Source organism: Agrobacterium larrymoorei, assembly GCF_013322225.1.
GTDB lineage: Bacteria > Pseudomonadota > Alphaproteobacteria > Rhizobiales > Rhizobiaceae > Agrobacterium > Agrobacterium larrymoorei_A.
In genome coordinates, this window is record NZ_JAAMFB010000005.1 from 1 (window position 1) to 57,671 (window position 57,671).

Below are 57,671 nucleotides of genomic sequence, written 5' to 3' on the forward strand. Positions count from 1 at the left end.
AAGCCGGGCTATGGTTCCGGCGCGGTCGTCTCGTCATGGTATCTCCTGTTCTCAGCATTTAAGCTGAAGTCAGGCAGAAATTCCACTTATCCTAGCTGTGCAGATTTTCCGAGCCACCTCTTTCAGCTCAGGAATCTCTACATACCAGCGCTTCATGTTCCGCACGCCGTTTTTGGTAGCGATAACGCCTTCCTGAGTGCCGATTGCAAGCTGTGTTTCCAGATCATAGCTGGCCTTGGTCGCATCAGGATACTGGAAGAGAATGCACTGGAGGCCTGACTCCTGCCAGATTGCCTTGTAGCGGTCCTGCGGCGCACCCTTCTGAAAGCCGAAGCGCAACCAGCCATGGTTGGGGTAAACCAACGCGCCGGTCGCACCTGCGGTTTTGCACTTTTTGGCTTCCGCCGCGGCTACTCTAGTACCTTCTCCGGTGATGCCCGCAATGATCGGAACGGCTCCATCTACAGCCTCGACATACGTGCGGATGAGTGAAAGGCGCTCTTCTTCTGTCAGAAATGTGCCTTCGCCGGCGTGACCAAGAATAACGAGACTTTTTACACCTTTAAACGACACCAGCCATTTGGCGATTTTCGCATTTGCTTCGTGATCGATTTCACCATCCCGGGTGAAAGCAGTGACAGGGGCAGGGCTTAAGCCTCGAAGGTCCATCGGTTGCATCTGAAAACTCCTCCTTATCAGCTGCCGTCCTTGTCGATCAGCAAGCTGGATCGTTAATGGGAACGTTCCCAAGATCGTTTTCTTTATCTCTGGAGTCAATATGTTTTTTGGTGCATATTGGTCTTCGCTCGCAAAAAACTTAGACTCGCTTGGAAAATGCCAATGAATTCAAAGCCTGATGATTTCGGCCGTCAGCCCCGGATTACGCTTCACGGTGTTGCTGCCGCCGCGGGTGTCTCCAAGTCGACGGTTTCTCGAATATTGGATGAGCGCCTGCCGCGGTCCGACAGCGAAACCGCGCGTCGCGTCCGCAGAATCGCCGAGGAGCTCGGGTATGTCAGGGATGTTTCAGCCGCCAGCTTGCGGCGCGGAAACACGATGACGGTAGGTGTAATCGTTCCCCGGCTGACGGATACCGTGATGGCGATGCTTTATGAATGTCTTGCCAAGGCGTGTACCCGGGCGGGGCGTTTTGCCATAGTAGCAACGACAGACGATAGGCCGAAGGCTGATCGTACTGCGGCGGAAACGCTGTTGAAGCGCGGAGTCGATGGCCTGATCCTGTCAACGGCGCGCGATGACGATGACTTTCCCGACGAGCTTGCCGAGCGTGGCGTGCCCTATGTCTTGGCGCTCAGAACGGATGGGCGCAGCCTGTCCTCGGTCGGAGACGATAGGCTGGGTGGCTATCTCGCCACTCGGCATCTACTTGATCTTGGCCACAAAAAAATCGGCGTAATAGCAGGACCCACCTACGCCTCTAGCGCCAGAGGACGCGTGGATGGTTATCGCCAAGCTTTGACCGAGGCAGGTATCGACATTGATGAAAGTCGAATCATTCCTTCGACCTTTGGAATTGAGGCGGGCGGCGAAGCCGTGAAGGAGCTAGTGGCTATGCACGATAGGCCGACAGCCATTTTTACCGTTAACGACAATACAGCGATCGGTGCATTATCGCAGCTCGCGAAAATGGGTTTGTCGGTGCCAGGCGATATGTCTTTGATAGGTTACAACGACATACCAATCGTTAGCCACTTGCCGACGCCGCTGACGACGATGCGCGTCCCCTTCGCGCAGATTGCTTCAAACGCGCTGGAACTCCTGTCCGACTCAAATGGCGAAGTAGAGGAGCGCATCAGACTGTCTGCCCCCACGCTCATTCCAAGAAAGTCGACCTGCTCGCTCGGTTAGGAGAGGGCGATCATGCTTCACACAACAGCAATGTTTTGATGCAAGATTGTCGCCCTCACCTACAAAATTTTGTTCCAATGCCATTTGACGTTTACGCGCACGTCAAATATTGTGACCCCATCTTGAGGCCGGACCTGTCCCGGCGAACGATGCGGAGGAACATCGGTAATGCCTGTTTACAAGGCCCCAGTTAAGGATACGCTTTTCATTCTCAATGACGTTCTGGGTCTGGAGCGTTACAATAATCTGCCCGGTTTCGAAGACGCAACGCCCGACATGATCGAGGCGATTACCGGCGAGGCTGCAAAGCTTGCCGAAGAACAGCTTTTCCCGCTCAACCTTTCCGGCGACCAGCAGGGTTGCAAGCGCGCCGATGACGGCTCGGTTTCCGTGCCGGATGGCTTCAAGCAGGCATACGATGCCTATTGCGAAGGTGGCTGGAGCGGTCTTGCCGTACCGGCGGAGTTCGGCGGGCAGGGCCTTCCCTATACGCTTCACGCGGCTGTCGGCGAATATATGTCTTCGGCCAACCTGTCGCTGATGATGTATCCCGGCCTCACACAGGGCGCGATTGCCGCGATCCTCGTGCACGGCACGGACGAGCAGAAGCAGACCTATCTGCCGAACATGGTTGCTGGCACATGGTCTGGCACAATGAACCTGACCGAGCCCCATTGCGGCACGGACCTCGGCCTTCTGCGCACCAAGGCGGTGCCGCAGAGCGATGGTTCCTACAAGATCACCGGCCAGAAGATTTTCATCTCCGCTGGCGAACATTCCATGACGGGCAATATCGTCCATCTGGTCCTCGCCCGCATCGAAGGCGCGCCGGAAGGCACGAAGGGCATCTCGCTCTTCATCGTGCCGAAGTTCATGGTCAAGGAAGACGGTTCGCTGGGTGATCGCAACGGCGTCGTCTGCGGCGCCATCGAGCACAAGATGGGCATCCACGGCAACGCGACCTGCGTGATGAACTATGATGACGCGACCGGCTATCTGATAGGCGCGGAGAACAAGGGCCTTTCGGCCATGTTCGTGATGATGAATGAAGCCCGCCTCGGCGTTGGTCTTCAGGGTCTTTCCATCGGCGAAATTGCCTATCAGAACGCTGCCGATTATGCGCGTGAGCGCATTCAGGGCCGTTCGCTTTCCGGTGCCAAGAACCCGGACAAGAAAGCCGATCCGATCATCGTGCACCCCGACATTCGCCGCACGTTGCTGACGATCCGCGCCTATAACGAAGCGGGCCGCGCCTTCCTGCTGTGGACCGCGCTGCAATCGGATATCGCGCACCGCGCAACCGATGAGAAGGAACGCCAGACGGCGGACGATCTTCTCGGCCTCGTCACGCCGATCCTCAAGGGCGTGCTGACCGACAAGGGCTTCGACCACGCAGTTGCCGCCCAGCAGGTCTATGGCGGTCACGGCTACATCGAGGAACACGGCATGAGCCAGTATGTCCGCGATGCCCGCATCACCATGATCTATGAGGGTGCCAACGGCATTCAGGCGCTCGATCTTGTCGGCCGCAAGCTCGGCCTCAATGGCGGCCGCGCCGTCATGGCGCTGTTCAAGGAAATCGGCGATTTCTGCGAAGAAAACCGTGCCGATGAAAACCTCGTTATCTACACAAAGGGCCTTAAGAAGGGCTTGAACGACCTGCAGGCCGCAACCATGTGGTTCATGCAGAACGCGATGGCGAAGCCCGACAATGCCGGTGCCGGTTCCACCGATTACATGCACCTCTTCGGCGTCGTGGTGCTGGGTTACATGCATGCGCGCATGGCGAAGGCCGCACAGGCGGCATTGGCCTCCGGCTCTTCCGATGAAGAGTATCTGAAGGCCAAGCTGGTAACGGCGAAGTTCTTCATGGAGCGCATCATGCCGGAAACCGTTCTGCGCAAGACCCGCATCGAAGCTGGTGCCGATACGATGATGGAACTGGCTGCGGAAGCGTTTTGAGGAGAGGTTGTGATTGACCCCTCACCTAGAAAATCTAAGACTAGCTTACGCTAAGACCTTGATTTTCTTTCCTCTCCTACAAGGGGAGAGGTAGGCTGCGGAGCACGCGGCGAGTTTATCTCTCCCCTTGTGGGAGAGAAAGTAATTTCGAAATCTTAGCCAGCGGCTAAGTTTCAGAAATTGCAAGTGAGGGGTCCACTCACGACCTCCAGAGATTTCGAGGCAGTCACATGCCCACAGGGAGATGAGAAATGACCGACGTTTATATCTACGATCACGTCCGCACCCCACGCGGACGCGGCAAGAAGGACGGTAGCCTGCACGAAGTGCCGTCCGTTCGCCTCGCCGCCAAGACGCTGGAGGCCATCCGCGACCGCAACGGGCTGGATACGTCCACAGTCGATGACATCATCATGGGCTGCGTCGATCCGGTGATGGATGCAGGTGCCGTGATCGCCAAGGGTGCGGCGTTCGAGGCCGGTTATTCCACCAAGGCTCCGGGCATGCAGATTTCGCGTTTTTGCGCGTCGGGTCTGGATGCCATCAATTTTGCGGCGGGCAAGGTTGCGGCGGGCTCGGACGAAATCGTCATCGCGGGCGGCGTGGAAAGTATGTCGCGTGTCGGCATGGGTATGTCCGGCGGCGCCTGGTACATGGACCCCTCCGTTAGTTTCCCTGCCTATTTCATGCCGCAGGGTGTGTCTGCCGATCTCATCGCCACAAAGTATGGCTTCTCACGCGATGATGTGGATGCCTACGCGGTGGAAAGCCAGAAGCGCGCAGCGCATGCCTGGGAAAGCGGCTACTTCAAGAAATCCGTGGTTCCGGTGAAGGACCAGAACGGCATCACCATTCTCGACCGCGACGAGCATATACGCCCCGGCACGGATATGCAGGCGCTGGCCTCGCTCAACGCATCCTTCCAGATGCCGGGTGAAATGGGTGGGTTTGAGGCCGTCGGCATCATGGCGCATCCGGAGGTGGAGCGTATCAACTACGTCCACCACGCGGGTAACTCCTCGGGTATCGTGGATGGTGCAGCTGCCGTGCTGATCGGCTCCAAGGCTGGCGGCGAGAGCATGGGCCTCAAGCCCCGCGCCCGCATCCGCTCCTTCGCCAATATCGGCTCCGATCCGGCGCTGATGCTGACCGGTCCGGTGGATGTGACCGAAAAGCTTCTGAAGAAGACCGGGATGTCGCTTTCCGATATCGATCTGTTCGAACTCAACGAAGCCTTCGCCGCAGTCGTTTTACGCTACATGCAGGCTTTTGATATCAGCCATGACAAGATGAACGTCAACGGTGGCGCCATCGCCATGGGCCATCCGCTGGGCGCAACAGGTGCGATGATCCTCGGCACGGTGCTGGACGAATTGGAACGCCGCGATCTCAATACGGCGCTGGTCACGCTCTGCATCGGCGCGGGCATGGGCACGGCAACGGTTATCGAGCGGGTTTAAGCGAGGCATGAGACGCGAGGTTTACGAACAACCGAAAAACGAAATCGAGCAGCAACTTACATTGCACAATCTCGAAAAGAACATGGCACAGGATTATGAGTCCTCCACGCGTGTTCTTACGAAACAGGATGTCAAAAACCTGAAGGTGCAACAGTGGGGCCTGCTCGTATTTATCGTTCTTATGTTCGGTTGTTTCGGCCTCGCCGTCTGGCTTTACTGATCGCAAGAGAATTCAGGGAAGAGGAATCCCAATATGAGCACTTACACCAATTTCACCGTCGAGACCGACGAAGACGGCATCGCCATTGTCACCTGGGACATGCCGGAAAAATCCATGAACGTCTTTACGGCGGAAGTCATGGAAGAACTGAATGCCGTTGTCGATGCAACCGTTGCGGACGCTGCCGTCAAGGGCGTCGTCTTCACCTCCGGCAAGAGCACGTTTTCGGGCGGCGCGGATTTGTCGATGATCAAGTCGATGTTCTCCTTCTATCATGAGGAGAAGGCCAAGAACGCGGATGAGGCGGCGCAGAAGCTGTTCGATCTCGTCGGCAAGATGAACTGGCTCTACCGAAAGATCGAAACCAACGGCAAGCCCTGGGTTTCCGCCATCAACGGCACCTGCATGGGCGGCGCGCTGGAGCTCTCTCTGGCCTGCCATGGCCGCGTGGCCTCCAACGCAAAAAGCGTCAAGATGGCCCTACCGGAAGTCAAGGTCGGAATCTTTCCCGGTGCGGGTGGTACGCAGCGCGTGCCGCGCCTCACCGATGCCCAGTCCGCGCTTCAGATGATGACGACCGGCCAGACGCTCACCGCACAGCGCGCCAAGGCCATGAACCTCGTTCATCAGGTTGTCGAGCCGGATCAGCTGATCCCTGCTGCAAAGCAGATGATCAAGGATGGCCTCAAGCCCGTTGCCCCATGGGATGAAAAAGGCTTCAAGGCCCCCGGTGGCGGCATCTGGACGCCAGCAGCGGCACAGCTCTGGCCAGCCGCACCCGCGATCCTTCGCCGCGAAAGCGCTGGCAACTACCCGGCTGCTCTCGCCATCCTCAAATGCGTCTATGAAGGCCTGCAATTGCCTTTCGATACAGCCTTGAAGGTCGAGCAGCGCTACTTCACGGAAATCCTTCGCTCGAAGGAAGCTTTCGGCATGATCCGCTCGCTGTTCATCTCCATGCAGGAGCTGGGCAAGGGCGCACGCCGCCCGCCAAGTCAGCCAAAGAGCGACCTGAAGCATGTCGGCGTTGTCGGCGCTGGCTTCATGGGCGCATCCATTGCTTACGTCACAGCCGTTGCCGGTCTCGAGGTCACGCTGATCGACCGCGATGACGAAGCTGCCGCCAAGGGCAAGGCCACCTGCGAAGGTCTGGTGAAGGATAGCGTCGGCAAGGGCCGCATGACGCAGGAAGAGGCTGCCGCCATTCTCGCCCGCATCACGCCAAGCTCCGATTACGCCTCGCTCAAAACTGCAAACCTCGTCATCGAGGCCGTGTTCGAAGACCGCGATGTGAAGAAGGCCGTGATCGAGGCTGTCGAAGCGGTTCTTCCCGAGGGCGCGATCTTTGCCTCCAACACTTCGACATTGCCGATCACCGGCCTTGCCAAGAACTCCAAACGCCCTGTTGATTTCATCGGTATCCATTTCTTCTCGCCGGTCGAAAAGATGATGCTGACCGAAGTCATCCTCGGCAAGGAAACCGGCGACAAGGCTCTGGCCCTGGCGCTGGATTATGTCGCCAAGATCAAGAAGACACCGATCGTCGTCAACGACACTCGCGGCTTCTTCGTCAATCGCTGCGTGCTGCGCTATATGGCCGAAAGCTATGAAATGCTGATCGAAGGTGTGCCCGCCGCCATGATCGAAAATGCCGCGAAATTCGCAGGCATGCCAGTGGGACCCCTGGCACTGAACGACGAAGTCGCCATCGACCTCTCCTACAAGATCCTGAAAGCCACCGCCGCCGATCTCGGCGACAAGGCGGTCGATCCGCGCCATATGGAACTGGTCAAGAAGCTGGTGGAAGATGAGGGCCGCTTCGGTCGCAAGAACGCCAAGGGCTTTTACGATTACCCGGCAAAGCCCGCCAAGAAGTCTCTCTGGCCCGGCCTGAAAGACCTCTACGCGCAGAAGAAGCCGGAAGATGTGGACATGGATGTGCTGAAGCAACGCTTCCTCGTCACCATCGCTCTGGAAGCGGCTCGCACGGTCGAAGAGGGCATCGTCACCGATCCGCGTGAAGCAGACGTTGGCTCCATCCTCGGCTTCGGCTTTGCGCCTTATACCGGCGGCGCGCTGTCCTATATCGACGGCATGGGCGTCGCGAACTTTGTGGCACTGGCGGAACAGCTATCAAACAATTACGGCGCCCGTTTTGCGCCTACTCCGCTCCTCAAGGATCTGGCCGCAAAGGGTGAAACCTTTTACAGCCGCTTCGATCCCTATGGCGGCGCTGCGAAGGCAGCTTGAGGTTAATGAGGAAGGCGGCTTTACGGTCGCCTTTTTTATATCGGGGCTTTTAGTGTCCACCCGGTAGGAGATCGAAAAACTTCTGCATCCTTTTGTCTCTTCCGGCGTTTGGAAAACAATGCTGTTTGACCGCCGTCAAGGTGCGAAGAGTTCCCAAAGGAGAGTTGCATGAGAGCGCCTACACGATCCCACGGTTTTGACAAACCATCCGATCTGGAAGATGAACTGGTACAGTTGGATGAGGAACGTGCAGACCCGGAGCTAAATCATGAAACCGTTGGCGAACCGGTAACGAGAGGCACGTCTACAGCCGCAAACCGCGCGATCCAGCAGCAGATCGACGACCTTCGGCGAGATCTGGACGCATTTCGTCGGGACGTCGATGCACTCGGCAAGGCAAGAAACGGCCAGAAGCGCAGCGAAGGCGAGGTTTCCTCTTGGCTTCCCCTTATCCGCTCCGTCGCCGTTACCTCTCTCGCTGGCCGCATCTTCGCTTCTTCGCCTATGGTTGCGCTGCTCGTGGCCGCGGTTCCCTTCGCTCTGGGGCTTTCTGCCGGCTCCAAATAATAAGCGCAATGGAAGGCGGCTTAGCGGAAAATGCGAGTTTACGATGGGCGAGCGGCTGCCAATAAAGCCATCCGTCCACGTGTCGTCGGTACATTCTCACGTGCCGAAAAAAACTGTCAAAAAAGTTGTTTCGGGCGCTTGCCATGTCCGAACAAGATGCTATAACCCCGCTCACTTCCGGGGCGCAAAACACCCCGGCGCTTTAAAAAAAGCGAAGGTTCTTCAAGAGCCTCTAGTGCCCGAATAGCTCAGTTGGTAGAGCAGCGGATTGAAAATCCGCGTGTCGGTGGTTCAAATCCGCCTTCGGGCACCATTTTATCTCCTTGGTGTTTTCATTGGTGCTGTGGCCTTAGTGGGTCCAAGGGCTTTGCCAGATATTGCTTGCAGACTGATCGCGTTATGCTGTGAGAGAGGCTTCGTGTTACTCCAGCACTGGCGCGGACAGGGGCAAGTAGATTGGCGGTCCGGTCATCTCTGTGAGTGTCGATGCCTGCACTGGAAATCGCGATTGTTTGCGAATCCAAGAGCGCCGTGTGGATCAAGGCCATCAAACATCACGAGGCTGACGGGCAACGCATATCTATGGTAGCGCCTCCAGCGCGTCTGGTGAGGAAATTTTCCTGCAAAGCTCTAGGAGGATGCTGTCCATTGCTCCCGGAGGGTATCGCCGCAGTTGGGGACGATTGAATGCAATGATTATCGAGCGATTCCGATAGAGATTGCAGGCCGGTGACGACTGGCCTGGCGGACGGTTTCAAAGCCTTTCGCGGTCTTCGCGGTTCTGTTCTGCGCGGTCGCGATAGAGCGCTGCACGGCCCAGCAACATGAGGGAGATGGGGGTGGTTACCGTCATGAATATGCCGATGAAGATCTCATGGAAGACGAGGCGGTCACCTGAGACGGAGAAATAGATGATCGATGCCATGACAATGCCACCGGTGCCCCAGCTTGTGCCAAGCGTGGGGGCATGAAGCCGCTCATAGAAGCTTTGCAGCTTGGCAAAGCCGATGGTGCCGATCAGTGTCAGACCTGAACCGAGCAGTACGAAAAAGGCGACAAGGATCGCGGCCCAGAGGGGAAATTCGGCTGCATTACTCATTCGATGACCTCCCCACGCATCAGGAATTTGGATAGGGCAACGGTCGAGACGAAGCCGAGGATCGCGATCAGTAGTGCTGCTTCGAAATAGATGTCGTTGCCGGTGCGCATGCCGAAGGTCATGAGTTGCAGCATGGCGCTGACATAGAGCGTATCGACGCCGAGCACGCGGTCCTGCGCGCGCGGGCCGATGGCGATGCGATAGACGGAAATCGCCATGGCGATCGCGAGAAAGATCTGGGCCAGAGAAAACGACCAGAAAAGGATAATCGAACTCATTCGAATATCTCCATCAGCATTTTTTCATATCGGTTCTTGATGAGGTTGATCCAGTGGCTTTCGCTCACATCGTCGAGAACGTGGATCAGCAGTGTGCCTTGCGATGAGTTGTATTCCAGCCATGCGCTGCCGGGTGTGGCGGTCAGCACCACCGCCAGAAGCGCAAGCCCCATCGGGTGGCGGATATCGAGCGGCACGGTCAGAAAGCCGGATTGGTTGCCGCCGCGCCGCCGCCGCAGGATGAGCGAAGCCACCGCGATATTCGAGCGAACGATATCGTAAAGAACAATGACGATCAGCTTTACGAGGGTAGACCAGTTGCGGATGCGTGGCTTGGCGGGCCTGAGCGACGCCATCGACCACGACGCAATGAGCGATACGGCGGTTCCTAAAATCAAATGTCCAGGCGAGAAGCTGTTGATCGACATCCAGAAAATGATGAGCGATATGGTCAGTAGCGGGTAGGGGAGAATGCGACCGATCATTGTGCGACCTCCCCGTTATCATCTGAGCTGCCATTGTCGGCCCGTGGGGCGCTCATCACGCCCTGAATGTAGCTTTCCGGCAAATCCAGAATGCGGGCGGTTTCCTGCATGTAGCGCATGATCGGGCCTGCCTGCACCGTCATGGCAAGCGTCATGGCCAAAAGCAGCATGACCGGTGCGATTTCAATCACGAAAACGCGCGGGACCGTGCCTTCCAGTGAACCCCAGAAGGTGCGGATACCGGCGCGCGTCATGGAAATCAACGCAGCCAGGCCCGAGAAGACGATGAGGAACACGATCCACCAGGACAGGGTGGACACCGTATCATCCGCAGCCAAGCCTGACGGATTGAGGATGGCCGATAGCATCGAAAACTTGGCGATAAAGCCGGAAAGTGGCGGCAGACCGGAAAGCAGAATACCGCAGGCGGCAAAGCAGGTGCCGAGCACGGCCATGGTGCCGGGCATGGTGACGCCAACCTCGTCTTCTTCTTCCTCTTCGTCTCCGTCGCCATAGGCCTCCATGGTCACGGCAAGAACGTTTGCGCCCGCATCCTGCCCTCGCTCGACAAGTTCAATCAGCATGAAGAAGGCGCTGATCGTCAGCGTAGAGCTGACAAGATAATAAAGCGCGCCCGCAGCAACGGTGGGGTTGCCGGTGCCCATGGCTGCCAGCAGCGTGCCGGATGACACCAGCACCGAGAAGCCCGCAAGACGTCCGAGAGCCTGCGAGGCAAGAACGCCGATGGTGCCGAAAACGATGGTGGCTATCCCGCCGATCAACAGCGCATCATGGCCGAAACCTGCGGAATCGCCAGCCGTCTGCCCGAAAAGCAGGAAAGAGAGACGGGCGATGACGTAAATTCCGACCTTGCTCATGATGGCGAAGATCGCACCGACTGGAGCAGACGCTGCGCCATAGGTCGATGGCAGCCAGAAATTAAGCGGCCACATTCCCGCTTTCACGAGGAAGGCAATGCCGAGGACGGCGGCCCCCGTTTCCAGCAGCATGCGCTGGTCGGGGTTGAGGCCCGCGATCCGCTGGGCAAGGTCACCCATGTTCAGTGTGCCGGTGACGCCATAGATCAGGCTGACGCCGATCAGGAAGAACAAGGCAGCGACCAGATTGATGGCAACATAGTGGAGGCCTGCCTTAACCCTAAGCGGACCGGAGCCGTGCAGCAGCAGTCCATAGGATGCGGCCAGCATGACTTCGAAGAAGACAAAGAGGTTGAACAGGTCGCCTGTCAGAAACGCGCCGTTGACGCCCATCAGCATGAGCTGGAACAGCGAATGGAAATGCGCCCCCGATTTGTGCCACTTCGCCAGCGAATAGACGAGCGAGGGAATGGCAAGCAGCGAAACGAGCAGCACCATCAAGCCGGAAAGCCGGTCTGCCACCAGAACGATGCCGAAGGGCGAGGGCCAGTTGCCGAGCAGGTAGACGCCGGTGGAAATGACGGCGGCAACTTCCGTGTTGACCGTCGAGTTCACTTCCATGAACAACCCGATGGACACGGCCAGCAGAATGAAGGTCGCGCCAAGGCTGATGGCGGCTTTGGTCCTGCGTTTGCGCTCATCGATGAAGAGCAGAATGGCGCCAGCAAGCAGTGGCACCAGAATGGGTGCGATGACGATGTGGGCAGGGAAGGAATTCACTTCGTTTCCCTCCCGTCGACATGGTCCGTACCCGTCAGCCCGCGTGCGACCAGCAGAACGACGAGAAACAGCGCCGTCGTTGCAAAGCCGATGACGATTGCCGTCAGAACCAGCGCCTGTGGCACGGGATCGGTCAATGTCGAAATATCGACGCCATCGAGCAGCACCGGCGGCGCATTGGTCTTGATGCCGCCAACGCCGAAGATGAACAGGTTTACGGCATAGGAGAGCAGCGAGAGGCCGACGATGACCTGATAGGTGCGTGGACGTAATATCAGCCAGACGCCCGAACCTGTCATCACCCCTATGCCAAGTGCAAGTATCAGTTCCATTACGCCTCCTCCGCTTTAGCGGCGTCTGGCGTGCGAACCTTGTAGTTACGCAGCGATTGGTGCGCCAATGCTATCAAGATCAAAACGGTCGAACCCACGACAAGCGCAAAGACGCCGAGGTCGAAGAGCAGGGCCGAGGCAGTCGGCATTTTGCCGACATAAGGTATTTCCGTGTACTGGAAATAGGACGTAAGGAACGGGTAGCCGAAGTACCACGATCCCATGCCGGTCGCTGCCGCCATCAGGAGGCCGAAGCCCATCCAGCGCAGCGGCAGGATACGGATGCGATCTTCCGCCCACCGCGTGCCGCCCGCCAGATATTGCAGCAGGAACGCGATTGCCATGGTGATGCCGGCGGAAAAGCCGCCGCCGGGCAGGTCATGCCCACGCATGAAGAGGAAGACCGAGAAGGTGATGACCACCGGGAACATCCATTGCATGATGACGGATGGAACGAGCAGATAGTCGCGCACCGTATCGCCCTTGCTGCGATCCGGGTTGTCCGCATCGAAGGCGTTCTGGATGCGCTGCTGTTCCGGCAGGTCGATACTGTCATGGGCAGGTCGGAAGCGGCGCAGCAGGGCAAAGACGGTAAGGCCGACGATGGCCAGCACCGCGATTTCGCCCATGGTATCGAAGCCACGGAAATCGACCAGAATGACGTTGACCACATTGGTACCGCCGCCCTCCTTGTACGCCTTTTCAAGGAAGTAATTGGCGATGGTGTTGGGAACCGGAAGTGTCATGACCGCATAGGCGATGACCGTCATGCCGATGCCGGAGAAGATCGCCAGCAACAGGTCACGTCCGCGCCGAAGCTGTGCTGGAAGCTCATTGCTGTTATCGACCTTCACGACGCGCTTTGGCAGCCAGCGCAGGCCAAGCAGGATGAGAACCAGCGTCACGATTTCGACCAGCAACTGTGTGATGGCGAGATCGGGTGCCGATAGCCAGATGAAGGTCAGGCAGGTGACAAGACCGGACACGCCGAGCATGACGAGGGCAGCGAGGCGATGATATTTCGCCTGCGACGCGGCACCCAGCGCTGCAATGATACCGATGGCCCACAGCACGGCGAAAATCGGATCGAAGGAGGTAACGCGGGGCAATGTCAGCGAGAATTCCGATGCCACGAGCGGCGAAAAGCCAGCAAGCAGCGCCACGAAAATCAGCAGGCGCAACTGCGGCTGCAAGCGCCGTGTGCCGAGCGTGCTCTCCAGCCAGCGCGCCCATTTCCACGACACCGTGACGATGATGCGCTCGAACATGCGTTGTCCGCGCAGATGCCTGAAGATCGGCGGGCCATCGTCGCATTTGGCGAAATAGCCGCCCAGCAAAGCATAGATCGCAATGCCGCCGATCAGCGCAACGATGCTCATCATCAGCGGTACGTTGAAGCCATGCCAGATCGAAAGGCTGTAGATCGGCGTCTGCGGGCCGAGGACGGAAAGGACGGCGGAATGCAGGAACGGACCGATCGACAGGCTCGGCACGATGCCGACGATCAGGCATGCAAGAACCAGGAACTCGATGGGAAAGCGCATCCAGCGCGGCGGCTCATGCGGGTTAGGGTTCGGAATATCCTGCGGCTTGGGGCCGAAGAAAACGGTATGGATGAAACGTAGCGAATAGGCGACGGCGAAGGCGCCGGACAGTGTGGCGACATAGGGAAGCGCTTTGTCCAGCAAGGAATCCGCGTGGGTTTCGACAGCTTCGGCGAAGAACATTTCCTTGGAGAGGAAGCCGTTCAGCAACGGGACACCGGCCATTGCCGCACTGGCTGCCATTGCAAGCGTGGCGGTTGCGGGCAGGTAGGTGTAAAGTCCGCTGAGGCGTCGCATGTCGCGGGTGCCTGTTTCGTGGTCGATGATGCCTGCCGCCATGAACAGCGATGCCTTGAAGGTGGCATGATTGACCATGTGGAAGATGGCGGCAACTGCGGCAAGCGGGCTTCCGAGGCTTAAGAGCGTCGTGATGAGGCCGAGGTGGCTGATGGTGGAATAGGCCAGAAGACCTTTCAGATCCTGCTGGAACATGGCGAAATAAGCGCCGAGCAGAAGCGTGATGATGCCGCAGAAGCCGAGCAGCCAGAACCATTCCGGGGTTCCCGCCAATACAGGCCAGAAGCGCGCAAGCAGGAATACACCTGCCTTTACCATGGTGGCGGAATGGAGGTAGGCCGAAACCGGCGTCGGCGCGGCCATGGCGTTGGGCAGCCAGAAATGGAAGGGAAACTGGGCGCTCTTGGTCAATGCGCCCATGAGGATGAGGACAAGAGCCGGGACGTAGAGCGAATGGGCGCGTATATCGCCAGCCTTGGCGATGATATCGTCCAGATCGTAGCTACCCGCCATATGCCCGAGTATCAACAGCCCCGCCAGCAGGCAGAAACCGCCGATGCCGGTTACCGTCAGTGCCATACGCGCGCCGTCACGCGCCGTTGCGTTGTGGTGCCAGTAACCGATCAGCAGAAAGGAGAAGACACTGGTCATTTCCCAGAAGATCGACAGCAGAATGACGTTGCCGGATAGAACGATACCGAGCATCGACCCCATGAAGGAAAGCAGAAAAGCAAAAAAGCGCGGAATGGGATCTTCCGACGACATGTAATAGCGCGCGTAGAGCACGACGAGCAGGCCGATGCCGGTGATCAGCATCGCGAATATCCAGGCGAAACCATCAATCCGCAGGGTGAAGTTCAGACCCAGTTGCGGAAGCCATTCCGCGTCATATTTGAGAACAGCCCCATCCTTGACGCTGCCATAGAGAAGAATGGTGATGGCAAGCGCTATCAACGTTATGCAGCCTGCAACGGCAGCCGGCCCACGGGCCGCGCCGTCTCGCGGCATCATCGCGGTCGCGAAGCTGCCAATGAACGGTAGGGCGATTAAAATAGGAAGAAGAACTTCAAGTCTCATACTATGACGGCAATTTTCTCTGGCGTTAGATTTCCGTGGTTATCACCCGTCAGCTTCGCCAAATCCGTCCCTTGCGGAAGACTTTGCCAGAAGCGGGCTATGAAACTGTACGGGGAGGCCCGCGAGGCGAGGCCGGTCCGGTGGGTGGAAGAGCAGGCGGCAGTGATCGTCCGTCCGCTACCCCGATCTGGGTTCTCGATGCTGCCGTTACCACCCCTTTGAGCGATAAAAAACCATGAACGAAGTTGTGATCGTTCGTTATGGCAAGGCATTCCGGTGATGCGCCACTTTCCCGGCAATCAATCGACCGAATGTGCGACTGGATTTTATCCTGCTCAGGCAGCTGCGCGCGCTCAAGACGCTGTGGTTTGAGTGCCGGAGCGAGATTAAGAGATGGATGGACGGTGAAGAAGACGAGAATGCCGGCGACGAACAGATGCATCAGCCTGACAGGATGGCGCGGGATGAAACGGCTTTTCCCCATCCTTGGCAAAGTCGGCTCTCCTTTGTCGTCCTCAAAATTCGTTAGGGCATCACCGTGAAGCAATATCGTATTGATTTGTTTTAGGTGACCGGCATTGCCATTGTCCAGCGCAGGGCCGCGGAAAAATGGAAAAACATTCCGAAATTCGTGGAGCAGCGATCGGTACCACACGCTCGTTACATTCAAAATGAGTAAATTGTATAACAAATTTTAGTATTCCGTTGCGTGAAGCAGGTTTCTTAACTTTCGAGCAAGGAATTAACCATAAAGATTGTTCGTATTTCACGGCGAAATGGAGGTTGTCAGATCTCCTTTCAGGCATGACGCCGCCCTGCCGTACCGGGACGATCCGGTATTATCTTTGGTTGCAGAAGGCTCAGCTTGCGTGCGTGCGGCATCGTTCTCCGTTGCTTAACACCCGTGAATATCCTCCCGGATACTGAATTTCTCGATCGGTCATCGCCGGTGTTGCAGCCGGTCAACACTTTGGGGACGTCTCTTGGGGCAGGAGTTGCCGTCAGATCAAGCGCGGAAGGCCACGGGCAGCAGCCTGGGTGGACGGCTGCGCTTTGCAGGTCTCGATAAGGACCAGTGCGATCTGCTGCGCCGTTACCGCACCATGCTTGAGCCGCATGTCAAAGCTGGCCTGCGAGACCTCATGGTCCGCTTCCAGTCCATGCCCGACTGTTCGCCGTCCTTCGAAAGCGAAAACCAGCTGGACCGGCTGCATGACATGCAGACCGCGCACTGGACCGTTCTGACCGACGCCCGTTTCGATGCGCTCTATGCCGAGCGGGTCAAGGTCCTTTCCGACACCGAAAGCCGCATGGGGCTCGACCCGCGCTGGCACGTCGCCGGACATGCCGTCGTTCTGGAAAACATTCTCGGTGGCCTGATCACCAGTCATACGCCGCGTTCACTGCTGCCGGGTGCGCGCAAACGCCATCAGGAACTGGCAGATGCCGTCAAGGCCGTCGTGCGGCTGGTCATGGTCGATACCGAAATCGCCGTATCGCTGCGCTTCAACGAGCTGCGTATTCGCCACAACCAGGAACTTGCCCGCCAGCGGGAAGACGATCAGTCGGACGCCGTCAAACTGTTGGGCAGCGCGCTGAACGCCTTTGCCGCTGGTGATCTGACCGCACGTATCGAAGGCGATGTGCCCGAGGCTTATCGGGAATTGGCGCAGGCTTTCAACAGCGCGCTGGACAAGATCGGCAACTCGATGTCTGCCACTCAGGCCAGCGTCTCGAATATCCATGCTGCCTCAGAGCGTCTTTCCCAGGAAGGTCGGGCAATGGCCTCCTTCTGCGACGAGCAATCCCGCCGTCTCAGCGACGCTTCGGAAACGCTCGGCACGGTCATCGGGGAAGTCAGACACAGCAGCGAGCGGATTTCCGCTGCCGAAGCCGCCGTTTCGCAGGCCCGCAATGCGGCGACCGAAAGCGGCATGGCCGTTGGCGAGGCGATCAGCGCCATGTCCGATATCGAGCAATCCGCCGAGCAGATCGGCCGCATCATCGGCTCAATCGATGAAATTGCCTTCCAGACGAACCTGCTTGCGCTGAACGCCGGTATCGAGGCTGCGCGCGCCGGTGAAAGCGGTCGCGGCTTTGCGGTCGTTGCGCAGGAAGTCCGGGCATTGGCCCAGCGGTCCGCAGATGCCGCGCGCGAAATCAAGAACCTCGTCAATGGCACGAAAAGCCAGGTCGATGGCGGCGTTCGCATGGTTCACCGCACGCAGGAAGCCATCGAAGGTGTCGTGCGTCAGGTTTCGGGCGTCAGCGATATGATCGGCGACGTTGCCCGCTGCACCGGGGAAAATGCCGGAAGCCTGCAGAATGTCGCCATCGAGCTTGGTACACTTGGGTCGCAAGCCCAGAGCTCCTCACAGCGCCTGTCTTCGTCTTCGCAGGAAGCGGATGAGCTTCACACCGTGATACTCGAACTTGGTCGCACCGTCCGGGAGTTTCGCATTGCGCGTCAGATGCACGCAGCAACTGAGACCGAAACGCGGCCACAGCCAGTTTACGCGACCGTCATGCGAGAAGAGCGCATGGACTACGGCTACGCGCAGCAACAATTCAGACGCCAAGGAGTGATTTGATGGCAGGCAGGAAAGCAGCGCAGTCGACATTGAAATTGTCACCAGTGCTGGACCTCAATCAGGCTTCCGTCTTGCACGGCAAGCTTACGGAGATGAGAGGTTCGCCGGTTGACGTCGACGCCTCCGAGGTCGAGCGCGTCGGTGCGCAATGCGCACAGGTACTGATGGCGGGCATCAAGGCTTGGGAAGCCGATGGCAAGCCTTTTACATTTTCCAAGGCTTCGGAAGCCTTCGATAAAACCCTTAAACTGATCGGCCTGGATATCGGTCATATGCTCCCGAAGGAGATGGTGAAATGAAAAAGAAAGTTCTGACCGTCGATGATAGCAGAACGATCCGCAACATGTTGCTGGTCACACTCAACAACGCAGGTTTCGAAACCATTCAGGCCGAAGACGGTGTCGAGGGTCTCGAGGTTCTCGAAGGCTGCAACCCGGACGTTATCGTAACCGATATCAACATGCCTCGTCTCGATGGCTTCGGTTTCATCGAGGGCGTTCGCCGCAACGAAAAATACCGTGCGGTGCCGATCCTCGTTCTGACGACTGAAAGTGACGCTGAGAAAAAGAACCGTGCCCGTCAGGCAGGTGCGACCGGCTGGATCGTCAAGCCGTTCGACCCCGCAAAACTGATCGATGCCATTGAACGTGTAACTGCCTGATACGGGACCTTTCACGATGGATATGAACGAAATCAAAGAAATCTTCTTCCAGGAGTGCGAGGAGCAACTCGCCGAGCTGGAATCAGGTCTTCTTAAACTGAATGACGGCGACCGCGACCCGGAAACCGTAAATGCCGTCTTTCGTGCCGTTCATTCCATCAAGGGTGGTGCAGGCGCTTTCGGTCTCGATGAATTGGTGGGATTTGCCCACGTTTTCGAAACCACGCTCGATTGCGTTCGCTCCAACAAGCTCGACCCTAATCAGGACGTGTTGAAAGTGATGCTGAAGTCGGCGGATGTTCTCGCCGACCTGACCAATGCCGCCCGCGATGGTGGCAGTGTAGAAGAAAGCCGCACACGCGGTCTGGTCAAGGAACTGGAAGCCCTGGCCAATGGCGAGATGCCGTCCGCTTCTTCTGCGCCGGAACCTGTTGCACCGAAGGCTGCTGCATCTGCGCCGGCCCCTAAGCCTACGGATGAGAGCGGCTTCCAGCCGGTTGCCTTCTCCTTTGGCGATTTCGAGGATGCCGCAATTCCGCTTATGGAAACGCCGACATTCAACGTGACCTTCAAGCCTCGTGCTTCGCTCTATTCCAAGGGCAACGAGGCGGCGCTGCTCCTGCGCGATCTTTCCCGTATCGGCGAGATGAGCATAAACTGCGACATGAGCGAACTGCCTCCGTTCGAAAATGTCGATCCCGAAGCCGCCTATTTCCAGTGGAAGATTTCCATCAAGACCGACAAGGGCGAAGAAGGTATCCGCACCGTCTTCGAATTTGCCGAGTGGGACTGCGATCTCGAGATCACGGAAGTGCAGGATGAAGCCGCGGCCAGCGAAGAACTGCCGATGATCCCTGTTCCGTTCGATCTTTCCATTCTGGAAGACGACACGCCTGAAGAGCCCGCCGTCCAGCCTGCGTCCATCGACGAGCCGGTCGTTGCCAAGGCTGTTGCGACCGCGTCGGCTGCAACCGAAGTCACCCGCAGCGTCGCCGCTGCCGCAGAAAAGAAGGAAGCCGCCGCTTCGACCGCTGCCGCAAATGCTGCTGCCAATGCCAGCGCGGGCCAGACGATCCGCGTGGATCTCGATCGCGTCGACCGCCTGATCAACCTCGTGGGTGAGCTCGTCATCAACCAGGCAATGCTTTCGCAGAGCGTTATCGAAAACGACACGACCGGAACCTCTGCCGTCAACATGGGCCTGGAAGAACTCCAGCAGCTGACGCGCGAAATCCAGGACAGCGTCATGGCGATCCGCGCGCAGCCGGTGAAGCCGGTCTTCCAGCGCATGTCGCGTATCGTGCGTGAAGTTGCCGATATGATCGGCAAGCAGATCCGCCTGATCACCGAAGGCGAAAACACCGAAGTCGACAAGACGGTCATCGACAAGCTGGCCGAGCCGCTGACGCACATGATCCGTAACGCCGTCGACCACGGCATCGAAACGCCTGAAAAGCGCGAAGCTGCAGGCAAGAACCCGGAAGGCACCGTCAAGCTTTCGGCAAAGCACCGTTCAGGCCGCATCCTGATCGAACTTGCCGACGATGGCGCGGGTATCAACCGCGAACGCGTGCGCCAGAAGGCTATCGACAACGATCTGATCGCAGCCGATGCCAACCTGACGGACGAGGAAATCGACAACCTGATCTTCATGCCGGGCTTCTCCACCGCCGACAAGATTTCCGACATTTCGGGTCGTGGCGTCGGTATGGACGTGGTCAAGCGCTCGATCCAGGCACTTGGCGGTCGCATCAGCATCACGTCGCGTCCCGGCCTCGGCTCCACCTTTACCATGAGCCTGCCGCTGACGCTTGCCGTTCTCGACGGCATGGTGGTGACGGTTGCCGGTCAGACGCTTGTCGTGCCGCTGACGGCGATTGTCGAAACGCTGCAGCCGGAAGCCGCGAATATCCATTCGTTCGGCGCCAACCAGCGGCTGATCTCGATCCGCAATTCCTTCTGCCCGCTGGTCGATGTCGGTCGTATTCTGAACTTCCGCGCCACCCAGGCAAACCCCGTCGAAGGCGTGGCTCTACTGGTGGAATCGGAAGGCGGCGGTCAGCGCGCGCTGATGGTCGATGCCATCCAGGGTCAGCGTCAGGTCGTCATCAAGTCGCTGGAAGCCAACTATACCCACGTTCCTGGCATTGCCGCCGCAACCATCCTCGGCGACGGTCGCGTGGCCCTCATTCTCGACGTGGATGCCGTTGTCGGCGCCTCGCGTGGGCAGTCCCTGAAGCAAGAAATGTCTCTGGCGGCAACCGGTTGAGAAGTGGTGATGCATGACAGCGCTCAAATTTAACGATCAACGCCAGTCACCGGACGAAGTGCTTGCCAGCGGAGAATATCCGCTGACGCGCAAGGACCTGTCCGATATTGCCGCAATGATCTATGCGGACGCCGGTATCTATCTGAATGACACGAAAGCGTCGCTCGTTTACTCGCGCCTGTCGAAGCATATCCGCAACCTCGGGATCTCCGGTTTCCGGGAATACTGCGCGCTGGTGTCTTCTCCGGAAGGCGCTGCCGCACGCAGGGAGATGCTGTCTCACCTTACCACCAACTTCACCCGGTTCTTCCGTGAGAACCACCATTTCGACCATCTGCGAGACGAGGTTCTTCCGGGCCTCATCAGCCGCGCAAAGAACGGTGGCCGGGTACGCATCTGGTCCGCGGCGTGTTCGGATGGGCAGGAGCCCTATTCGATAGCGCTGACGGTACTGGCGATGTTCCCGAACGCCGCTGACTATGATTTCAAGATTCTGGCAACGGACATCGACCCGAAAATTCTCGCCCAGGCGAGGGCAGGGGTCTATGACGAGAACTCGCTGGAAACCGTCTCTCCCGCCATGCGCAAGCAGTGGTTTCAGGAGGTGGATGCAGGTGGTCGCCGCAAGTTCCAGATCAGCGATAAGGTGAAGCGTCTCATCACCTTCAACGAGCTGAACCTGATGACGCAGTGGCCCTTCAAGGGCGGCTTCGACGTGATCTTCTGCCGTAACGTTGTGATTTATTTCGATGAGCCGACGCAGGTGAAGATCTGGTCGCGCTTCGCGGGTCTACTACCGGATGGCGGACATCTTTATATCGGTCACTCCGAGCGCGTTTCGGGCGACGCCAAGGCGCTGTTCGATAATACCGGCATCACGACCTACAAGTTCATCGGGAAATCTGCCGGGAGGAAAGCATGAGCGCACCCGCCAGAGTTCTCGTGGTCGATGATTCTCCGACAATGCGCGGGTTGATTTCCGCCGTACTGAAAGCCGATCCGGGCGTGCAGGTCGTGGGACAGGCCGGCAACGCCATGGAGGCGCGGGCAGCGATCAAGGAACTCAATCCCGATGTCGTCACGCTTGACATCGAGATGCCCGAGATGAACGGGCTGGAATTTCTGGAAAAGATCATGCGCCTGCGCCCGATGCCGGTGATCATGGTCTCGACCCTGACGCATCGCGGTGCGGATGCTTCGCTTGCGGCGCTGGAAATCGGCGCGTTCGATTGCGTTGGCAAACCGGTGCCTGGCGATAGAAGCCCCTTTGGCGATCTGGCGGAAAAAGTGAAGGCCGCGGCCCGTTCGCAGCATCAGACTTACCGCAGTGTCGTTGCGGAAAAGCCGGCGGCACCGCAGCCGGTTGCCGTGGCCGACTATCGGGTCGGTCGCAAGATCGTCGCCATCGGTTCATCGACCGGCGGTGTCGAGGCACTTATCACCGTTCTGCAGAAATTTCCGGCCAATTGCCCGCCGACCGTCATCACGCAGCACATGCCGCCGACCTTCACCAAAAGCTTCGCGGAGCGCCTGAACAGGCTGTGCGCGCCGGTAGTGGAAGAGGCGACGGATGGTGCGCGTTTGCAGACCGGCAAGATTTACCTCGCGCCCGGCGGCGACCGGCATTTGCAGGTCGTTAATCACGCTGCACCAAGTTGCAGGCTTTTGGAACGGGAACCTGTTAATGGCCATCGTCCATCGGTGGACGTGCTGTTCGATTCCGTTGCAGAACTCGCAGGGCGCAACGCCGTCGGCGTCATTCTCACGGGCATGGGCCGCGATGGCGCGGCTGGCCTTTTGAAAATGCGTCATGCCGGTGCGCGCACCGTCGGACAAAACGAAAAAACCTGCGTCGTCTACGGCATGCCAAGGGTCGCTTACGAACTTGGCGCCGTCGAACAACAACTTCCGCTGACCGCCATTGGCGAAGAAATTCTGAAACTAACTGCTGCCCGAAAAGAAGGTTCTGACTAATGTCTCTCGCAGAAAAAATCAAAGTTCTGATCGTCGACGATCAGGTCACCAGTCGATTGCTGCTCAGCGATGCACTGACGCAGCTCGGTTTCAAGCAGATCACCGCAGCCGGTGACGGCGAGCAGGGCATGAAGATCATGGAGCAGCAGCCCCATCATCTGGTGATCTCCGACTTCAATATGCCGAAGATGGATGGTCTGGGCTTTCTTCAGGCGGTTCGCACGAACCCGAATACCAAGAAAGCAGCCTTCATCATTCTGACGGCACAGGGCGACCGTGCGCTGGTTCAGAAAGCGGCCCAGCTGGGCGCCAACAACGTCCTGGCGAAGCCTTTCTCCATCGAAAAAATGAAGGCGGCTATTGAAGCCGTATTTGGATCGCTGAAATGATCGAAACCGCAGCCAAGCGCGTACATATTATTCAGGGAGAGTATAAGATCTCCAATGATCCGGACGTGGTTTTATCGACCATTCTCGGCTCGTGCGTGGCTGCATGTCTCAGAGACCCCGTTGCGGGCGTCGGCGGCATGAACCATTTCCTGCTGCCGGGTACGGGGGGTATGGGGGGTGGAGATGCAACCCGTTATGGTGTGCATCTCATGGAATTGCTGATCAACGGCCTGCTCAAGCAGGGGGCTCGCCGTGATCGTCTCGAAGCGAAGGTCTTCGGGGGCGCGAAGACCATTGCCAGCTTTTCCAATGTCGGGGAACAGAATGCGATGTTTGCGCACCAGTTCCTCAAAGACGAAGGCATTCGCGTCGTCGGAAGCTCTACGGGCGGGGACTCCGGACGCAAGGTGGAATTCTGGCCGGTTTCCGGCCGCGCACGTCAGCACCCGCTGACGGGTGCAGAGACACAAAAGACCGTCGCACTGGAAACAAGGCCCGCACCGGCGCCAAAACCAGTGGCCAACGATATCGAATTTTTCTAGGGCGACGTTCACCGTCAAAAGCGATCGCGCCTCCACGTTTCTCAGCACCGGTCGGTGGACGTCATGCGTCTCCGGGCGATGCTACCAGCCGGGGTTATTTTATGAATATAGCCGAGCAAGCCGCAATTTCGACATTCGAAGAGGCGCTTCCCGACGTTCTGATGCGGGTCGTTTCCGAACTGCATGACGTCGCGTATCTCATCGAGCGCATCGAGCCGCAATTGCTGGAGGTTACTTCCGGTGCAGTGACGCCAGAAGGTATGAAGCTTCTCCAGGGCATCGATCTTGCCGTGCAGAAGACGCGCGGCCTTGCCGAATTCATCGATACGATCACCGGTTCCATCCCTGCAGAATGGGCCGTCGATGTCACAACCGCGCTCAACCTCGTCAAGCTTGCCGAAATGCAGAAGGCGCTCGGCGCCGGTCTGCGCCAAGGCCACTCACAGCCGCTGGACAAGGCTTCCGGCGACTTCGACCTGTTCTAGAATTCCGCACAGGGATCGCCTAAAAACTGCCGATATCCTTCAAAGCCTGTGTACACATCGCTGGACGCAGGCTTTAAAGGATTATTTACGCATTCTCATCTGCTAGAAGGTGGTGTCTTGCCGGTTGGCAACCCACTTCGAGGTCTGATTGCGATGAATGCTTTGATGAACGGCACACCTGCCGGATCGCTGTTTCCGAACCTGATCGAGCTTGCGAAAGTGCAGCGTCTGTCTCTGCTGGACCTGTTCAAGTTCGCGGAAGGCCTGACCGCGGAGGGGCATCAGAAGCAAGCTGCGGAACTATACAAGACCTGGCTTGCCTTCAATGAAAATCAGCCCGGCCACCAGATGGTCTATTTCAATTATTCGGTTGTCCTGCGCCAGATGGACGATGTCGCCGGTGCGATAAACGCCATACGTGCGGCGCTCAAGGTCGATCCGCTGTTTGGGCCAGCGCACATAAACCTCGGTCGCGCCTACGAAGACAGCGGTGCTGCCGCGCAGGCAATCCAGCAGTGGCAGAGCTTCGTGGAAAGCACGGCGGAAACGACACCCGAGCGGATATCCTATCGCCTCATGGCGCTCCAGCATATCGGGCGCGTCATGGAGAACGCGGGTTTGCTCGAAGAGGCTGAAGGTGCGCTGTGGCAGGCAATGGAGCTCCGGCCTGAAAAGACGGAATCCGGCCAGCACTGGAGCGCGCTGCGCCAGCGCCAGTGCAAATGGCCCGTCATCGTCCCTTCCAGCCACGTCACGCCGCGCCAGATGATCGATTCCATGTCGCCCCTCGCGCTGGGGTGCTATTCCGACGATCCGCTGTTTCAGCTTGCGAAGGCTTATCAGTACAACAAGTCTTTCGTCGGTCGTCTCGATATCGGTGGTTTTCCGCGTGGCGAAGTCAGGCAGAAATCCGGCACGGGCCAGCCTCTGCGTGTAGGGTACGTTTCGTCGGATCTGCGCGATCATGCGGTGGGCTTTGCCCTGCGCGAGGTGCTGGAGCTGCACGATAAGGCCAGCGTCGAGGTTTATGCCTATTACTGCGGCGATCCCATCACAAACGATCCGACACAGCTGCGGATGAAGAATGCCGTAGCATGCTGGCGCGATATCGGCTCCATCTCCGACGAGGCGGCGGCGCGGCAGATTTCGGCGGATGAGATCGATATCCTGATTGATGTGAACGGCTATACCAAGCATGCCCGCACCAAGATATTCGCCTATCGCCCTGCGCCGGTCATCGTGAATTTCTGCGGTTACCCCGGCTCGATGGGAAGCCCCTTCCACCAGTATATGATCGCGGACATCAACATCGTTCCCCCGGCGAGCGAAATCTACTATTCCGAAAAGGTGCTCAGGATCGCCTGCAACCAGCCGATCGATCGCAAGCGAATTATCGCGGATAAACCTACGCGCAAAGAGGCAGGGCTGCCCGAAGATGTATTCGTCTTCGCCTGCTTCAATGGCATGCAGAAAATCACACCCGGTACATTTTCACAGTGGATGAAAATTCTGCTCGATACGCCGCAAAGCGTGCTCTGGCTGCTGACCGGCAATGACAAGGTGGATCAGCATCTGCGCCAGCTTGCGGAGGCTGCGGGGGTGGCTGGCGAACGCATTATCTTCGCTCCCAAGGCCGCAAATGCGCAGCATCTGGCCCGTGTGGCGCTCGCCGATCTGTTCCTCGATACTTTTCCGTATGGTGCACATTCCACCGCTGCGGATGCCTTGACCGTTGGACTGCCGGTGCTGACCTTCCCGGGCAAGACCTTCGCCGCGCGTTTCTGCAGCAGCGTCGTTAACGCTGCCGGGGTACCGGAACTGATCTGCAAGGGACCGGAAGACTACGTCGCCAGAGCAATTGCCTATGCCAAAGCGCCTGCCACGTTAAAGAGCGTGCGGGACAAGCTTGCGGAGGGCCGCGAAACCAGCGTACTGCGTGACATTCCCGGCACGGCAAGGCAGCTGGAAGACCTCTACTGGCAGATGCAGGGCGAAGCCGAGCGCGGTGAAACGCCGATCCCCGATCTGAGCAATCTCGATATCTATTATGAAATCGGTTCGGAACTGGTGCTCTCCAATCTGGATTATGTGGATGAGCAGACCTACCGAAACAGTTATCTTCAGAAATTGAAGGTCTGGCACGACTACTCCGCCGTTCCATATGACAATCGTCTATGGACGCGGGACGCTGGTTCATAATCGAAAGTAGAGCTGATGTCGCAGACCAGAAAGATAGCCATTGCCGGTGCCGGGCTCTCCGGTGCCGTCATCGGGCGTGAACTTGCGCAGGCAGGGTATAGCGTCGACATCTTCGAGAGCCGCGATCACATTGCCGGAAATTGCCATACCGAACGGGATGAGCAGACCGGGGTGATGGTCCATGTGTATGGACCGCACATTTTTCACACCGATGACCTGGAAGTCTGGAATTATGTGAACGGGTTCCAGACCTTCATGCCCTACAAGAACCGGGTAAAAACGACCAGTCGTGGACAGGTGTTTTCGCTGCCGGTCAATCTCCATACGATCAACCAGTTCTTCGGCAAGACATTTCGGCCCGAGGAAGCGAAAGCCTTTATCGAGGAACAGGCCGACAAGACGATAGAACACCCGACGAACTTCGAGGAGCAGGCACTTCGTTTCGTGGGACGTGATCTCTACGAAGCGTTCTTCGAGGGATATACACGAAAGCAATGGGGTTGTTCTCCGGTGGAACTGCCCGCCTCGATCCTGAAAAGGCTGCCGGTCCGCTTCAATTACGACGACAATTATTTCTTTCATCGTTATCAGGGAATGCCGGAACACGGTTATACGCAAATGGTCGATGCCATCCTCGATCACCCGTCCATCCGCGTTCACCTCAAGACCAGCCTCAACCGATCAGAGGTCTCTTCATACGACCACACTTTTTATGCAGGCGCGTTGGACGGCTATTTCGCATATGCCCACGGAAGGTTAGGTTATCGGACGCTCGATTTCGAGCGTTTCACCTATGACGGCGACTATCAGGGCTGCGCCGTGATGAATTACGGGGATATCTCAGTCCCGTATACGCGCATCACCGAGCACAAGCATTTTTCTCCCTGGGAAAGCCATCAGGGCTCCGTCTGCTATAGAGAATTCTCCCGCGAATGCGGACCAGAGGACATAGCCTATTATCCAGTGCGGCTGGTGGAAGAAAAGCAGCAGCTGGCGCGCTACATCGCCATGGCGGCAGACGAGCAAAAGGTGACCTTCGTCGGACGCCTTGGAACCTACCGCTACCTCGACATGGATGTGACGATCCGGGAGGCGCTCGACACGGCGCGGCTCTTCGTGTCGAGACAGGGTTCATCCGCAGCAATGCCGTCTTTCCTCAATTCTCCCTTGTAGTCGACACTCACGAAACCGGCACTCTGTCAGCTTCGCACAAGCAACCGAACCTAGGATTGCGGTGCTGATACCCTGCCCACGGTTGGTTTCTGCCATGGGCGGGGCAGTGCACGCTTATGCGTGGATGATGAACATTAAGGGGGTTCGCTACCGCCTTCATCCTCTCGGATGCAGGAGAGCGGACAGGGTTCGTAGATGACATCGACCGTATCTTCATTGAGTGCAAGGCAGATCATGACGCTATCGACGTCTGCCGTTGCTGCCTGGACAACGGAAGATGTAGCCTTTCTTTCTACAGCCCAGATAGGAGCCTTGTCTTCAGAGCAGATCGCGGCGCTCGACGCAGACGATGTGAAGACGATGACCACCGCGCAGCTTGGCGCGATCTCGACGAGCGCGATGGTTGGCCTGACGCTGGATCAGCTTGCTATTCTGGACAAGATTGCGATTGAGAGCCTGAGCGCCAATCAGGTCGCCGCCATGTCGACGTCTCAACTGGGGGCATTCAGCACCGATCAGGCCGAAGCGCTGACATCGTCGCAGGTTGGCGCACTCACGTCGGAACAGCTGGCAGCGCTCGATCCTGAAGATATTGCCGCCTTTTCCTCTGCGGATATCGCCGCCATTTCCAGCAGGGCCGTGGCTGGTCTAAGCAGCGCAGCACTTGCAGCTCTTTCCAGCGGTCAGGTCGCGTCCTTCAGCAGCGCCACAATATCCGCCCTGACCACCGCACAGATTGCGGTGCTGTCAGACACGCAGTTCGCCGCTCTGACCACGGGGCAGGTCAGTGCCTTGAGAGCGTCTCAGACCGGCGCGATCAGCTCGTCGGCGCTTGCGGCATTATCCACCGCGGCCATGGCGGCGCTCAGTTCCGCCGCTGTTTCCGGCTTGAGCATCGAAGGCGTGACAGCCTTGAGCGGTAGTCAGCTGGCGGCGCTGGACCGGCTTGCCATCGGCGGGCTGACGACGGCCCAGATCACTGCATTGAGCTCTTCCCAGGTCGGCGCGCTGACACCGCAGCAGCTTGCCGCCTTCAAGGCTGTCCAGATCGTTGCGCTTGATCCGGCCTACATCAAGAATATGTCTCCAGAGGCAATCGCCGGTCTGAGCACCGCAGCAATCGCAAGTCTCAAGCCTGAGCAGATTTCCAGCTTTACCACCGCGCATGTTGCAGCCTTGGGCACGCGGCAGGTTTCCGTGCTGGGGTCGTCGCAGATCGAAGCGCTGGGTACAGCCAACATCGCTGCGCTTTCCGCAGAACAGGTTTCTGCTCTGGCGACACGGTCGATATCCGGCCTTTCCACGGATCAGGTCGGCGTTCTTTCCCCAGCGCAGGTCGAAGCCTTGAGCTCCGCGCAGATAAAGAACCTCAGCTCCGGCCAGATCGGTGCCCTTGGATCGGAGGATATCGCGCGATTCTCGACGGACGATATCGCTGCTATCAGCAGCACCGCTATCGCGGGCCTCTCCAGTGACGTTCTGAAGTCGCTGACAGCGACACAAATTGCCGCGCTGAGCACAAACAGTTTCAGCAGGCTGACGACCGATCAGGTCGGTGCCTTGACCTCTATTCAGCTCGCAGCCCTGACCGGGGCGCAACTCGGTTCGATATCCGCCGCACAAATTGCAGTTTTGAGCGACGAAGACATCAAGGCAATTTCCGTTAATGCGATAAGCTCTCTTTCCACAAGAGCCGTGTCCGGACTGAACACCGACGTCATCGCGTCGCTGACGACTGCGCAGGTCGCCGCGCTGAGCACGGGGGCAGTTGCAAAACTATCCGCAGATCAGGTCCGCGCTTTCTCGACGGACCAGGTTGCAGCCTTGAATTCCGCTCAGATAAAGGTCTTGTCCAGCGGGCAGCTGGCGGCACTGGATGCAGAAGACCTCGCAACGTTTTCAACCAGTGAACTGGCCGCGATCAACAGCAGAAGCATCCCCGGCCTCCAGACCGCTGCTATCGCGATCCTGTCATCGGCCCAGATCGCGGCTCTGGCTCCCGGTTCGATTGCTTCCTTTACGGGTGATCAGCTGACCGCGCTAAGCTCGACCCAGCTCAAGGCGCTGACGACGAGCCAGCTTGGAGCGATGAAGGCGACACAGATAAAGTCCCTGCCCACGGACTATGTGAGCGCTCTGACCCCCCAGCAGATTGCATCTCTCAGCACATCCTCCATTGCCAATCTGACGACGATGCAGGTCTCCGCGTTGACGACCTTGCAAGCCGAGGCTCTGACCCCCACGCAGGTCAAGGCGTTGACGGCAACCCAGCTGGCGGCGTTCGACAAGGATGGCGTTGCAACCTTCTCGAAAGCGGATCTGGTCGCCATCGGCTCAAGAGCCATTGTGGGACTGACGAAGGAAACCGTCGCAGCATTGAGTTCCGCGCAACTCGGCTCACTCCATCCGTCGTCGCTCTCCGCAATGACGATCGAGCAGGTCGATTCGCTTTCCGTGGAACAGCTTCGCGGCCTCACTTTCTCACAGGCTGCAGCCCTGACATCCGCGCAGGTTGCCGTTCTGGAGCCGGAAGACATCGCCGTATTTGCGCCCGCGGTTATGGCAGGGTTCAGCGCCAGGGCAATTGCCGGCTTCTCCACCGCTGCAATCGCGGCGATGACGCCCGATCAGCTCAAGACCCTCAACACGGCTGCGGTCGCCCGGCTGACCACGGATCAGGTTTCGACGCTATCCACAGCGCAGGTTTCGGCGATGTCCGGGGGACAGTTGAAGGCGTTGACCTCGGCACAGACCGGAGCGCTATCCTCTGCGGCGATTGCCGCGCTTTCCACGGACCAGATCGCTGCAATTTCGGCAAATGCCCTGCGGGGGCTGAGCGAAGACCACATCAACGCCTTGTCGACATTGCAGATCGCGTCCCTCACCACATCGCAGATTGCGTCCTTTACATCGGCTCAGGTCGCGGCGCTCAAAGCTGAAGACATAAGGGCGCTTTCGACTGCGGCTATGCAGGCCATGACGGCAAGCGGAACTCCGGGTCTGACAAGAGATGCGATAGCGGCTCTGTCATCGGATAAGATCGCAGCTCTCAGCCCGAATGCCGTCACGGCGCTGACGGCAGAGCAGATCGAGTCTCTCTCAACCGCGCAAGTCGATGCCTTGACGACGCGGCAGATCGCGGTCTTGCGTTCGACGCAGACGGCAGCCTTGGGCGCAGACGATCTTGCGACATTCTCGTCAGCCGATATTGCCGCCCTTGGCAGCAGCGGTGTTTCCGGCCTTCGTACTGCGGTCATTGCCTCGCTGTCTTCGGATCAGATACCGGCTTTGTCGACGGCAGCAGTGGCCAGCCTCACGCAGGATCAGATCGAGACGCTGAGCACTGCACAGCTGGACGTTCTGTCTACCAGCCAGATGGCAGCGCTTGGATCGGCACAGGTTGCCGTCCTTAGCGCGTCTAGTCTTGCAAGCCTGACGCCCGAGCAGTTCGCAGCCATGCGAGCTTCCGTGCTGCCCAGCCTTGCAACGGAACAGATCGCGGTGCTGACCACGGCGCAGCTTGCCGGTCTTTCTACCTCACAAATCTCGTTCCTCAACTCCGCGCAGATCGGCGCGCTGACCACGGCACAGATCTCGTCGCTCTCCACCACCCATGTTTCGGCCATCAGTGCTGGCGGTCTGGGCGGGCTTTCGACAAGACAGCTTGACGTTCTCTCTACTGCGCAGGTCGAAGCGCTCACGAGCGTGCAGGTTTCTGCACTGACGGCTGAACAGCTGGAAGCATTCAGCGCCGACGATATCGCCCAGCTTTCGTCACGGGATATGGCGGCCATCGGCACCGCCGCTATTTCTGGCCTCTCCACGGCCATTCTGGCCGGGCTATCCACCGATAAGCTGGCATCACTGAACGCCAACACCGTTGCGGCAATGTCCACACGCCAGATCGCAGCGCTCGATTCTGTCGCTCCTGTTGGCCCCGTCACGCCGGCTGAGCCTGCATCTTCTGCCCCAATCAATGAAGCGAATACGAGCCAGGTCGCATCACTGACGACACGGCAAATCGCTGCCTTAACCCCGAATCAGGTGGCCGCGCTGGGGACCAAGGGAATAGCATCCCTCACAACGGCGCAGATTGCTGCCCTCAGCACTGGAGGCATCTCCGGCCTGACGTCCAGCCAGATTACCGCATTGACGACCGCACAGGCGGAAGCGCTGACGGCTATACAGGTCGGCGCGCTCACATCGCAGCAGATCACCGTTCTTGGCATCGACAATATCAAGACCTTCTCGACAAGCGACATTGCCGCCCTCAATTCCGCAAACATCGGCTCCTTGCCGACCAGCACGCTCGCGGCCCTGACGGCAAGCCAGATCGGCGCATTGAACAGCGCAACGATTGCCGGTCTTACCACCGGGCAGGTCGCGGCGCTGAGTACCGGTCAGATTGCTGCCCTGTCCACCAGACAGATCGGCGCCTTGACGTCGCAGCAGGTATCGGCGCTCGGCACGGACGCACTCAACTCGCTTTCCACCGTCGCAATGGGAGCCATCAGCTCTCAAGGGATATTGGGTTTGTCGACCGATACGCTTGCGGCTCTTTCGTCAAGCCAGATCAACGCGATCGGCACTTCGGCGATTTCGGGTCTGTCGATCCGCCAGCTCGCTTCGCTGGGCTCGACACAGCTCGAGGCGCTGTCTACCAAACAGATCACGGCCTTGTCCTCCCGCCAGATCGCAGCTTTGGGAACCGCTGGCATTGCCGCGCTCAGCACAAACCAGATTTCGGCCTTGAGCGCGGATGGCATTTCCGGCCTTTCCACGGATCAGGTCGCAGCGCTTGGCTCGCTTCAGGCGGAAGCCTTGACGCCAACGCAGGTGGCAGCACTGAGTTCGGCGCAGGTCGGCGCGCTCGGAGCAGACGATATCGCCCTGTTTTCCACAAAGGACATAGCGGCCCTGACTTCTGGCGCGATAGCTGGCCTTGCACCCGCCGCTCTTGCAACGCTTACAGGCGAACGCATCTCAGCGCTGGCACCCGGCAGTATTGCCGGGTTGACCACGACGCAGATCGCGTCTCTATCGAGCCAGCAACTCTTGGCCTTGAGCACCGGACAGGTTTCCGCACTCGGATCGAGACAGGTCGCCGCACTCGACACCGCAGGCGTCGCGGCATTGTCGACGGCACAGATTGCAGCGCTCGGCACGGCGGGTATAACGGGGCTTACAGCGTTGCAGATCGGGGCGCTTTCAACCGCGCAGGTCGAAGCTTTCAATACGACCCAGGTGGCGCTGCTTTCGTCGCAACAGGTCGCGGCACTCGGCACGGATGACCTTGCCGCGTTTTCGACGGCTGAGCTTGCGGCGCTGACCTCCAGTGCGATCACGGGCCTTTCCTCCGCAACGCTTGCCAGCCTTTCCAGCGACCGGATCGCCGTGCTGGGAACCGCCAGCCTGCCCGGTCTTTCCACCGGACAGGTCGCTTCACTGACCCCTGCGCAGGTCGAGGCCTTGACCACGGCGCAAATCGCGGCGCTCGGATCACGGCAGATCGCGGCACTTGGGACAGATGCGATCGGGGCGCTATCGACGTTGCAAGTCGCCGCACTGAGCACGGCCGGTATAGCGGGGCTTTCCTCCGCGCAAGTCGCAGCGCTCTCCACCGGTCAGGTCGAGGCGCTGACGACCGCACAGGTCGCCGTCCTTACCTCATCGCAGGTCGGGGCCCTGGGGCCAGACGACATAGGCACCCTGTCCACCGCCGAACTTGCGGTGCTGACGTCCAGCGCGATCTCGGGGCTGACCACGCAGACGCTTGCAGCCTTGTCTGGCGAACGTATCTCTGCATTTGGTACGGCCAGCATCGCTGGGCTTTCGACGCTGCAAATCTCCGTGCTTTCCACCGCTCAGTTGCAGGCTCTCACGACGGCTCAGATATCGGCTTTGGGCTCTCGACAGGTGGCGATGCTAGAACCGGCGGCGCTCGGAGCGTTGTCAGAACAACAGGTCGCGGCCCTCAGCTCCGCAGCGATCCCGGGCCTTTCGACTGCACAGATTGCAGGCCTGTCCACGATACAGGTTGAAGCTTTGACGTCGGGGCAGGTGGGCGCCCTTTCTTCCACGCAGATCACTGCTTTGGGAAGTCAGGGTATCGCGGTGTTCTCCAGCGAGGACATTGCGGCGCTGAGTTCAACTGCCATTGCCGGTCTTTTGCCTGCAACGCTTGCGAGCCTGTCACCGGAGCGCATTGCGCTGCTGAGTACCTCTGCGATCCCGGGTCTCACCGCAGCGCAGGTCAGCGCCTTGACGACAGATCAGGTGGCGGCATTCACCAGCAATCAGGTCGCAGCCCTTGGGCCGAAGCAGATCGCGGCTCTTGGTCTGGATGATCTGAGAACCTTCTCATCCGCAGATATCGCCGCAATCAGCGCTTCGGCGGTCGAAGGCTTCTCCTCGGCCACCATCGCGGCTCTTCCGGTCGAAATCATCGCGGGTCTCAATACCGGAGCCATCTCGGGACTGTCGACGGGACAATTGAAGGCCCTTTCGGTCGATCAGGTCGCCGCTCTCTCGACCGCGCAAATCGGTGCGTTGAGTTCACGCCAGCTGGCTGCGCTGGAACTCGAAGATATCCAGGCTTTCTCGACCACGCAGGTCGCGGCTTTGAGCAGTGGTGCGCTTGCGGGTCTAACGAGCGAGCAGGCCGCAGCACTTAGCCTCGAGCAGATTCATACCCTTTCGACGGGCCAGATTTCCGGTCTGACCTCGACCGCAATCATGGGGCTAAGCGCAGAAGAGCTTGGCACCTTCACGCTGGAAAAACTGAAAGCCATCAGCGTCACGGCAATACCGGGTCTTTCCACGGACTTCGTCGCATCGCTGTCCATGGGTGAGATATCCGCGCTCGGCACGGCGGCAATCGCAGGTCTGAGCAGCCAGCAGGTTGCGGCGATGAGGGTCGAGCAGATCGATTCCTTCTCGACGGAGCAGATCGCAGCCCTCAGCGCCGATGGACTTGCCGGGCTTTCGACGGCGGCGATGGCGTCCTTCTCCACGGCGGATATCGCTGCGATCAGCACTGCCGCGATCCGGGGCCTCTCGACCGCCATCATCGCGGGCCTTACCTCCGGCGATATCGGCGCGTTGAGCGCAGGTCAGGTGGGTGCGCTTCATTATAACCAGATCGCGGCATTGAGTACGGCACAGATCGACGCGCTCAGCACGGCACAGCTGGGCGGCCTCAACGCCATCCAGGCCGCAGCACTCGGGACCGATGACATAGCGGTCTTCTCCACCGAAGATTTGATGGCATTGGGCTCCAATGCGATTTCCGGGCTCACCACCGGCGTCATCGCAGCACTCAGCACCGCGCAGAGCGAGGCTCTCACGCCCGCGCAGGTTAGCGCATTGACGTCGGCCCAGGTGGCGGCATTGTCGAAGGAAAACATAGCCAAGTTCTCCACCGCAGATATCGCGGCCTTCAGCTCCTCGGGTGTTGCCGGTCTGTCGGTCGACACGTTGACCAGCCTTTCCAGCGCGCAGGTCGACACGCTCCTCCATACGCATATGGGCTCGCTGACCGCCGATCAGGTGGCGGCGATCATCGGCGGCTTCATCGTCGCCTGACCGCCTTCGACCCCTCATCCGTTGCAGACATGAAGCGCGAGCGGGAAACGCTCGCGCAAGCTTCGCCGTCTAGTGTGACATCGGGACTAAAAGGTCTCGGACTCATGATTGACGGTGCGGAACAGAATGAATCTGTTAAATCAACTGCCTCAGATTTTTAAGAATTTTGCGGCTTTAGGCCAGACGCGGCTTATGGTGCTGGGCGGAGTGGGCGTTTTGTCCATGGCAATCATTCTTGCTGCCGCCCTTTATGTGAACAAGCCTGCTTACGAAACGCTTTATGTCGGCCTTGAAACGATGGATCTGAACAAGATCAGCATCGCACTGGCTGAATCCAATGTCGATTTCCAGGTGGGTTCGGACGGTACCAGCATTCAGGTTCCAGTCGGAATGACGAGCAAGGCGAGAGTGCTGCTGGCCGAGCGGGGGCTGCCGGACAGCGCCAATGCTGGCTACGAGCTCTTCGATAATGTCGGATCGCTTGGCCTCACCTCCTTCATGCAGGAAGTAACGCGTGTACGAGCGCTGGAAGGCGAAATCAGCCGCTCCATTCAGCAGATCGATGGCATCGCCGCCGCTCGCGTTCACATCGTCATGCCCGATGTCGGTAATTTCCGTCGCGGCGAGCAGAAACCCACAGCATCCGTCATGATCCGTGGCAGCGCCACGGCTGGTCGAAAGGCCGCATCGTCCATTCGCCATCTGGTCGCATCGTCTGTCCCGGGACTTGAAGTTGACGATGTGACGCTTCTCGACTCGACGGGGCAGCTTCTGGCCTCCGGTGATGAAGTCGGCAACGGCGCCATGAACCGCTCCTTGACACTGGCGCAGAACGTTCAGCAGGAACTCGAAACGAAGATCGACAAGGCACTTGCACCGTTCCTTGGCCTCGACAACTTCCGTTCCAGCGTGACCGCCGAGCTCAACACCGACAGCCAGCAGATCCAGGAAACCGTCTACGATCCGGAATCGCGCGTGGAGCGCTCCGTCCGCACGACCAAGGAAGACCAGAAGTCGCAGGAAACCACACCGGATTCCGCTGCGACCGTCGAGCAGAATATTCCGCAGGCTGCACCGCAAAGCGGCGGCGGCGGCCCTCGCTCTTCCGACGAAACCGCAAAGAAGGAAGAGCAGACGAACTACGAGATCAACTCGAAGACGACTGCAACTGTTCGCAATGGCTATACCGTCGACAAGATTTCCGTCGCTGTCGTCGTCAACAGAGGCCGTCTGGCAAAGATGATCGGTGAACCCGCCGACGAGGCGAAGATCAATGCTTATCTGGCTGAAATGCAGAAGATCGTCACTTCCGCCGTCGGCACGTCCTCGACACGCGGTGATGTCGTCACAATCACTGCCATGGACTTCCTCGAAACGCAGCTTCTGGACGAGGCGGTCGCTGGTCCAGGCTTCATGGAAGTGTTGAGCCGCAACTCCGCGGGTATCATCAACTCGCTTGCGTTCGTTGCTGTTGCCTTCCTCGTCGTGTGGCTCGGTGTCCGCCCGATCGTCCGCTCGATGTCCTCCAACACGTCTTCCCCGGCCGAAATCGGTCAGGAAGCCGCAGGACTGGAACTTCCCGACTTCTCTCCTGCCATGGGCGCAGGCGGTGGCGGAGGGCTCATGGACGGGTTCGGTGCAGACTTCGGCTTCGACAGCACGGACGACCTCCTTTCGGGAGACACCGGCGAGGGCGACTTCAACCGCAAGGTCCGTGAAGGGCCGGAGCGCCGCCTGTCCCGCATGGTGGAGATCAGCGAAGAACGCGCTGCCAAGATCCTCCGCAAATGGGCCGACGAAAAAGCTGCATGACCTTCAAAAAGACCGGAGCGATCCGGTCTTTTTCGTCTGTAGCAATTTGAGGCTGTTGGATCATTACGGGACGTGCTTTACTATGTGTTAACCATAGCTCGAGATTGAACTGAGTAACCGGAAAAGACGACTGTGCGAATCCGAGAAGGGGAATATGTTTCTTTTGCAGGACAGCGAGCCGAAAAGCGTGGAAACTCCATTTAAATCAGGTGGTATTTCTCCGGTCGTCTCCTAGAATGCAGTGATTCGGTCACCATGGATGCCAGCCACTTTCAGCGACTGGTCCCTTGAATGGAAATGAGTTCCATCCCGATGAGTCATCTCCGATAAGGAGAAGAAGAGGGCGTAGGCTATTGAAAGTGGATGTCGATGTTCGCAGGCTGTCGGCTACGCACGTTGAAGCGGTGGTGAAACCTTTGCCACGAGATCAACTCATTCGCAAAATCGCTGCCACGGCTTCGGACGGCAACGTTACCGGTGCGATGGCCTTCCTCACCGCCTATATCGGAGCGTCGCATTATCTCCTTGCGCGGGAAGACCTTCTTCAGGAGGCCAGCCTCAACTTCATCGTGACATCGGACTGGCCCTTCGATCTGGTCAGAAAGCTCGCAGGCGAACTTGCCAGTAGCCAGAGCCGCTCCAGCGAAATGGAAAAATGCCTTTCGCTTCTCAAGCCGAAGGTCATGCTTCTACCGGACGATATGGCTGGTCCCGAAGGAATAGACCGGCAGTATTGCTCGGTTACCTTTTGCGTCGGGCGTATCCGCTTCTCCCTGCTGCTGATGTTCGAGGAAGGCGCATTGCCTCCGGAAGACCGGCTTCAGGAAGCCGCGATTCTTGCCGGATATTTTGCCAGCTCGGGCATCGTCGCCGAAAGCCGCGTCGAGCGCGACATCGACCTGACGGAACGCGAACTGGAATGCCTGTTCTGGATCGCCGAGGGCAAGACCAGTGACGAAATGGCCATGATTCTGGGCATTTCGCGAAACACCATCAATAACTACATCACCAGCGTCATGCGTAAGACCGCGACCAAGACCCGCTCAGAGGCTATTGCCTATGCGGTTCGCAACAATCTGGTTTGAGAGGCTAGGATGGGATATTTCAAGGATTCCGAGGTCGAGAAGAGCCAGCAGTCGCCGCCGATGAAGCTTGGCGCGTCGGTCAGCAGATCGGACCTGTTCCCGAAGCTCGTCGCCATGCAGAGAAGTCTTGGAGCGAAGAATTTCGTCGTTTTCAGAACGGTCGCTTCCGGCTTCCCAAACAAACGGAAGCTTTCCTGCGAACTTGAAAACTGGGGTGCGAATGTCAATGAGCAGAGCACCCGTCTGATACAGGCCATGGGCGACCGGCTGCTCGATCATCTGGAACGCTCGCTGCTCCCGCTGATTTGGAAGAATGAAAACGGCACAGGCTTTTCCGATCTGCCGGACGTGCCCTCACTCGTCCTTCGTCTCGACAATGATGTGCTTGCCTACTCAGGTCTTGCGCTGCCGGTCCGTCTGGGCACGCTTGGCAACGGATATATTATCTTCTGCGGCGGCAGCCTGCTGCTTGATAACGAGCTCATTCTCGACCAGCATATCAAAGCTACCCACATCATGGTCGACCTTCTTGCGCTGGATGAGCGCCGTGTCGCACCCGCAGAATCTCTGAGCGAAAGAGAAATTGCCTGCCTGCAGTTGGCAGGGGATGGCCGCATCAGCGAAGAAATCGCTACCAAGCTTGGCCTCTCGGTTCACACAGTCAATGCGTATCTGGGCTCGGCCACCATCAAGCTTGATTCCGTCAACCGAATCCAGGCCATCGCCAAGGCAATCCGGCTTGGCTACATACACTGAACAGCACGATAGGATTCCCATCGATTTTATGGGTGATACTAATCGCACTGCTTATGTAGCAAATCGCGTGCATGCTCCATCGCCCAATGGAGTAATGCTGCGGCATGGATCGAAGGCGGAAAATAGTTCTACGTCTGCATCGTAGAATTTCTTGATTTTTATAGTGTGTAGAAAGCCTGGAAGTCTATATGAGAGTATAGAATGCAGGTTTTTGGATTATATTTTATATCGAAATACTATTATGATATAATTTCAGTATACCGATAGACCTGTTATTCGTTCCCTGCGGGCTGATCCAAAAAGAGCAATATTTTCCCGTATTTAAAGTCTTTCCCGATTCCGCGAATATTAACATTTATGGCCCAGATTGAGGAAAATCAAAAATCTCGGGGTCAGTTATGGCAAATTTCTTTTCGAGGTCGATAGTCGTTCAGATGGTATGTCTGACTGTCGCGCTCATTTTTCTCGGCATTGTTGCCGTCGGTACATCGACATATTTCCGGCTCAAGGAAGATGTCATGCAAAGCGCGCTCATGGATACGCAGCGAGCCGTCAGAAGCATGGCGATACTTTATGAAATGAAGGTTGGCGGTGCCACTGTCGATATCCAGAACGGTGAATTGAAAACCGTCAGCCGTCCAAGCATCGGAACGCTGCTGGACTTCGATCTGGTGGACCGTACCGGTACGGCCAACGGCGGCGTGGCGACAGTTTTCCAGGCGCAGGGGACTGACTATCTGCGCATCTCCACCAACGTCAAAAAGGAAAATGGCGAACGCGCTGTCGGAACGAAGCTGGCGACGGATCACCCTGCCTATGCCAGAATGGCAAAGGGCGAGGCCTATTTCGGCCAGGCATCGCTGTTCGGCAAGGATTACATGACCGGTTACATGCCCGTTCTCTCCAAGGCGGGTGCGACGGTTGGCATTCTTTTCGTCGGCGTGCCGATGGAGGTTTATCAGAGCCATATTGAAGGTCTTCGCAATATCGTCGTGATTTGCGGGCTTGCGGTGATGTTGGTGTTCGGTTTTCTCGGATATTTCCTCATCAACCGTGGTCTGAAGCCGCTCGGCATTTTGACAAATGCGGTCAAGTCGCTGTCGGATGGCAAGCTCGATACGGAAATCCCATACCTGCACCGCAAGAATGAGTTCGGCAACATTGCGCGCGCGCTGGAAGTCTTCCGCGACAACGCCCATGAAAAGCTGGTGATTGAAGGACGCAGCGCGCAGGAGCGTGCGGAATCCGAAGCCGAGCGCGGTCGCAACGATGCGGAGAAGCGCGAGACGGACCGGCAGATCGAATTCGCGGTCAGCCAACTTGCAAGCGGTCTGGAGCGACTTTCCCATGGTGACCTGACACAGACGATCGATACGCCGTTCTCCGGTCGCCTCGAGCAGTTGCGCACGGACTTTAACAATTCGCTGAAAAACCTCAAGGATGTTCTGGCGCAGATCCGCGAAAGAACGCTGGTCATCCAGCATAACGGACAGGAAATGCGCGAGTCTTCCAACGATCTGTCCAGACGTACCGAATCGCAGGCAGCCTCGCTGGAGCAGACCGCTGCTGCCGTCGAGGAAATTACGGTCACCGTCAAGTCTTCCGCAGAACGTGCCCGCGAAGCCAATCAGGCCGTGCGCCTGACGCAGAAGAGCGCCGACAGCTCCGGCACGGTCGTCAAGAACGCCGTGGATGCCATGAACCGTATCGAGGACGCTTCGAAGAAGATCGAACAGATCATCGAAGTCATCGACGATATCGCGTTCCAGACAAACCTTCTGGCACTCAATGCCGGTATCGAAGCTGCACGCGCTGGTGAAGCGGGCAAGGGCTTTGCCGTCGTTGCTCAGGAAGTGCGTGAGCTTGCCCAGCGCTCTGCCGATGCGGCACGCGAGATCAAGACGCTGATCAACCAGTCCACCACCGAAGTCGGCACTGGCGCGCTGCTCGTACAGGAGGCCGGTCAGGTTCTGTCCAGCATCAGCCAGCAGATCGTGGTCGTCAGCCAGCATGTCGAAACCATCGCAACCGCCACGCAGGACCAGTCTTCCGCGTTGCAGGAAGTGAACGGTTCCGTAAACCAGATGGACCAGATGACCCAGCAGAACGCGGCCATGGCGGAAGAATCGAGTGCTGCCAGCCAGATGCTGTCGGAAGAGGTCGAAGCACTCCTAAGCCTCGTTCAGCGCTTCCGCATGGAGCAGTCCCACGCCGGATCTCAAGGCCAGGATCGCTACAGCCGCGCGGCCTGATCGTTCTCTACACGCTCAAAAGAACAAACGAAGCCGCCCGGATTGGGCGGCTTTTTTCGTTGCGGTGGTTGGCCGTTCACTCCGCCGCTGCACGCCTTACCGTGACCGCCTGGCTGACATAGGCACGAAGCGCTGCCGGTTTGACGGGCTTATGCTGGACACCGATATTTTCCTTCTCGGCGTCTGCCCTCACTTCCGGCGTGCGGTCGGCGGTTATCAGCAGGGCAGGGATCTCTTTGGCGAAAGCTTGCCGGATGCTTTTTACGGCGTCTATGCCGTTTCCGTCATCGAGATGATAATCGACTATGATCATGTCCGGTGCGGAAGCCATATTTTCTCGTGACGCCATCGCATCCGTCAGGGACGCAGCCTGGGAGACATGGCAGCCCCAGCCGGACATCAACAGCGTCATGCCTTCGAGAATCTTGGGCTCATTGTCGATGCACAAGATACGGCAGCCATGCAACTGCGGTCGCTCCATCTGAACAGCATTCCGCTCTACTGCCTTGCCTGCTTTTGCATGAACGGTATCGCAGGGCACATGCACCCGGAACGACGTACCCTTGCCCGACTCTGAAGTAAGACGAACCGGATGATGCAGAATTCGGGAAAGACGGTCCACGATGGAAAGGCCGAGCCCGAGACCTGCCGCGGCCTTCATGCCTTCATCCAGGCGTGCAAACTCTTTGAAGATCGTTCTGAACTTCGAGTGTGGGATGCCTATTCCCGAATCGATGACCTGGATGATGACGTCTTTCCCTCGCCGCCTTGCACCGACGACGATCTTGCCGGACATGGTATATTTGATGGCATTGGAAACGAGGTTCTGAACCAGCCTGCGCAAAAGGTTGATATCGGAGCGAACCATGAGTGACGTCGGCATCACGACGAGTTTGAGGTTTTTTTCGCGTGCCATAGGCGCGAAATCGGTTTCGATACGCTTCAAAAGATCATTGAGGGGAACGGGTGCGACACGCGGTTTCATCGATCCCGTATCCAGTCGGGATATATCCAGAACTGCACCCAATATGGTTTCGACCGACTCCAGCGCGGAATCGATATTCTGAACCAGATTGCTGTTTTCTGATTCCCCGATGCGCTCCACCAGAGCTGACGAGTAAAGTCGTGCTGCGTTGAGCGGCTGGAGAATATCGTGACCGGCGGCGGCGAAGAAACGGGTCTTGCCGATATTTGCATCTTCGGCAGCAGCGCGCGCATCGGCAAGCTCATGATTAACCCGCGTCAGCTCGCCCGTGCGCTCGGCAACCCTCTGTTCCAGCGTCTCATTCGCCTGTTTCAGCGCCTGATCGCTGGCAACGCGTTGGGTGATATCGGTAAACGTCGCGACAACGCCCTTGTCCGGCATCGCATTGGAGCGAACTTCGATGATGCGTTGGCCGCCGGAAAGGACAAGCGAGAAGGGCTTGTCCATCGTCAGGAACTGGTTGATGCTGTGGTTCTGGTCGCCTGCTGCGATATCCCCGCGTTCTTCCAGCATTGCGACGATTTCGCTTAAAGGCAATCCAACGCGACCAAACTGTTCGGGGAGGTCCAGCAGGGTGCGGAAGCGCCGGTTCCAGATCGTCAGTTGCTGTGAACTGTCGAAGACGGCAATGCCTTGATCCATCTGGGCCAAGGCCGTTTGCAGCATGTCCTGGTTATATTGCAGCGCCTCGCTGGCTTGATCCAGCAACCAGGCAGTATCGGCGCTGGTGTCCTCCGCCTTTTGCAGGATGAGTGAGAGAACCAGCCGTGCCGAAGACGAGCCGATGGCGCTTCCGAGCAACTGCTCGGAAAAGTGGATAAGCGCCATATCCGCGGGCTGCTCGTCTTCCAGCTTTCGGCCTGCCGATTTTTCGTAAGCGCTCAGCGAGCGCAGCATACGTTCTTCGCCGAGATAACGGGCAACCGCGCTTTTAAGATCGCCGACGCTGACGCGGGTTTTCCATCCCTTGGTTGCGAATTGGGACCGCGAATGCCGTTTTACGAAAATACCGGACTGGATGCGCTCCACGGGGCGCGGATTGCGCGAGAGCGAGCCAAGCACGAAAGCCATGCAATTGACGAGAAGGCTGAGCGTGACGGCGTTGACGAGGGGATCGGCGTCCGGACCGTTGAACAATTCCGTGCCGGGAAAGACGAAGCTGAGTATCGTTGCTGCGACATGAGAGTAATCCGGTCCGCCGAGACTGGGCAGAAACAGGAGATAGGCCCAGACGATGAAGCCCGAGCAGAGGCCCGCAATGGCCCCACGCGCATTTGCCCTGCGCCACCACAGCCCTCCGAACAGGGATGGGGCCATCTGCGCTATCGCCGCAAAGGCCAGCAGGCCGATGGAGGAGAGGCCGGAGGTGCTGTCTGCGGCGCGGTAATAGGCGTAACCGAGCAGCAGGACGACGAAGATCGCGGTGCGGCGGATGTTCAGAAGCGTCTTGGCAAAATCGTCGCGGTGCGGCGACCGGTTCAAGAGTTTCTGCCGTAGAAAAATCGGCATCAGGATATCGTTGGAAACCATGATGGAAAGCGCAACGGACGCAACGATGACCATCGCTGTCGCAGCGGAAAATCCGCCGATGAAGGTGATGAGCGACACCAGCGGCATATCGTTGAAGAGCGGAAGTTGCAGCACGTAAAGATCGGCATCGCCGTTGCTGCCAAGCGTCAGCAGTCCTGCGACGGCAATCGGCAGCACGAAGATATTGATGGCGATGAGATAGAGCGGCAGCAGGAAACCCGCCATTCGCAATTCTTTTGGCGTGCGGTTTTCCACTACCGTGACATGGAACTGGCGCGGCAGCAGAATGATGGCGAAGGCGGATAGCAGGGTCAGCACGATCCAGCGACTGATCGGCGTCTGGTAGGAAACCGCCTGCATGACCTGGCTGTTTTCCGACGCCAGTTGCCACAGATGCGATGGGCCGTCGAACAGGAAGAACACGACATAGACGCCGGCGGTGCAGATCGCCAGAAGCTTGACGACCGATTCCATCGAAATCGCGAGGATCAGGCCATCCTGATGCTCCGTCGCATCGGTGTGCCGCGTGCCGAACATCACGGCGAAACCTGCCATGACGACCGTGACGATCAACGGCAGATCGAGAAAATAGAGATTGCCGCTGCCGATGCCATAGGCGCTCGGATCAACCATGGCTGCAACGGAACTCGATACCGCCTTTAGCTGAAGCGCGATGTATGGAATGGCGCCGACGAGTGCGATGATGGAAACGATCGTGGCGACTGTGGGGTTCTTGCCGTAACGCGCGGCGATGAAATCCGCGACCGAGGTCAGCTTTTCCGCTTTGGCAAGCTCCACGATGCGCCGGATGAGCGGCATTCCGAGCGTGAAGGCAAGGATGGGGCCGGTATAGATGCCGAGAAATTCCAGCCCGCGTTCGGATGCCAGTCCGACACCACCGAAATAGGTCCAGGAGGTACAGTAGATCGCAAGGCTCAGCGCATAGACTATCGGGCGGCCCTTGTTGGAAGAGCCCCTGTTGCGGCTTTTACGGTCGCCATAACTTGCCACTGCAAAGAGCAGTAGAATATAGGCGAACGCCGAAACGAATATGACCCACCCAGGAAGCACTTGGTTCTCCCGCACCGTCTTCGAAGACGAGCTTATGACAATTCCACGCAATTGAGAATTGGCGCGGCCTCGACATAAAGTTTAATACGGTTGGAACCGAACAAATGCATTGCGCGTCATTTATCTGCACATTCTAAAATTGAGTGCTATCATAAGCTTGCCGACAGCATCTATGTCGGTGGAGAGGGCTTCGAAGAGGGACATCTGGATGCTCAACGAATTCAAAACATTCATCGCGCGCGGAAACGTCATGGACTTGGCGGTCGGCGTCATCATCGGCGCGGCGTTCAGCAAGATCGTAGACTCGGTGGTCAACGATCTGATCATGCCGATCGTTGGCGCCATCTTCGGCGGCTTCGATTTCTCGAACTACTTCATTCCGCTAAGCTCGGCGGTGACGGCCCCATCGCTTGCCGCAGCACGTGCGCAGGGTGCAGTCTTCGCTTACGGCAACTTCATCACCATACTCATCAACTTCCTCATTCTGGCCTGGATCATCTTTCTCATGGTCAAGGGTGTGAACAAGATCCGTTCTTCCGTCGAGCGCCAAAAGGTGGAAGAGCCGAAGGCACCGGCACCACCGCCGGAAGACGTGAAGGTTCTGATGGAAATCCGGGATCTCTTGAAAACCCGGCCTGCTCCATCCGCGACCGGCTTCAACGATCCACTCAACTCATAAGCAAAATCCGTGATTGCTTCACGGATTATCATGCACAGCAGACAAATCATGCGCTAAGAAGGCACTTCGAATGGAGTGCCTTTTTTTATGTCAGTGTTGAACAGTCTCAGCAGCCGCGCTCTGGCTGCCCCGCAAAGCGGTATCGTCGAAGTCAAGAAATACGCGCAGGACAGGGAAAACCTCATTCCCCTGTGGGTGGGCGAGGGCGATCTGCCGACGCCCGATTTCATTGCAAAGGCCGCAGCGGATGCGCTGACGGCGGGCGAGACCTTCTACACCTGGCAGCAGGGTATACCCGGTCTGCGCGATGCGCTCGGTCGCTACTATCAGCGTCATTTCGGCAAGGCTTTGCCTTCCAACCATTTTTATGTCACCGGTTCGGGCATGCAGGCCATCGTACTGGCCGTGCAGGCTTTGACCTCGCCGGGTGACGAGATGGTGTATCTTACGCCGACATGGCCGAACATCGTCGCTGCCATCGGTGTTGCAGGGGCAAAGGCGGTGCCGGTCGCCATCGATTTCGTCAATGGCAAGTGGGATATCGATATAGCCAAGCTGGAGCAGGCGATCACGCCGAAGACCAAGGCGCTGTTCATCAATACGCCATCGAACCCCACTGGCTGGACGGCAACGCTGGATAACCTGCGCGACATCCTGACGCTTGCCCGCAAGCACGGCCTCTGGATCGTCGCCGACGAAATCTACGCGCTTTACCATTACGCAGGCGGACGTGCGCCGTCCTTTCTCGACATCATGGAAGATGGCGACCGCATCGTATTCGCCAACTCATTCTCCAAGAACTGGTCGATGACGGGCTGGCGTGTCGGCTGGCTGGTGGCCCCGCCGGAAATCGGTCAGGTCATCGAAAACCTCATCCAGTATTCCACCTCGGGCGTTGCACAGTTCATGCAGCGCGGCGCGATTGCAGCGCTTGACGATGGAGACGATTTCATCGGCCAGAACATTGCCCGCGCCGCACAATCACGCGACATCCTTTGCGACGCCTTGATTGCGACGAACCGCGTCGAAACGCTGAAACCGGACGGCGCGCTCTATGCCTTCCTGAAGATCGACGGCGTAACCGACACCCGCGCGGCTGCGTTCGATATCGTCGACAAGGTCGGCGTTGGACTTGCGCCCGGAAGAGCCTTCGGCGCTGGCGGCGAGCTTTTCCTGCGGGCCTGCTTCCTGCGCAACCCGGCACAGATCACGGATGCCGCCGAGCGTCTGGCGTCTTATATTCTGGCGCGATAACCGGGGTTACGGAACATTCCCGAAGGCCGAAGGAAAGACAGAAAACGCGGCAAACTTTCGTATGCCGCGTTTTCTGGGTAATCAAGGCTTGGGTATTCTCAGTGCGCGGCGCTGAGTGCAACGGATTCCGAGCCGGTGTAGAAGGCGGCGTTTCGTAGGCTGTCAGCCAGAAATGCCGTATTTTCGTTCGGGTCGTTCGATGGATTTTGGAAGTTGATGTAGTTGATGTTGATACCGGCCTCATCCTTGCCCAGCATCAACTGCGCGTAGATGGTTACGCCTTTCGGCTTGATTTCAAGGTCAAGCGTTATGGAGGGGTAGGTATCCCAATCCAGCGTGTAGTCTCCGCCGATACCGAAGTAAACGGTGCCGGGGTGAAAGTAGAGCTCTGCTGCCGAATCGACGAGATCCGACAAACTGTTGTAATATTCGAACTTTAAGAGAGATATCAGGTCAGCAGCGTCGATCAGGCGAAGCTCGGCGGCTACGGGGCTTATCGCGCGTGCCAGTATCTCTTCTCTTTCAGCAGAATATGAGCATTTTTTCATTGTGATCAGTTTACCCGTCTTTTGTTTTGGCGCGCGGCGTAAACCTTGTGAATAAGTTCAGCCACTGCCTTATAAAATACTGACGGGATCACACTATCTACCGAGACTTGCGCAAACATGGAGCGAGCGAGTGGCGGGTCCTCAAAAATCGGTATGCCGTTTATCTGCGCAATTTCCCTGATCTTGAGCGCGATGAGATCCTGACCTTTGGCGACCACCACAGGCGCGTCGCTTTCCGATTTGTCATAGCGCAGTGCAACGGCATAGTGGGTTGGGTTGGTGATGATGAGGGTGGCGCGTGGGACGCTGTCTATCATGCGGCGACGGGCCCGATCTCTCGCAACCGAGCGCTGACGCGCCTTGACGATAGGGTCGCCCTGCGCCTGCTTGTTCTCGTCCTTGACTTCCTGCTTGGTCATCTTCAACTGGCTGTACCAGTGATGTTTCGTCCAGGCATAGTCCACCGCAGTCAGGATGGCTGTCGCAAACAGTATGACGACCACCATTTTTTTCAGCAGGTCATAGCCGATAGGGATGATCGTTTGCGGGTCGGCAAGCAGGGTGTTCAAAAGATTGTAGTAATCGCTTTTGAGAACGAAGAACATGATGACGGCGACGACCGCGACCTTGAAAAGCGATTTGCCGAAATTGACCATCCCGACGGTGCTGTAAATTTTCTGAAAGCCTTTGACGGGAGAAATTCTCGAAAATTCCGGTGAAATGCGGGTTATGACGAATTGCGGCAGGTTCTGCGCGAAAGACTGGGCAAGGCCGAATACGATGAACATGATGGCTGCCGGAAGGAAAAGCGCACCCATCTCCTTGGCGAGATGCAATCCAAGCGAAACGAGGTCGGCAGCAGTCGTCAGCCGCCATTGTTCCGGGCGCTCCATGATGTCCGTCAATGACTGGACGAGCCGGCGCATGCCATCGGGCAGGAAAAAAACGAGATAGACGTAAAAGGCCAGGGTGGAGGCAAAGAGTGACGCTTCGCTGGAGGCGGGGATATTGCCCTTTTCGATAGCGTCGCTCAGTTTCTTGGCTGACGGGTCTTCTGTTTTACTGTCCTTGTCCTCGTCTGCCAAGGTCGGTCCCCTAATCGAAAAAAGCCTGCCTGATCCGGCAGACCGTTCTTTCGAGTTTACATGTAAGGGGAGTGGGACCGCAAGGCGCGGTCAGGGTCTACAAAGGCCTTATCAACCGCGAACAGCGACGGCGTTGATGAGGGGTGGGACAGAAACTGTGCGCCCGATGGACGCACAGTGTTTTATCTTCAAGCTGCGGCCGATTGAGCGCCTTCGCCTGCTTCCTTGAGAAGGATTTGGCCGGAATTTGCCAGGCGAATCGCTTCCTGTGCAACGGCGCGTCGAGCAATTGCCACTTCGCGGGTGTTGAGAGTGGCACTTGGTACGGCCAGATCCGACTCGATCATGCGGCGCTGGCGCGGGCTGATGCTCGCCAGCACACATTCCTTGATCTCTGCCGTGGCGCCGCGAAGCGCCATGGTGAGAATGTCCGACGATACATCGTTGAGCAGCGTGACGCGGCTGCGCTGCGGCATGTACATGAGGTCTTCGAAGAGGAAGATCTTCGGCTTGACCTTGTTTGCAGCTTCCTTGCTGAGCGTCTCCAGAGAGCTGAGCAGTGTGTCGACCTGGGGCTTGTCCAGCTCGTTCATGAGGTCCGCAACCTTCGCGGAGCCCGCCGCGTTGCGTTCCGCCTCGATCTCCGAGATCAGCGCCATGACCCGTTTTTCGATGATCTGCGCCGCTGCCGGGCTTACTTCCTTCATGTTGACCGTACGGTTCATGATGTCGGCGCGCTGCTCGTCAGGTATCGTCAGCAGCACTTTCGCGCCGAATGACGAAGGAAGCATGGAAAGAATATAGGCGATGGTTTGCGGATGCTCGCGCATCAGGAACCTGCCGATGAACTGTGGATCGGCGTCCTGCAGCTGATCCCATATCGATGCCTCGTACGCCTGGAAGGTGGCTCGACGGCCCAGAAGACCGTCGACTTCCTCGGGGGTAAGGCCTTCTTCGAGAATGGCTTCGATGGCCTTGGCATTGTCCATGAGGCCGGTTCCCTCGGTAAAGAGGTCCTCGAACTCGGCCACGATCTGGGCGAGTTCATCGGGAGGAATGACACGAAGCGTCTGCGCCGAATTGATGATGGTCTGCAATTCGGCCTGCGTGAAAAACTTCAGCAGTTTTCCAGCCACGCCCTTGCCCATCGCCAGAAGTACGGCGGCGGCCTTGTCAGCCTGAGACAACGGCTTCCCCAACACCGGGTTACCGAAATCCTCAAAGTCCATCATGGTCTTTCCTCTCCGTCCCCACAGGGATTAGGCCTTCTTTGTACTCATTACTTCGATCAGCTTGACGCCGAACCGGGTATCGTCATTCTCCAGAACGGTGATTTCGCCGCGCGCTATGCAGCGACCATTCACCATGATCTCGACAGGTTCACCGATCCTGCGCTCCAGTGCGATGGTTGCACCTTCTTCGAGACCCATCAGACCGGAGACCAGCATCCTGCTGGTTCCGAGCACGATCTGGACATCGATGGGGATGTCCATGATGAGATCCATGTTTTCCGACAGGCCACTTCCCAGCGGGGAGGGAGCCGACGGCGATGCGGACACGCCCGCACCGAAATCATCCATTCCAAAACCACCGGCATCCGTGCCGAACGCATCCAGGCTCATGCCTGCCGGTTCGCTTTCCACGCCGCCGAAATCCCCAAAATCGCCGAAAGCCGACAGAGAACCCTCTGCGTCGCTTTTCAGTACATCGCGCAAGCCGTCGATTGCCTGATCCAACTCGGCTGGTTCACCTAGTGAAGGTAGCAGGTCGTCATCGGTCAGTGGTGTCTTTTTCGTAGCCATGCGGTAATTATTCCCTTTGAAACTTGCGTCAGCCTGCCCAAAACCTTAAGTGGCATAGGCTAGATTTAACCCATCAGATGTTTCAGAATCTCGTCATCGGTAGAGACGTTGTTTTTGACCCTTACGGTGTACCGGTCTCCGGCACGTCCGAATTCGCAGTTGTACATCTTTGCGCCGTTCGCGCTGACTTCCACGCAGATATCGTCCTGACTGATATCGCGGAACGGAATGACGTCGCCTTCCACCAGCCGCGAAATCGTCTTCAGGGTCAGCGTCTGCAACTTGATCCGGGCTTCCAGCGTCACCTGCGAGCGCTTTACCTGTTCGGAGATCATGTCCATCCACTCTTCCTGCTTCTTCAGGGCCTGAGCAGATGGTTTCGGCGCGACGATCGTCGTCTTCAGCAGCGTGCGCTGCGGAACGATCAGGGCGATTTCGGATGCGATTTTTCCGATCTCAATTTTGAAACGAATGAGCATGCCGAATTGACCGAACAAGGCCTCCTCGCGGGCGCTCTTGCCCGTAGAATTGAACGGTGGATCGATTGTTGCCTCGAAGCCGCCAGGTGCATCGACCGCCGAGCGCAATACGCTGCCGATGCGACCGAAGACCAGTGCTGCAAGATCGAGCTCGATGTGCGACAGCGGTCTGATTTCCGGTTCCATCATGCTATCGGGTGCGGCACCGAGCATTCGCTCCATCAATGCCATGACGAAGGCGTTGCCGGCCCCCATCATGAAACTGCTGCACCAGTTGCGGAGCGAGCAGTCCGATACGACGAAATTCTTGCCCAGCGCAGCAATCAGGTCTGTCATCAGTCCCGATTCGCAGCCGGTATATTCCACATCGATGGCAATGCCCGTTTCGCTGTGAAAGAGGTCCGGCAGAAACGCGGAGTAGAGCTGACCGATGTCACTGCCGATCTTGGCGATTGTCTTGCTGTCCCCAAGTCCGCCGGTCAGCTTCGCAAGAAGTGAGGGGTCGATGCTTGTTGTCGAGACTGTCTGCTCAGCAGCATTTGCCATATCAAGCCGCCTTCTGATCGCCGCCAGGGTTCATCATTTCCTGCTCGACCGCATCGATCGAAGGACGCTCGTAGTTGGAGATCGTCTTGCGGCCGTATTCCAGCGCCACCTGCGGCACGGAACCGTTCATGTAGGCGATCAGCGTCTGCTTGACGATGATGTAGAGGCGGTGCTGCTTGGTGCGAACGATCTTCACCTGCGAGGCCAGCGGATTACAGATCGAGTAGGACAGGATGATACCCAGCATGGTGCCGACGAGAGCCGCACCGATCAGTCCGCCGAGAACCTCCGGCGATTCGTTGATCTTGCCCATGGCTTTGATAACGCCGAGAACGGCGGCGACGATACCGATGGCCGGGAAGGAATCGCCCATGGTGGTGATCGCGTGGTATGGCTTGAGCTTGTCGTGAAGGATGGTTTCGATTTCCTCGTCCATCAGCGCTTCGATTTCATGGCTGCGCGCGTTGCCGATGATGATCAGGCGAACGTAATCGCAGATGAAAGACGTCAGCTCCTTGTTTTTCAGGACGGACGGCGCGGTCTGAAAGATGGAGGATTCTTCCGGATTGTCGATATGGGCTTCGATCTCGTTTCTCGACTTGGTGCGCAGATCGCGCATCAAGGAGTAGAGAACGCCCAGAACGTCGAGATAATGGCGCTCCTTCGGCACGGAGAACTTGAAGGCTTCACCTAGCGCCTTGCCGCTGTCCTTCACCACCTTCATGGGGTTGGCCATGATGAAGCCGCCGAGACCGGCGCCGCCGATGATCACAAGCTCAAAGGGCTGGAACAGGACGTTCAGATGGCCGCCCATGGCCATGTATCCGCCGATGATGCAGCCAAAAGTTATAACCAGTCCGATAATAATGTTCATCTGAAGCTCGCATTTGACGCCAATTTCGCAACTGCAGCAATATGGTAGATGCCTTGCGCGAGGCTGGCTTGACGGTGACTTCGATCTTTCCTGCTCAGTATCAGGCATGGAGGGAGATGACACGAACGACGATCAGGTTCTCGTAAGCGACCAAAAGTTTCGCACAAGCAAAGCCAAATAGTTTCTGTCCAAATTCGATCCTGCCGAACTGCGGCATGGAACGTCGAGACCGAGGACAGGAGAACGACATGCAATCTGGTATCTATGTAGGCATTTCCTCCCAGGTTGCGCTGGAGCGTCGTCTCACGACCATCGCAGACAACATCGCCAACATGAACACGGTTGGCTTTCGTGGCACCGAAGTGAAATTCGATGATGTGATGAGCCAGACACGAAACGATCTGCGTGCGAATATCGCCTTCGTGACACAGGGAAATGACTATCTTTCCACACGCAATGGCGAACTCATCAAGACGGGAAATACCTTCGACTTCGCGGTAAAGGGCGATGCCTGGTTCGCCATCAACACGCCTGCCGGACAGGTCATGACGCGTGATGGCCGTTTCTCCATGTCGACCACCGGCGAGCTGATTTCCACGCAGGGTTATTCGGTTCTGGACGCGGGCGGTGCGCCCATCCAGCTCGATCTCGCAGGCGGCGAGCCGACGGTTGGCGTGGACGGCCGCATCCTTCAAAACGGCAGGGTCATGGGGCAAATCGGCCTGTTTTCTGCCGATGCGACCAAGGGCTTCGTCCGATATGAAAATAGCGGCGTGATCTTCTCGGAAGCGCCGAAGCCGGTCGTAGACGACATGCATGTTGGTGTCGTCCAGGGTTACGTGGAACAATCCAACGTCAACGCGATCAGCCAGATGACGCAGCTCGTTCAGGTCAATCGCGCATTCGACGGCATTTCCTCGCTGATGAAATCCACTGAGGATTCCCTCTCGCAAGCCATTCGTACACTTGGCGGTAGCCGGTAAGGACGCCTGATTTAGATGGAAGCCCAAGCCCCTGCGATCTTTCCGAAGCTTGAAGCTCTTGCGCTGACGCTGGAAGGGCAGATTTCAACAGGTGTGCCTTTCTCCAGAGGAGGGCGCGTCAGAACCATCGCTGCCGGTCACTATACGGTCAGCGGCCTTTCCGAGCACGTCCGGCTTGGCGAGTTCGTGGTTCACAAAAGCGCCACCGGCTCCCATCTGGGGGAAGTCGTCAGGGTAGAGCCCGATCTCATTTATGTCTGCCCAATCGAGCCCGGTGAGCCCATCGGTGTGAACGATGTGGTTTTGCGTGAGGGAGAGTTCCGGGTTCAGCCCGACGATAGCTGGTGCGGGCGTACCATAAGTTCGCTATGCAAGCCGATCGACAACAAGGGGCCTTTGATCAAGGGCGCGGTCAAGCGTTCGGTTATGGCCCTTCCGCCACCCTCGATGACGCGCAGCCGCGTCGTTACCGGCTTCCGCACCGGGGTCAAGGCCATCGATATCTTCACCCCGCTTTGCCTGGGACAGCGACTTGGCGTGTTCGCCGGCTCGGGCGTCGGTAAATCGACGCTGCTTTCCATGCTGGCAAGAGCGGACGCCTTCGACAAGGTCGTCATCGCACTGGTCGGCGAACGCGGCCGTGAAGTGCGCGAATTCATCGAGGATACGCTCGGTGACAACATGAAGAAATCGATAGCCGTTGTGGCGACGAGCGATGAAAGCCCGATGCTGCGCAAGATGGCGCCGCTGGTCGCCATGACGATTGCCGAATACTTCAGGGACAAGGGCGAAAACGTCCTCTTCATCGCCGATAGCATAACGCGCTTCGCCCATGCCATCCGCGAGGTGGCGATTGCCGCGGGCGAACCGCCGATTGCACGCGGTTATCCCGCCTCGGTATTCACCGAACTTCCGAGACTACTGGAACGTGCGGGTCCGGGTGAAGAAGGTACGGGCACGGTCACCGCCATTATTTCCATCCTTGTCGATGGCGACAATCACAACGATCCGATTGCCGACTCGACGCGCGGCATTCTGGACGGTCACATCGTGCTGGACCGATCCCTTGCCGACGAGGGCAGATACCCTCCGATCAATCCGCTGGCCTCCATATCCCGCCTTTCGCACAAGGCCTGGACGCCGGATCAGCAGAAGCTCGTCTCACGCCTGAAGTCGCTCATCCACAATTTCGAGGAGACGAAGGACTTGCGGCTGATCGGCGGTTATCGCCCCGGCGTCGACCCGGAACTCGACATGGCCGTGAAGCAGGTGCCCTTCGTCTACGATGTCCTGAAACAGTCGCCCGGCGATCGCAAGGTCATCGATGCCTATGCCGAACTGGCGAATGCCCTGCGAAACGCTCCCGTAAACAACCAGCCAGCGCCCGTTCAGCGGCGAGGGGCCTGATCATGAAACTCAGAAGACAAAAACAAATTTCGCTTGAACAGGACATCAAGGAGAAAGCCGCCGTACACCGGTTCGACAGGCTTTTGACCGGCGGCCTGATGATGGTCGCAGCTGCCGCCGCAGGTCTGCCCTGGTATGTCTTTCTCAATCCCGAAAAATTCGGCATCAGCGGTTCGGGCTGGGAAGCGTTGAGAAATCTGCCGCAGCGCAATGGCGGCGGAGTAGCCGCGGTCGTGCCGCATGTGGAAGATGGTTTGACGTCCGAAGGGCGCAGCGAGCCACCCAATGCCGGGATAGACAACGTCATTACCGCCACGGTACCGACGATCGGCAAAAGCATCAATCAGGAAGAGGGTAAGTCCCAGCCATTCCCCGGTGGAACACGCTTCAAGCTGTTGCATGTCTCGAATGGCCGCGCCCTGATCGAGGACAAATCCGGCATGTTTCTCGTACAGGTCGGTTCGGTTCTTCCAGACGCCAGCCGTCTTCTCTCGCTGGTCAATGTCGAGGGAAAATGGCAGATCGTCACATCGTCTGGCGAAAGCTATTCCGAGTAACTGGCAAGGCAGTACACCCGTTCAGCGGGTTTTGCTCCAGGTCGCATGATAAAAGCCAGCCGATCTTTTCGCAAAGATCAGCTGGCTTTTTTGTTTTGGGAGAATGTTACGTCGCGCATTGGGATAGGAGTTCGACAGGACGCTTCTTTCCCGAAACAAAACGCCCTGAACGCTGCCAAAACCATATCAGCCGATTTGAAACGGTGCCGTCCGCGCGGGTAGGGCGGGAACATCGAAATGATCCGGCTCTTCGCCGTTTCTTGCCTTGGCATACATGATTTCGTAGGCGCTCTCGAGGTGCTTACAGTAGCGTTCGGCATCGAACAGGGGCATGGTAAACCTGTTGGCATCGATGCGGTCGCGGATTTCCTTCAGTCTTTCCGGGTCGTTGGCAAGCGCCAGCGCCCGTGCCACATAGTCCTCTTCGGTTTCCGCAATGAGTTCCGGAGCGCCGATTGCGTGCAGCAGGCTTTCGCTCACACGCGAGGAGAAGTTCGTACCCTTCGTGGTCAGAACGGGAAGGCCTGACCAGAGCTGTTCGGACGTCGTGGTGTGGCCGTTGACCGGGAACGTGTCAAGCCCAAGGTCTGCAGCAGGAATACGGTTGAGGTGCAGGTCGAACTCCAGCTTGCGCATGAAGATGACACGCTTTGCCGCAATGCCATGCTCCACGAACCACTTGATGAGATTTTCCTGGCTTTCCTTGCTGTTGCGAAGAAGCCAGATGACGCTATTGGGCGTCTTCTTGAGAATCTCACACCAGAGCTCCATCACGCGCGGCGTAATTTTGCGATTACCGTTGAAAGACGCATAGACGAAGGCATCTTCCGGTAGGCCGAGAGCGGAGCGTGCGGTTCGATTTGCCAGCGGACGACTTGCGGAATCGTTAGGCTGGTAGGACTCCGGCATACGGACGAATTTCTCGTAATAATGCGGCTTGGAGCTGTCCGGCAGGACATATCGGTCGCCAATGGTATAATCCAGATCGACATTCAGAACCGATCCGGGGAAGCCGATCCACGTGACCTGGAGCGGCGCTGCCCCAAGATTGAAGATCGCAGTCCGGTTGTGGGCGGTATGTCCCTTCAAATCGACGAGTATGTCGATGTTGCGCGCCCTGATCGCCTGCTGCGCTTCCTCATCCGTCATGTTTCGAATCGTGACGATATCGCCCCAAAGGCTTCTGTCCGCCAGGTTTCTTTCGAGGAGATGTTCCTGGGTATGGCAGAACAGGGTTATTTCAAATCTGTCGCGATCATGCAGCTCGAGGATGCGGCGGATCAGCTTCATGGTGGCATGCTGGTCGAAGAAATCGGAGGAAACATAACCGATCCTGATCTTCTCACCCCAGCTATGGGGCATCTGCCAGCGTCTGGCCGTCATCGCAGGCGAGAAGGCAGGGGTGCTGCTACGCGCCAGCTGGTTGATATGCTCATCGCCGGACCAGTGGATGTTGAAGAAGGGGAGGTCGAGCGAGATGAAGCCCGTGTCCCCGGCTGCAATCGCTGCATCTATGATGGGCTGGTGCTTTTCCATCATATCCAGCTTGCTGTGTTCGCGGCAAAAGGTGAGATACATGAGCCGTATCGAATTCTGCTGGGGCAGCCTGTTGAGCAGGATGCGAGCCGTCTCGATATCGCCCGGATCGAAAATGTCCCAGGTCGTGATCGCGATCTTCGCGCCGAGCTTGATATGCTCGATATTGTCGCTTTTCATCAGAATGTGCTTCAGCGTTCGTGCCGTGCGCGTATCTCCTCGCTCCAGAAGGAGCTGGCCGACGATATAGGCGATATCCGTATGTCTATGAAGCTTGTGAATAAGCTTGCTGGAAAGCGCGAGCGCTTTCTCCTTCTGCCCACATTCATAAAACAGCTTGATGCTCGATACGAGGTGGTTTTCCGCTTCCATTCCACCCTGCTGGTGGGCAAGCTCGAAGGCGGTCGCTCCCTGCTCCGGCATTCCGATCTGTACCAGCGTCTTGGCCAGCAATGCATATGTTCTGGCGTCTTTTTGCGTGTCGATCAGCCGGTTGAGCGTAACGAGCGCTTCTCCGTAGCTCTTGGCCTTGAACTGTTTGGAGGCTACCGAATAGCTTACTTCGTTTAGCATGGGCGCTGTCGTGTCCTGTTGAGGCTGGCGATCGCGTATGCACACGCGAGAAAGCTGGTCCTGAAGATATTTCGGCCAGAATAGAGCCCCAACCTTGCTTGAAACAGTTCAGACCGGCACAACGTGGTTAACGTCAAAACGAAACGTTTGCAGCCTATTAACCAACAAATTCAAGAGGCTGCGCCCAGACCCCGAAATTAAGAAGTTGGAAATGCTTGGGGACCATTCTCATCCTCACGTGACGGGTTTGGTGTCCTGAAGAAAAAATGGAACCGAGTGGCATGATGCCGAACCGTTCGCGCCGGTAAACAACCCGGCATGTCCCTCTCATGTATTGCGTTTTAAGGGGCAAATTATGTCTAGCATCAACTTCAATTCTTCCGCCACAACAGCTCTCCAGACGCTGCGCGAAATCAACAAGGACCTCAACGGCACGCAGAACCGCGTTTCCACAGGCCTCAAGGTTGGTTCCGCTGGTGACAACGCTGCTTACTGGTCCATCGCCACGACGATGAAGTCCGACAACAAGGCGCTCGGCGCAGCCTCCGACTCGCTTGGCGTTGGCGCGGCAAAGGTCGATACGGCCTATGCAGCCATGGAAAGTGCGATCGACGTCGTCAACGAAATCAAGGCGAAGCTGACGACTGCCAGCGAATCCTCGGTCAACAAGGACCAGGTCAACCTCGAAATCGGCAAGCTTCAGGAACAGCTGTCGGCAATCGCCCAGGCATCATCCTTCAACGGTGAAAACTGGACGGTTCAGTCCACCGGTTCCACCACGACTGTTGTCGACGGCTTCATCCGCAACACGGACGGCACTGTCGAAGTAACGACCGCTGAGTTCGACTCCGGAACCTATGCGCTGTTCTCTTCGATGACCAACGGCACCGGC

At 57.8% G+C, this 57,671-nt stretch carries 43 protein-coding genes, 1 tRNA gene and 1 pseudogene (1 of these 45 running past the window's edge); 29 read left to right on the forward strand and 16 right to left on the reverse strand.

Going from position 1 to position 57,671, the window contains the following annotated elements; genetic code table 11:
- Nucleotides 1-117 precede the first annotated feature (117 nt).
- Nucleotides 118-678: pseudogene (locus G6L28_RS01660) on the reverse strand (dihydrodipicolinate synthase family protein); the annotation flags it as partial.
- A 162-nt stretch (nucleotides 679-840) separates the two neighbouring features.
- On the opposite strand from G6L28_RS01660, the gene G6L28_RS01665 reads away from it, so the two are divergent.
- From G6L28_RS01665 to G6L28_RS01695, 7 genes are all read left to right on the forward strand, one after another.
- Nucleotides 841-1,869, forward strand: a complete 1,029-nt coding sequence (locus G6L28_RS01665) for a LacI family DNA-binding transcriptional regulator (protein ID WP_174062049.1) — start codon at nucleotides 841-843, stop codon at nucleotides 1,867-1,869.
- A gap of 168 nt (nucleotides 1,870-2,037) precedes the next feature.
- Entirely contained in the window at nucleotides 2,038-3,831 is a 1,794-nt protein-coding gene (locus tag G6L28_RS01670; protein ID WP_174062050.1) for an acyl-CoA dehydrogenase C-terminal domain-containing protein, read from the forward strand.
- A 251-nt stretch (nucleotides 3,832-4,082) separates the two neighbouring features.
- Nucleotides 4,083-5,291: an acetyl-CoA C-acetyltransferase gene (locus G6L28_RS01675; protein WP_174062051.1), complete on the forward strand. Its 1,209-nt coding sequence runs from the start codon at nucleotides 4,083-4,085 to the stop codon at nucleotides 5,289-5,291.
- Between the two features lie 7 nt (nucleotides 5,292-5,298).
- Nucleotides 5,299-5,511, forward strand: coding sequence for a hypothetical protein (locus tag G6L28_RS01680; protein WP_174062052.1), 213 nt, complete (start codon nucleotides 5,299-5,301; stop codon nucleotides 5,509-5,511).
- A gap of 33 nt (nucleotides 5,512-5,544) precedes the next feature.
- Nucleotides 5,545-7,761: an FAD-dependent oxidoreductase gene (locus G6L28_RS01685; protein ID WP_174062053.1), complete on the forward strand. Its 2,217-nt coding sequence runs from the start codon at nucleotides 5,545-5,547 to the stop codon at nucleotides 7,759-7,761.
- Between the two features lie 168 nt (nucleotides 7,762-7,929).
- Nucleotides 7,930-8,328 carry a hypothetical protein gene (locus tag G6L28_RS01690; RefSeq protein ID WP_174062054.1) on the forward strand — a complete coding sequence of 133 codons (399 nt, stop codon included), beginning with the start codon at nucleotides 7,930-7,932 and terminating at the stop codon, nucleotides 8,326-8,328.
- Nucleotides 8,329-8,565: 237 nt separating this feature from the next.
- A tRNA-Phe gene (locus G6L28_RS01695) sits at nucleotides 8,566-8,641 on the forward strand.
- Nucleotides 8,642-9,082: 441 nt separating this feature from the next.
- Here G6L28_RS01695 and mnhG read toward each other — a convergent pair.
- The 7 genes from mnhG to G6L28_RS01730 all read right to left on the reverse strand — a co-directional run bounded on the left by mnhG (nucleotide 9,083) and on the right by G6L28_RS01730 (nucleotide 15,753).
- On the reverse strand, nucleotides 9,083-9,427 hold the full coding sequence (mnhG, locus tag G6L28_RS01700; protein ID WP_174062055.1) for a monovalent cation/H(+) antiporter subunit G: 345 nt from the start codon (nucleotides 9,425-9,427) through the stop codon (nucleotides 9,083-9,085).
- Complete coding sequence (locus G6L28_RS01705; protein WP_174062056.1) at nucleotides 9,424-9,705, reverse strand: K+/H+ antiporter subunit F; 282 nt, start codon at nucleotides 9,703-9,705, stop codon at nucleotides 9,424-9,426. The genes mnhG and G6L28_RS01705 overlap by 4 nt, the downstream gene beginning before the upstream one ends.
- A complete protein-coding gene (locus tag G6L28_RS01710) occupies nucleotides 9,702-10,190 on the reverse strand; it encodes a Na+/H+ antiporter subunit E (protein ID WP_174062057.1) in 489 nt (162 codons plus the stop codon). The genes G6L28_RS01705 and G6L28_RS01710 overlap by 4 nt, the downstream gene beginning before the upstream one ends.
- Nucleotides 10,187-11,848, reverse strand: coding sequence for a monovalent cation/H+ antiporter subunit D (locus G6L28_RS01715; protein ID WP_174062058.1), 1,662 nt, complete (start codon nucleotides 11,846-11,848; stop codon nucleotides 10,187-10,189). The genes G6L28_RS01710 and G6L28_RS01715 overlap by 4 nt, the downstream gene beginning before the upstream one ends.
- A complete protein-coding gene (locus G6L28_RS01720; RefSeq protein ID WP_174062059.1) occupies nucleotides 11,845-12,180 on the reverse strand; it encodes a Na+/H+ antiporter subunit C in 336 nt (111 codons plus the stop codon). The genes G6L28_RS01715 and G6L28_RS01720 overlap by 4 nt, the downstream gene beginning before the upstream one ends.
- Nucleotides 12,180-15,098 carry a monovalent cation/H+ antiporter subunit A gene (locus tag G6L28_RS01725; protein WP_174062060.1) on the reverse strand — a complete coding sequence of 973 codons (2,919 nt, stop codon included), beginning with the start codon at nucleotides 15,096-15,098 and terminating at the stop codon, nucleotides 12,180-12,182. The genes G6L28_RS01720 and G6L28_RS01725 overlap by 1 nt, the downstream gene beginning before the upstream one ends.
- A gap of 97 nt (nucleotides 15,099-15,195) precedes the next feature.
- Nucleotides 15,196-15,753, reverse strand: a complete 558-nt coding sequence (locus G6L28_RS01730; protein WP_174062061.1) for a hypothetical protein — start codon at nucleotides 15,751-15,753, stop codon at nucleotides 15,196-15,198.
- 340 nt (nucleotides 15,754-16,093) lie between these two features.
- Here G6L28_RS01730 and G6L28_RS01735 point away from each other — a divergent pair, with 340 nt between their 5' ends.
- The 16 genes from G6L28_RS01735 (at nucleotide 16,094) to G6L28_RS01810 (ending at nucleotide 40,870) form a co-directional block, all read left to right on the forward strand.
- Nucleotides 16,094-17,689 carry a methyl-accepting chemotaxis protein gene (locus tag G6L28_RS01735; protein ID WP_234902433.1) on the forward strand — a complete coding sequence of 532 codons (1,596 nt, stop codon included), beginning with the start codon at nucleotides 16,094-16,096 and terminating at the stop codon, nucleotides 17,687-17,689.
- The gene (locus tag G6L28_RS01740) at nucleotides 17,689-17,988 is read left to right on the forward strand and encodes an STAS domain-containing protein (RefSeq protein WP_174062063.1); all 300 of its coding nucleotides are present in this window, start codon (nucleotides 17,689-17,691) and stop codon (nucleotides 17,986-17,988) included. The genes G6L28_RS01735 and G6L28_RS01740 overlap by 1 nt, the downstream gene beginning before the upstream one ends.
- Nucleotides 17,985-18,350 (forward strand): chemotaxis response regulator CheY1, encoded by a 366-nt coding sequence (cheY1, locus tag G6L28_RS01745; protein ID WP_007753206.1) that lies wholly within the window; start codon nucleotides 17,985-17,987, stop codon nucleotides 18,348-18,350. Before G6L28_RS01740 ends, cheY1 begins: the two co-directional genes overlap by 4 nt.
- Before the next feature lie 16 nt (nucleotides 18,351-18,366).
- Nucleotides 18,367-20,619 (forward strand): chemotaxis protein CheA, encoded by a 2,253-nt coding sequence (locus G6L28_RS01750; RefSeq protein WP_174062064.1) that lies wholly within the window; start codon nucleotides 18,367-18,369, stop codon nucleotides 20,617-20,619.
- Nucleotides 20,620-20,632: 13 nt separating this feature from the next.
- The gene (gene cheR, locus G6L28_RS01755; protein WP_174062065.1) at nucleotides 20,633-21,541 is read left to right on the forward strand and encodes a protein-glutamate O-methyltransferase CheR; all 909 of its coding nucleotides are present in this window, start codon (nucleotides 20,633-20,635) and stop codon (nucleotides 21,539-21,541) included.
- Entirely contained in the window at nucleotides 21,538-22,593 is a 1,056-nt protein-coding gene (gene cheB / locus G6L28_RS01760; RefSeq protein WP_174062066.1) for a protein-glutamate O-methylesterase CheB, read from the forward strand. Before cheR ends, cheB begins: the two co-directional genes overlap by 4 nt.
- Nucleotides 22,593-22,982, forward strand: coding sequence for a response regulator (locus G6L28_RS01765; RefSeq protein WP_174062067.1), 390 nt, complete (start codon nucleotides 22,593-22,595; stop codon nucleotides 22,980-22,982). The genes cheB and G6L28_RS01765 overlap by 1 nt, the downstream gene beginning before the upstream one ends.
- The gene (gene cheD, locus G6L28_RS01770) at nucleotides 22,979-23,524 is read left to right on the forward strand and encodes a chemoreceptor glutamine deamidase CheD (RefSeq protein ID WP_174062068.1); all 546 of its coding nucleotides are present in this window, start codon (nucleotides 22,979-22,981) and stop codon (nucleotides 23,522-23,524) included. Before G6L28_RS01765 ends, cheD begins: the two co-directional genes overlap by 4 nt.
- 101 nt (nucleotides 23,525-23,625) lie before the next feature.
- Nucleotides 23,626-24,009, forward strand: coding sequence for a chemotaxis protein CheT (gene cheT, locus G6L28_RS01775; protein ID WP_174062069.1), 384 nt, complete (start codon nucleotides 23,626-23,628; stop codon nucleotides 24,007-24,009).
- Between the two features lie 165 nt (nucleotides 24,010-24,174).
- Nucleotides 24,175-26,208 carry a glycosyl transferase gene (locus tag G6L28_RS01780; RefSeq protein WP_234902434.1) on the forward strand — a complete coding sequence of 678 codons (2,034 nt, stop codon included), beginning with the start codon at nucleotides 24,175-24,177 and terminating at the stop codon, nucleotides 26,206-26,208.
- 15 nt (nucleotides 26,209-26,223) lie between these two features.
- Nucleotides 26,224-27,381, forward strand: coding sequence for a UDP-galactopyranose mutase (glf, locus tag G6L28_RS01785; protein ID WP_174062070.1), 1,158 nt, complete (start codon nucleotides 26,224-26,226; stop codon nucleotides 27,379-27,381).
- Nucleotides 27,382-27,576: 195 nt separating this feature from the next.
- A complete protein-coding gene (locus G6L28_RS01790) occupies nucleotides 27,577-34,965 on the forward strand; it encodes a hypothetical protein (RefSeq protein WP_174062071.1) in 7,389 nt (2,462 codons plus the stop codon).
- 126 nt (nucleotides 34,966-35,091) lie between these two features.
- Nucleotides 35,092-36,777 (forward strand): flagellar basal-body MS-ring/collar protein FliF, encoded by a 1,686-nt coding sequence (fliF, locus tag G6L28_RS01795; protein ID WP_174062072.1) that lies wholly within the window; start codon nucleotides 35,092-35,094, stop codon nucleotides 36,775-36,777.
- Nucleotides 36,778-37,136: 359 nt separating this feature from the next.
- On the forward strand, nucleotides 37,137-37,862 hold the full coding sequence (visN, locus tag G6L28_RS01800) for a transcriptional regulator VisN (protein ID WP_425292644.1): 726 nt from the start codon (nucleotides 37,137-37,139) through the stop codon (nucleotides 37,860-37,862).
- A 9-nt stretch (nucleotides 37,863-37,871) separates the two neighbouring features.
- Nucleotides 37,872-38,618, forward strand: coding sequence for a transcriptional regulator VisR (gene visR / locus G6L28_RS01805; protein ID WP_174062073.1), 747 nt, complete (start codon nucleotides 37,872-37,874; stop codon nucleotides 38,616-38,618).
- A 398-nt stretch (nucleotides 38,619-39,016) separates the two neighbouring features.
- Nucleotides 39,017-40,870 (forward strand): methyl-accepting chemotaxis protein, encoded by a 1,854-nt coding sequence (locus tag G6L28_RS01810; RefSeq protein WP_174062074.1) that lies wholly within the window; start codon nucleotides 39,017-39,019, stop codon nucleotides 40,868-40,870.
- A gap of 76 nt (nucleotides 40,871-40,946) precedes the next feature.
- Here the strand turns inward: G6L28_RS01810 and G6L28_RS01815 are convergent, their stop codons facing one another.
- A complete protein-coding gene (locus tag G6L28_RS01815; protein WP_174062075.1) occupies nucleotides 40,947-44,456 on the reverse strand; it encodes a NahK/ErcS family hybrid sensor histidine kinase/response regulator in 3,510 nt (1,169 codons plus the stop codon).
- A gap of 208 nt (nucleotides 44,457-44,664) precedes the next feature.
- Here G6L28_RS01815 and mscL point away from each other — a divergent pair, with 208 nt between their 5' ends.
- Together mscL and G6L28_RS01825 are read left to right on the forward strand one after the other, a co-directional pair.
- Entirely contained in the window at nucleotides 44,665-45,135 is a 471-nt protein-coding gene (gene mscL, locus G6L28_RS01820; RefSeq protein WP_174062076.1) for a large conductance mechanosensitive channel protein MscL, read from the forward strand.
- A gap of 87 nt (nucleotides 45,136-45,222) precedes the next feature.
- Nucleotides 45,223-46,389, forward strand: a complete 1,167-nt coding sequence (locus G6L28_RS01825) for a pyridoxal phosphate-dependent aminotransferase (RefSeq protein ID WP_174062077.1) — start codon at nucleotides 45,223-45,225, stop codon at nucleotides 46,387-46,389.
- Nucleotides 46,390-46,487: 98 nt separating this feature from the next.
- Here G6L28_RS01825 and G6L28_RS01830 read toward each other — a convergent pair whose 3' ends face one another.
- The 6 genes from G6L28_RS01830 to motA all read right to left on the reverse strand — a co-directional run bounded on the left by G6L28_RS01830 (nucleotide 46,488) and on the right by motA (nucleotide 51,723).
- Nucleotides 46,488-46,937: a hypothetical protein gene (locus tag G6L28_RS01830; RefSeq protein WP_174062078.1), complete on the reverse strand. Its 450-nt coding sequence runs from the start codon at nucleotides 46,935-46,937 to the stop codon at nucleotides 46,488-46,490.
- A 5-nt stretch (nucleotides 46,938-46,942) separates the two neighbouring features.
- A complete protein-coding gene (gene flhB, locus G6L28_RS01835; RefSeq protein ID WP_174062079.1) occupies nucleotides 46,943-48,022 on the reverse strand; it encodes a flagellar biosynthesis protein FlhB in 1,080 nt (359 codons plus the stop codon).
- A 188-nt stretch (nucleotides 48,023-48,210) separates the two neighbouring features.
- Nucleotides 48,211-49,254 (reverse strand): flagellar motor switch protein FliG, encoded by a 1,044-nt coding sequence (gene fliG, locus G6L28_RS01840; protein ID WP_174062080.1) that lies wholly within the window; start codon nucleotides 49,252-49,254, stop codon nucleotides 48,211-48,213.
- A gap of 27 nt (nucleotides 49,255-49,281) precedes the next feature.
- Nucleotides 49,282-49,824, reverse strand: coding sequence for a flagellar motor switch protein FliN (gene fliN / locus G6L28_RS01845; RefSeq protein WP_174062081.1), 543 nt, complete (start codon nucleotides 49,822-49,824; stop codon nucleotides 49,282-49,284).
- Nucleotides 49,825-49,889: 65 nt separating this feature from the next.
- A complete protein-coding gene (locus G6L28_RS01850; RefSeq protein ID WP_174062082.1) occupies nucleotides 49,890-50,849 on the reverse strand; it encodes a FliM/FliN family flagellar motor switch protein in 960 nt (319 codons plus the stop codon).
- A 1-nt stretch (nucleotide 50,850) separates the two neighbouring features.
- On the reverse strand, nucleotides 50,851-51,723 hold the full coding sequence (motA, locus tag G6L28_RS01855) for a flagellar motor stator protein MotA (RefSeq protein ID WP_174062083.1): 873 nt from the start codon (nucleotides 51,721-51,723) through the stop codon (nucleotides 50,851-50,853).
- 248 nt (nucleotides 51,724-51,971) lie between these two features.
- On the opposite strand from motA, the gene flgF reads away from it, so the two are divergent.
- The 3 genes from flgF to G6L28_RS01870 are packed head-to-tail and all read left to right on the forward strand — an operon-like array spanning nucleotide 51,972 to nucleotide 54,670.
- Complete coding sequence (gene flgF / locus G6L28_RS01860; RefSeq protein WP_174062084.1) at nucleotides 51,972-52,706, forward strand: flagellar basal-body rod protein FlgF; 735 nt, start codon at nucleotides 51,972-51,974, stop codon at nucleotides 52,704-52,706.
- Between the two features lie 15 nt (nucleotides 52,707-52,721).
- Complete coding sequence (gene fliI / locus G6L28_RS01865; RefSeq protein WP_174062085.1) at nucleotides 52,722-54,113, forward strand: flagellar protein export ATPase FliI; 1,392 nt, start codon at nucleotides 52,722-52,724, stop codon at nucleotides 54,111-54,113.
- Nucleotides 54,114-54,115: 2 nt separating this feature from the next.
- The gene (locus tag G6L28_RS01870) at nucleotides 54,116-54,670 is read left to right on the forward strand and encodes a flagellar protein (RefSeq protein ID WP_174062086.1); all 555 of its coding nucleotides are present in this window, start codon (nucleotides 54,116-54,118) and stop codon (nucleotides 54,668-54,670) included.
- Nucleotides 54,671-54,856: 186 nt separating this feature from the next.
- On the opposite strand, the gene G6L28_RS01875 is transcribed toward G6L28_RS01870, so the two are convergent.
- Nucleotides 54,857-56,779 (reverse strand): glycosyl transferase, encoded by a 1,923-nt coding sequence (locus G6L28_RS01875; RefSeq protein WP_174062087.1) that lies wholly within the window; start codon nucleotides 56,777-56,779, stop codon nucleotides 54,857-54,859.
- 355 nt (nucleotides 56,780-57,134) lie between these two features.
- On the opposite strand from G6L28_RS01875, the gene G6L28_RS01880 reads away from it, so the two are divergent.
- Nucleotides 57,135-57,671 carry the 5' portion of a flagellin gene (locus G6L28_RS01880; RefSeq protein ID WP_174062088.1) on the forward strand. Its footprint extends 339 nt past the window's final position, so the window shows 537 of its 876 coding nt (coding positions 1-537); the start codon lies at nucleotides 57,135-57,137; its stop codon lies beyond the right edge, outside the window.

Excerpts from the sequence above, each read along its gene's own strand:
- G6L28_RS01665 (WP_174062049.1), top strand. The coding sequence starts at position 841 with ATGAATTCAAAGCCTGATGATTTCGGCCGTCAGCCCCGGATTACGCTT.
- G6L28_RS01670 (WP_174062050.1), top strand. The coding sequence starts at position 2,038 with ATGCCTGTTTACAAGGCCCCAGTTAAGGATACGCTTTTCATTCTCAAT.
- G6L28_RS01675 (WP_174062051.1), top strand. The coding sequence starts at position 4,083 with ATGACCGACGTTTATATCTACGATCACGTCCGCACCCCACGCGGACGC.
- G6L28_RS01680 (WP_174062052.1), top strand. The coding sequence starts at position 5,299 with ATGAGACGCGAGGTTTACGAACAACCGAAAAACGAAATCGAGCAGCAA.
- G6L28_RS01685 (WP_174062053.1), top strand. The coding sequence starts at position 5,545 with ATGAGCACTTACACCAATTTCACCGTCGAGACCGACGAAGACGGCATC.
- G6L28_RS01690 (WP_174062054.1), top strand. The coding sequence starts at position 7,930 with ATGAGAGCGCCTACACGATCCCACGGTTTTGACAAACCATCCGATCTG.
- mnhG (WP_174062055.1), bottom strand. The coding sequence starts at position 9,427 with ATGAGTAATGCAGCCGAATTTCCCCTCTGGGCCGCGATCCTTGTCGCC.
- G6L28_RS01705 (WP_174062056.1), bottom strand. The coding sequence starts at position 9,705 with ATGAGTTCGATTATCCTTTTCTGGTCGTTTTCTCTGGCCCAGATCTTT.
- G6L28_RS01710 (WP_174062057.1), bottom strand. The coding sequence starts at position 10,190 with ATGATCGGTCGCATTCTCCCCTACCCGCTACTGACCATATCGCTCATC.
- G6L28_RS01720 (WP_174062059.1), bottom strand. The coding sequence starts at position 12,180 with ATGGAACTGATACTTGCACTTGGCATAGGGGTGATGACAGGTTCGGGC.
- G6L28_RS01725 (WP_174062060.1), bottom strand. The coding sequence starts at position 15,098 with ATGAGACTTGAAGTTCTTCTTCCTATTTTAATCGCCCTACCGTTCATT.
- G6L28_RS01740 (WP_174062063.1), top strand. The coding sequence starts at position 17,689 with ATGGCAGGCAGGAAAGCAGCGCAGTCGACATTGAAATTGTCACCAGTG.
- cheY1 (WP_007753206.1), top strand. The coding sequence starts at position 17,985 with ATGAAAAAGAAAGTTCTGACCGTCGATGATAGCAGAACGATCCGCAAC.
- G6L28_RS01750 (WP_174062064.1), top strand. The coding sequence starts at position 18,367 with ATGGATATGAACGAAATCAAAGAAATCTTCTTCCAGGAGTGCGAGGAG.
- cheR (WP_174062065.1), top strand. The coding sequence starts at position 20,633 with ATGACAGCGCTCAAATTTAACGATCAACGCCAGTCACCGGACGAAGTG.
- cheB (WP_174062066.1), top strand. The coding sequence starts at position 21,538 with ATGAGCGCACCCGCCAGAGTTCTCGTGGTCGATGATTCTCCGACAATG.
- G6L28_RS01765 (WP_174062067.1), top strand. The coding sequence starts at position 22,593 with ATGTCTCTCGCAGAAAAAATCAAAGTTCTGATCGTCGACGATCAGGTC.
- cheD (WP_174062068.1), top strand. The coding sequence starts at position 22,979 with ATGATCGAAACCGCAGCCAAGCGCGTACATATTATTCAGGGAGAGTAT.
- cheT (WP_174062069.1), top strand. The coding sequence starts at position 23,626 with ATGAATATAGCCGAGCAAGCCGCAATTTCGACATTCGAAGAGGCGCTT.
- G6L28_RS01780 (WP_234902434.1), top strand. The coding sequence starts at position 24,175 with ATGAACGGCACACCTGCCGGATCGCTGTTTCCGAACCTGATCGAGCTT.
- glf (WP_174062070.1), top strand. The coding sequence starts at position 26,224 with ATGTCGCAGACCAGAAAGATAGCCATTGCCGGTGCCGGGCTCTCCGGT.
- G6L28_RS01790 (WP_174062071.1), top strand. The coding sequence starts at position 27,577 with ATGACATCGACCGTATCTTCATTGAGTGCAAGGCAGATCATGACGCTA.
- fliF (WP_174062072.1), top strand. The coding sequence starts at position 35,092 with ATGAATCTGTTAAATCAACTGCCTCAGATTTTTAAGAATTTTGCGGCT.
- visR (WP_174062073.1), top strand. The coding sequence starts at position 37,872 with ATGGGATATTTCAAGGATTCCGAGGTCGAGAAGAGCCAGCAGTCGCCG.
- G6L28_RS01810 (WP_174062074.1), top strand. The coding sequence starts at position 39,017 with ATGGCAAATTTCTTTTCGAGGTCGATAGTCGTTCAGATGGTATGTCTG.
- mscL (WP_174062076.1), top strand. The coding sequence starts at position 44,665 with ATGCTCAACGAATTCAAAACATTCATCGCGCGCGGAAACGTCATGGAC.
- G6L28_RS01825 (WP_174062077.1), top strand. The coding sequence starts at position 45,223 with ATGTCAGTGTTGAACAGTCTCAGCAGCCGCGCTCTGGCTGCCCCGCAA.
- G6L28_RS01830 (WP_174062078.1), bottom strand. The coding sequence starts at position 46,937 with ATGAAAAAATGCTCATATTCTGCTGAAAGAGAAGAGATACTGGCACGC.
- fliG (WP_174062080.1), bottom strand. The coding sequence starts at position 49,254 with ATGATGGACTTTGAGGATTTCGGTAACCCGGTGTTGGGGAAGCCGTTG.
- fliN (WP_174062081.1), bottom strand. The coding sequence starts at position 49,824 with ATGGCTACGAAAAAGACACCACTGACCGATGACGACCTGCTACCTTCA.
- G6L28_RS01850 (WP_174062082.1), bottom strand. The coding sequence starts at position 50,849 with ATGGCAAATGCTGCTGAGCAGACAGTCTCGACAACAAGCATCGACCCC.
- motA (WP_174062083.1), bottom strand. The coding sequence starts at position 51,723 with ATGAACATTATTATCGGACTGGTTATAACTTTTGGCTGCATCATCGGC.
- flgF (WP_174062084.1), top strand. The coding sequence starts at position 51,972 with ATGCAATCTGGTATCTATGTAGGCATTTCCTCCCAGGTTGCGCTGGAG.
- fliI (WP_174062085.1), top strand. The coding sequence starts at position 52,722 with ATGGAAGCCCAAGCCCCTGCGATCTTTCCGAAGCTTGAAGCTCTTGCG.
- G6L28_RS01870 (WP_174062086.1), top strand. The coding sequence starts at position 54,116 with ATGAAACTCAGAAGACAAAAACAAATTTCGCTTGAACAGGACATCAAG.
- G6L28_RS01875 (WP_174062087.1), bottom strand. The coding sequence starts at position 56,779 with ATGCTAAACGAAGTAAGCTATTCGGTAGCCTCCAAACAGTTCAAGGCC.